We start from the raw sequence: 57,671 nt of genomic DNA, 5'->3' as shown, positions 1-57,671 counted from the left end.
ATTCAACGAGCTCGGCGATTCTCGAACGCATTGCCGACGGGCGCTTCGTGCTCGGCTACAACATCGTCGGCTCCTATGCCGCCGACTGGGCCTCGCGCAATCCGGATGTCGGCATCCTGCTGCCGAAGGACTACACCGTCGTCATGTCGCGCATCGGCCTTGTGCCGCAGGCCGCCGCCTCGCCGGATCTCGGCCGCGCCTATCTCGAATTCTTCATGTCGCGCGAAGGCCAGACCATCATGGCCAAGCAGCTGCAGATCGCCGCCGTCAGCCCCGACGTCGCCGGCGACAATACGGCGAACACGATGCAGGAACTGCTCGGCAAGCAGCTGCGCCCCGTTCCCGTCAGCCCGGGCCTGATGGTCTATCTCGACCAGGTGAAGCGCGCCAGGCTGATCAGCCGCTGGAACGAAGTGTTGCGGCTGCAGTAGTTCGGCGTATGCTTTTCTCCCCGGCCTCGAGCCCCGGAAACCCGCCGCTCGATGTCAGGCAAATGTCAGCTTGCTATGTTCTTATCGGATTGCGGTCACGCGTGGAGGCGTTTGACCGGCATGGTCGGGAGGAGACCACCAAGGATCCGGCATCAGTCCGTCAGGACATGACCTGACATCTGCCGGCATGCTCGCTCCCGTCCGCTCAACAAGAAATGCGCTGCCTAAGAGCGGCGCCTGACGGAGGAGTTCATCTTGAAACAGTTCATCCTGGCAACCATCATGGCCGGCGCAATCGCGCTGCCGTCCTTTGCCGCCGACTACACCATCATGGCTCCCGCCAATCCTGGCGGCGGCTGGGACCAGACGGCCCGTTCGATGCAGACCGTCCTGCAGCAGGAAGGCATTTCGCCGGCCGCACAGGTCCAGAACGTACCCGGCGCCGGCGGCACCATCGGCCTTGCCCAGTTCGCCAACCAGGCCAAGGGCAACCCCAACGCCCTGATCGTCGGCGGCTACGTCATGGTCGGCGCGATCCTCACCAACAAGTCGCCGGTTTCGCTGAAGGACGTCACCCCGATCGCTCGGCTCACCGGCGAAAACGAGGCGATCGTCGTTCCGGCCGCGTCGCCGATCCAGTCGATGGCCGACCTCGTCGCGGCGCTCAAGAAGGATCCAGGCTCGGTCTCCTGGGCCGGCGGCTCGGCCGGCGGCACCGACCACATCGCCGTAGGCCTGATCGCCAAGGCTGCCGGTGTCGACCCGACAAAAATCAACTACATCGCGTTCTCCGGCGGCGGTGAAGCGCTTGCCGCCATCCTCGGCAGCCAGGTGACCGCCGGCATCTCCGGCATCGGTGAATTCGAGGCCCAGGTGAAGTCCGGCACGCTGCGCCTGCTCGCCGTTTCGAGCGCCGAGCGCCTGCCGAACGTCGATGCACCGACGCTCAAGGAAAGCGGCCTCGACGTGGTCGTCGAGAACTGGCGCATGGTTGCAGCCGCTCCGGGCCTGACCGCCGAACAGACCGCCGCCGTCTCGGCCGACGTCGAGAAGATGGTCAAGTCCGCCGGCTGGCAGGAAGTCCTCAAGACCAAGGGCTGGCAGGACACCTATCTCGCCGGTGACGCCTTCAAGGCCCAGCTCGACAAGGATGTCGCCGCCACCGAAGCCGTCCTCAAGGACATCGGACTGGTGAAATGAGCGAGACAGGACGCTCCTCGACCGAGACACGCCGCCCCGACGGGGCGGCGCTTGTCATCGCCCTGGTCCTTGCCGGATTGGCAGCGCTGATCTTCTGGGACGTCGCCCGCCTCAGCGAGGTCGTCGGCTATTCGCCGGTCGGTCCGGCGACGGTTCCGAAGTGGATCGCCTTCGGCTTGATCGGCCTCTCGATCTGGACAGCCGTCGCCGCCTTCCGACGTGACTTCCCCGAGCGCGAACATCAGGAAGTCGCTCCGGTACTCTGGGTCATCGGCGGACTTGCCGGTCAGATGCTGTTTCTGAAGACCCTCGGCTTTTCGATCGCCACCGGCGTGCTCTTCGCCGCGACCGCCTATGCCTTCGGCAAACGCCAGCTGTGGATCACGCTGCCCGTAGGCATCGTGCTCAGCCTGTTCGTCTGGCTGGTCTTTGCGCTCCTGCTGCAGCTGTCGCTTCCGGCCGGCCCGCTCGAGCATCTGTTTCTCTGAGGAGTAGCCTTGCATGGATACCTTTGACTTTCTGCTGCAGGGCATCCTTGTCGCAGCCCAGCCGGCGAACCTGCTATACGCCCTGATCGGGGTCACACTCGGCACCGCCGTCGGCGTCCTGCCGGGCATCGGCCCGGCGCTGACGGTCGCCCTGCTCCTGCCCGTCACCTTCAAGCTCGATCCCGCCGGTTCGCTCATCATGTTCGCCGGCATCTACTATGGCGGCATGTATGGCGGCTCGACCACATCGATCCTGCTCAACACGCCGGGCGAAAGCTCGTCGATCGTCACCGCCCTCGAGGGCAACAAGATGGCCCGCGCCGGACGCGGCGGCCCGGCCCTTGCCACGGCTGCCATCGGCTCTTTCGTCGCCGGCCTGATCGCCACCATTGCGCTCGCCTTCATCGCGCCGTTCATCGTCAAGCTCGCCCTCGTCTTCGGACCGCGCGAATACTTCGCCCTGATGGTGCTCGCCTTCGTCACAGTGTCCTCGGCCTTCGGCGACAGCACCCTGCGCGGGCTCACCTCGCTCTTCATCGGACTGACGCTCGCAACCGTCGGCATCGACCAGCTGACCGGCCAGAACCGCATGAGCTTCGGCGTGCCCGATCTGCTGGACGGCATCGAGGTCACGACGCTCGCCGTCGCCATGTTCGCGATCGGCGAAACCCTCTTCCTCGCGGCACAGGGCGATCGCGGTCCGGACAAGGTCGAAGCCGTACGCGGTTCGATTTGGATGACGGCCGCCGACTGGGCCCGCTCGTGGAAACCCTGGCTGCGCGGCACCGCGATCGGCTTTCCGATCGGCGCCATGCCGGCCGGCGGCGCGGAAATCGGCACCTTCCTGTCCTATGCGACCGAAAAGCGGCTGACCAACCATCCGGAAGAGTTCGGCAACGGCGCCATCGAAGGGGTCGCTGGCCCGGAAGCGGCCAACAACGCATCCGCGGCCGGAACGCTGGTGCCGCTGCTGACGCTCGGCCTGCCAACGACCGCGACCGCGGCCATCATGCTCGCAGGCTTCCAGCAATACGGCCTGCAGCCCGGTCCGCTGCTGTTCGCCACCAATCCCCAACTCGTCTGGGGCCTGATCGCCAGCCTGCTGATCGCCAACTTCATGCTGCTCGTGCTGAACCTGCCGCTGATCGGTCTTTGGGTCCGCCTGCTGACCATCCCGAAACCCTGGCTTTATGCCGGCATTCTGCTGTTCGCGACGCTCGGCACCATCGGCGCCAACCCCTCGGTCTACGAACTCGGCATGCTGCTCGCCTTTGGCGTGATGGGCTACATCATGCGCGTCTTCGGCTATCCGATCGCCCCGGTGGTCGTCGGCCTGATCCTCGGGCCCCTCGCCGAGCAGCAGCTGCGACGTGCGCTTGCCATCAGCCAGGGCGACGCGACCGTGCTGGTCACGTCCCCGATTGCCGCCGGCCTGCTGCTCCTCGCAGCCGTCGCGCTGATCCTCCCGCTGGTGCTTCGCGCCCGCGGCAAGGGCGAGATGCTTTCGCATCTGGCAGCCAGCGAGGACTGAAAACAATCAGGACATGACGGAAGTCAATGGCGGGTCGGATCGAAGAGATCCGGCCCGCTTTTCTTGCATGGCTGAGATGAAGGAAACGCCATTGTAGAATTCGTGCCGGAGGACCATCTTTGTTCTGTCAACAAGAGAGAAGAAGGCAAAGAAGATGTCTGTCCTTACAGGTTCCATCAGCAATGGTTTCCTCGGCAGGGCTTTCGCCGTCATCAGCGCGGCAGGGGCCGCTGCTGCCGCAGTCGAAGCACACCGTGCTCCGCGTGACCGTGACCTGCGCACCTTGGGCATTGATCCCCAGGGCTTCCGCCAGGTCCGCCGCTGAACGTAGCCGAAATAAACCCGCATAAAGAAACAAAGGCCGACGTCATCGCCGGCCTTTTGCTTTTCTAGGTCGCAGTTTCCGCCGCATGGCGCCGTCGCGCGGCAACCGGCGTGATGGCAAACTCCTTGCGGAACTTGCGGATGAAATGGGAGACGTTCTCGAAGCCCGTTTCCAGGGCGATGTCGATCAGAGGCTTGTCGGTGAAGACCACCAGCCGGCGCGCATGCTCCAGCCGGAGCCGGATATACATGGCGACCGGGGTCGCCCCGAATTCGGTACGGAACAGCCGCTCGAGCTGGCGGCGCGACAGGCCGACCGCATCGGCGACGTCATCGATGCTGACCACATCCTCGATATGCTGCTCCATCATGATCAGCGCCATGTTGGTGCGCTTGTCGCGCACCGGCGTCGAGCCGAGCGGATTGCGGGTCTGCATCTCGCTGGCGTCGCGCCGGCGGGTGATCTGCATGATCTCCAGGGCATTGCGTTCCGCCGCCTCGCCGACATGGCGGCGGATGAGATAGGTCGCAAGGTCAGCGACGCTCGATCCCCCTGCGCAGGTGATGCGGCCATGATCCTCGACAAAAAGACGCTTCGACGTCGCATCGATCGACGGAAAGCGCGAGCGGAAGTCGACATAGTGCAGCCAGCTCACACAGGCCGTGCGGCCGTCGAGCAGGCCGGTTTCGGCGAGAATGAAGCTGCCGGTGCAAACCCCGATGATCGGCACGCCGGCCGCCGCCGCCTCGTTCAGGAAGGCGATCGCCTCCCGGTCGATCGGCTCCGCCACGTTGAGCCGTCCGCCGACCACGGCGATATAGCTGAACTGCTTCGGATTTCCGAGCGGCGCCGTCGGCGCCACCTGGATGCCGCAGCTCGATGTGATGAAATTTCGCGTGCTGCCGAGCACCGCCCAGTCGCAGTTGACGCGGCCGGACCGGTCCTCAAAGTCGCTGCCGAGACGCAGGGCGTCGGCAAACAGGGAGAAGGCGCTGAGCGTGAAGCTGCGCGCCAGAATGAAGCCGATGCGCAGCACCGGCTGGTTCTTCTGGTCTTTCGCTCTGCTGGCAAGTGCCTGCGTCATGGACTTCTTCGCGACCCGGTTGCTGTCTCAAGCCCCGCCAATAGCAAAGGCGGGCAGGAATATCCACTGCCCGCCTCAAAGCGTCCGGTGAGCAAGCCTTCGGTGAAGACCTCAGCTTGCCCTTGCGACGGGACGAACCCGCTTGGCCATACGCGCGCGGATCGATTCCACGTCTGCCCGGGGCGTCGCGGCAAACAGCGTCTTGGTATAGTCGTGCTGCGGATCGGTGAACACCGCCTCGCGACTGCCGTATTCCACGGCCTCGCCATAATACATCACCATCACCTCGTCGGCGATATAGCGTACCACCGAAAGGTCGTGGCTGATGAAGACGTAAGTGAGCCCGAATTCCTCCTGCAGGTCGGCGAGCAGGTTGAGTACCTGGGCCTGGACCGAAAGGTCGAGCGCCGACACCGGCTCGTCGAGGACCAGCAGTTTCGGTTTCAGCATCAACGCGCGGGCGATCGCGATACGCTGGCGCTGACCGCCCGAGAACATGTGCGGGTAGCGATTGTAGTGCTCCGGACCGAGACCCACCTTCACCAGCATCTCGGTGGCAAGCTCACGCCGCTCGACTGCCGACAGCGAGGTGTTGATCGCCAGCGGTTCGCCGAGAACGTCGCCGATCTTCTGACGCGGGTTCAGCGAACCATAGGGGTTCTGGAAGACGATCTGCACCTTCTGGCGCATCTCGGCCGTGAGATGCCCCGGGCGCGTATCGACGGGCTTGCCCTCGATCAGCAGCTCGCCGGAGGTCGGCTCGTCGATGAAGGTCAGGATGCGGGCGAGCGTCGACTTGCCGCAACCGCTTTCGCCGACGATGGCGAGCGTCTTGCCGGCATCGAGCTTGAAGGAAACGCCCTTCACCGCATGCACGACCTTTTCCGGCTTCAGAAAGCCCGTCGGCACATGATAGTCGCGCTTGATGTTGCGGATCTCGAGCATCGGCGTGGTGTTCGCAGAACTGGTCTCGGTCATGCGTTTTCTCCTGCGGCCGCGCCCGCCATGAAGTCGGAAACGGTGGTGAGGCGGTCTCCGGTGGCATTCTCCGGAAGAGCCGACAGCAGCGCCCGCGTATAGGCGCTCTTCGGCGCCTCGAAGAGCGACAGCACGTCGGCCTCCTCCATCTTGCGGCCCTTGTACTGGACGACGACGCGATCGGCCGTCTCGGCAACCACGCCCATGTCGTGGGTGATCATGATGAGACCCATGCCGGTATCGGCCTGCAGCTTCATCAGCAGGTCGAGGATCTGCTTCTGGATCGTCACGTCGAGCGCGGTGGTCGGCTCGTCGGCGATGAGGAGCTTCGGATTGCAGGCGATCGCCATGGCGATCATCACGCGCTGGCACTGGCCACCCGACATCTGGTGCGGGAAATGTCCGAGCCGCTCGGCCGGATCGGGAAGACCGACCAGCTTGAACAGCTCGATGGCGCGCGCGCGGCGTGCCGCCTTGCCGAGTCCCATGTGGATGCGCAGCACTTCCTCGATCTGGAAGCCGACGGTGAAGCACGGATTGAGGCTCGCCACCGGCTCCTGGAAGATCATCGCGATGTCCTTGCCGATCAGCTTGCGCCGTTCGGCGGGCGAGATCGCGTGAATGTCGCGGCCCTCGAACAGCATTTTGTCGGCGGTGATCTTCGCCGTCCAGGGCAGAAGCCCCATGACGGCGAGCATGGCGACAGACTTGCCCGAGCCGGATTCGCCGACGATCGCCAGCACTTCGCCGCCCTCGACCGAGAGCGAGACACCATCGACGGCCTTGAACCAGCCGGTGGCCGTCTCGAATTCGACGGTCAGGTTTTCGATTTCGAGAAGCGCCATGTCAGGACCTCTTCAGCTTGGGATCGAGGGCGTCGCGCAGGCCGTCGCCCATCAGGTTGATGGCAAGAACGGTGATCAGGATCGCAAGCCCCGGGAAGGTGACGACCCACCATGCGCGCAGGATGAATTCGCGCGCCTCGGCGAGCATTGTGCCCCATTCGGGCGCCGGCGGCTGCGCGCCCATGCCGAGGAAGCCGAGCGCTGCCGCATCCAGGATCGCGTTGGAGAAGGAGAGCGTCGCCTGGACGATCAGCGGCGCCATGCAGTTCGGCAGGATGGTGCGGAACATCAGGCGCAGCGGGCCGGCGCCGGCAAGGCGGGCGGCCGTGACGTAGTCCCGGGTCTTCTCCGCCATCACGGCAGCACGCGTCAGGCGCACAAAATGCGGCTGGAGCGTGAGTGCGATGGCGATCATGCCGTTGGTCAGGCTCGGTCCGAGGATGGCGACGAGAACAAGGGCGAGAAGCAGAGACGGAAACGCCAGGATGATGTCCATCAGGCGCATGATGACCGTGTCGACCCAGCCGCGGTAATAGCCGGCGATGAGACCGACCAGGATGCCACCAGTCAGCGACAGCGTCGTCACGAAGACGCCGATGAACAGCGAATACTGCGCACCGTAGATCAGGCGAGAAAGGATGTCGCGTCCGACCGGGTCGGTGCCGAGCGGATAGCTCCAGGTGCCGCCTTCCAGCCAGGCCGGCGGCAGCAGGACGACATCGCGATACTGCTCGAACGGCGAGTGGGGCGCGAAGAACGGGGCGAAGACCGCAACGATGACGAGCGCGATGAAGACGAACAGCCCGATCACCGCACCACGGTTTTCGGAGAAGTAGAACCAGAATTCGGCCAGCATCTGGCGGCGCAGCGCCGCGGTGGAAACGGTTTGGTTGGCGGTATCGGCCATGGGATTTGCTCCTTCTAGTGGCGGATGCGCGGGTTGATCAGGCCGTAAAGCAGATCAACGACGAGATTGACGACCATGATGATGCCGGCGATCAGCAGAAGACCGCCCTGGATTACCGGATAGTCGCGCCGGAAGACGGAATCGACCATCCACTTGCCGATGCCCGGCCAGGAGAAGATGGTCTCGGTGAGGATCGCGCCTGCGAGCATGACGCCGATCTGCAGACCGATCGTGGTGATGACCGGGATCAGCGCATTGCGCAGGGCGTGCAGGCCGACGACGCGCAGCGGCGACAGGCCCTTGGCCCGGGCGGTGCGGATATAGTCCTCGGAGAGCACCTCCAGCATGGCCGAGCGCGTCTGGCGCGCGATGACGGCGAGCGGGATCGTGGCGAGCACGATCGACGGCAGGGCCAGATGGCTGAGCGCCGACATGAAGGCGCCCTTCTGGCCGGACAGCAGCGAGTCGATCAGCATGAAGCCCGTGACCGGCGGGAAGAAGAACATCAGCGAGATGCGCCCCGACACCGGCGTCCACTGCAGGATGCCCGAAAACAGGATGATCAGCAGCAGGCCCCACCAGAAGATCGGCATCGAATAGCCGACCAGCGCGATACCCATCATCGACTGGTCGAAGACGGAACCACGCTTGATGGCGGCAATCACGCCGGCCGGAATGCCGAGAACGATGGCGATGATGATGGCGCAGAGCGACAGTTCGACCGTCGCCGGGAAAAGCGCCAGGAACTGGTCGAGGATCGGCGACTTGGACACGATCGAGGTTCCGAAATCTCCGGTCAGCACGCCGCCGAGATAGTCGAAATACTGCACGACCAGCGGCCGGTCGAGGCCGAGATGCGCGCTGATCTGGGCGTGACGTTCAGGCGACATGACGCGCTCGCCGGACAGGAGCGCGACGGGATCGCCGGGAAGAAGCCGGATGAAGGCGAAGGCTATGATCGAAACCCCGACAAAGGTCGGGATCAGCACGGCAAGCCGCCGCAAGAGAAAGCCAAACATGATGGACCTGCTGTTGTTCTTCTTGGAGGTCTTGAGTCGCGCGCCAGGCGGCGAACTCCTGTTCCCCGGCGGTCATACGTCCAGGCCGGGTATGAGCGGACCAGCCGTCATATCGGCCGTTCCTAATGCAATTGCCGCGGGACAGGCAAGCTGTCCCGCGGCAAAATCCTGAAAATCGGCCGTTACTCGGCGATATCCACGTTCTCGAAGGTGAAGTCGCCGAGCGGGCTCTGGACGAAGCCGGAGACTTCCTTGCGCATCGGAACGACCGACAGCGAGTGGTCGAGCGTTGCCCAAGGCGCTTCGCGCTTGAAGACGACCTGTGCTTCTTCATAGAGCTTGGTGCGCTCGGCCTGGTCGGAGGTGACCTTGGCCTTCTTCACCAGCGCGTTGAACTCTTCATTGCACCACTGAGCGCGGTTGTTACCGCCCACGGCTTCGCAGCCGAGCAGGGTGTCGAGGAAGTTGTCCGGGTCGCCGTTGTCGCCGGTCCAGCCGAGCATGACGGCACCGTCACGATCCTTGGCCTTCGAACGGTCGAGGTACTCGGCCCATTCGTAGGAAACGATCTCGACCTTGACGCCGATCTTGGAGAAGTCGTCCTGGATGATTTCAGCGGCGCGACGTGCGTTCAGCATGTACGGACGCGAAACGGGCATCGCCCAGACCTTCATCGACAGATCCTTGACGCCAGCTGCCTCGAGTTCCTTCTTGGCGGCATCGAGATCGTAAGCGTCGTCCTCGACCTTGTCGTTGTAGGACCACATCGTCGGCGGGATCGGGTTCTTGGCAGGCGTTGCCATGCCCTGGAACACGGCGTCGACGATGGCCTTCTTGTTGATGGCCTTGTTGAGTGCCTTGCGGACTTCGACCTTGTCGAACGGAGCCTGGGTCGTGTTGTAGGCGAGGTAGGCGACGTTGAGGCCTTCCTGTTCCATCACGGTGAGCGCCGGGTCCGTCTTCATGGCAGCAACGTCAGCTGCGTTCGGGAACGGCATCAGGTGGCATTCGCCGGCCTTCAGCTTCTGGTAGCGAACGGCGGCGTCCGTGGTGATCGCGAAGACGAGGTCGTCGATCTTCGGTGCGCCACCCCAGTAGTCGGCGTTCTTCTTGTAACGGATGACGGCGTCCTGCTGGTAGCCGACGAAGATGAACGGACCGGTGCCGACCGGCATCTGGTTCAGCTGTTCCTTCTTGCCTTCGGCTTCGAGCTTGTCGGCATATTCCTTCGAAACGATCGAGGCGAAGGGCATGGCGAGGTTGGCGATGAACGGTGCTTCCGGACGGTTCAGCACGAACTTGACGGTCAGATCATCGACCTTCTCGATCGACTTGATCAGTTCCGGGAAGCCCATGCCGGCGGCGTATTCCCAGGAGGTGCCGGCCACATACTGAGCCCACGGATGATCGGCCTTGATCTGGCGTTCAATCGAGAAAATGACGTCGTCGGCGTTCAGGTCGCGGCTCGGCGTGAAGAATTCAGTCGTGTGGAACTTGACGCCTGCACGCAGCTTGAACGTGTATTCGGTGCCGTCGGCGTTAACCTGGTAGCTTTCTGCGAGACCGGCTTCCGCTTCGGTCGTACCCGGCTTGAACTCCATCAGTCGGCTGTAAACCGGGTGCGCCGATGCGTCGAAGGTCGTGCCGGCGGTGTACATGCCCGGGTCGAAACCTTCCGGCGAACCTTCCGAGCAGTAGACGAAGGTCTTTGCGCTTGCGGCGGTGGAAAGGAAAGTGGCTGCCAGCAGTGCTGCGGCAAAACCGAACTTGATCTTCATGACAATCTCCCAATTGCGTGTCACCGGCCTGGCCGGGCACGTTGGTTTATCAGTTGCACGGCGCGCCCCATATCGCGCCATGGTTCTACGCTCGTGGATTGGACCCACGAAAAAAGGAGCCGTCGGAACGCCGGCCGGAGAGCAGGAAAAAGCCCCGAAAAAGACCCTTGCCTGCTGGCCGTGGCCATCGGCACACTTCTTTCGTCTTATCCGTTGTTACACGCTTGTAAAGAGACATTCTGCCGCAATTTCGCTGCATCTGGGGCAACTTTTTGTTATTTCGCGGTTTCTTTAAACGTTTCGCATCGCCGGAACGGCATGAAATCGTGCTGAGCAACCCAAAAAATCGCATTTCAGCGATTCTAAATATGTATTCAACCAGCGCCGTTTACGGTCCCGTTTGCGAACAGAACGCGTACCGAATGTGGCAAAGTCGACTACGTCAATCTGTGCCTTTGCGCCAGTGGCGGGAAATCGGCCACCGGGCGGCTTCCAAAATGTGGATTATCGACCGGCCGGCGCCCCTTCGCCGGCCGCGTTCTGCTTGGCCCGGATCTCCCGCCACACGGTGAAGACCCCGGCGACCACCACGACGAGCGACCCGAACCAGATGTTCCAGGGCAGGGTCTCCCCGAACAGCAGCACCCCGATGACGCAGGCGAAGACGAGATGCAGGTAGCTGAACGGCTGGACCAGCACTGCGTCCAGATGATCGAGCGCCTTGATCAGGCAGTAGTGGCTGATCATGCCCGTGCAGCAGAGCAAGGCCATCCAGCCCCAGTCCTTCTGCGCCAGCGGCTCCCAGGTGAACGGGCCGACAAAAGTGATCGCGACGGCGCCGACCACGCCGATATAGAGGAAACTGGTCATCGGCGGATCGCTGCGTCCCGCGAGCCGTGTCGCAAGCGCATAGGCCGCCAGCATGAAGGCATTGAGCACCGCAATCATGAGGACGGGATCGAAGATGCCGGCATCCGGCTTCAAGATGATGAGAACCCCGACAAAGCCCACTGCGATTGCGAGCCAGCGGCGCCAGCCGACATGTTCGCCGAGCACGGGCACGGAAAGGGCTGCGACCAGCAGCGGGGTCGCGGAAAAGATAGCCTGGGAATGGGCAAGGCCGACCAGCCAGAAACAGAAGATGGCCGTGACGATCTGGGTGGCCAGCAGGACCCCGCGAAAGATCTGCAGGCCGGGCCTGGCACTCTTCAGGGTCTGCCTGAGGCCGCCGGGTGCGCGCATCGCCAGCACGATGGCAAAGGCACCGAAGGCCCAGTAACGGATCATGGTGATCATGATCGGCGAATAGATCTCGCCAAGATGCTTCGAAATGGCATCCTGGGTGGCGAAGATCACATAGGTGGCAAGGGCGAAGAGGTATCCGCTTCTGTCCGATTTGATAGGCACGCGCGCACGATTCCCGGTTCTCCCTCCCGCCCGATCAGTAGCGGGGGATTGCGCCGAGACGCAATCCCCCAATGACCGTATCTCGAAAGGCCCGCAGGCCGTATGGCGGCTGATACTCAGCCGTGATCCGGATTTTCAATGATCAGCGCGATGCCCTGACCGCCGCCAATGCACATCGTGGCAAGGCCATAGCGTCCGCCGATGCGCCGGAGTTCATGGATCGCCTTGATGAGGATGATCGTGCCAGAGGCCCCGACAGGGTGGCCGAGCGCGATCGCCCCGCCATTCGGATTGGTCTTTTCGTCCGGGAAGCCGAGATCACGTGCGACGGCGCAGGCCTGGACGGCGAAGGCCTCGTTGGATTCGATCACGTCCAGGTCGGCGACGGCGAGACCGGCACGCGACAGCGCCTGCTTGACGGCCGGCACCGGCCCCAGCCCCATCACCTCGGGTGCGACCCCGCCCAGACCATAGGCGACGATGCGGGCGAGAACCTGCGTTCCCTTTTGCGCGGCAACGCCTTCCTCCATCAGGACGACCGCAGCGGCCGCATCGTTGAGGCCGCTGGCATTGCCGGCCGTCACGGTCCCATCCTTGCGGAAGGCAGCGCGCAGCTTGCCGAGATCCTCGGCGGTGACATCGGCGCGGACATGCTCGTCGGTGTCGAAGACCACCTCCTTGCGCCCCTGTTTGACGGTGAGCGGCAGGATTTGCTCGGCAAACCGACCCTCGGCGATCGCCCGGGCGGCGCGCTTGTGGGATTCGAGCGCGAAGGCATCCTGTGCGGCCCGGTCGATCCCGGCCCGCTCGGCGATGTTTTCCGCGGTGATCCCCATATGCCCGTTGCCGAAGGGATCGGTCAGAGCGCCGATCATCATGTCGACGGCCAACGTGTCGCCCATCTTCTGGCCGTGGCGGGCCTGGGTCAGCAGGTGACCAGCCCGGCTCATGCTTTCGGCACCGCCGGCAAGGGCGATGTCGGCATTGCCGAGCATGATCTGTTCCGCCGCCGTGACCACGGCCTGGAGGCCGGAACCGCAAAGGCGGTTGAGGGTCAGTGCGGGCGAGGTTTCCGGCACACCGGCGCGAATTGCCGCGACGCGCGAGATATACATGTCCTCGGGCGCCGTGTGGATGACATTGCCGAACACCGTCTGGCCGATCTCGGCGGCCGAGATTCCGGCCCGCGCGATGGCTTCGCGGGCAACCGTCGCCGCGAGTTCGCAGGGCGCGATCGCCGACAGCGACCCGCCGAAATCCCCGATCGCCGTTCTGACGCCGGATGCTATGACAACTTTTCTGCTCATGGACTGTTCCTCTCCCTTCCCCGCCGGCCGAAGGATACGTTCCCCCTGGCGCCGGACACCTATGCGAAAATCTCGATCTCCGGCCTATCGCGCTGCCGCAACCCCGACAAGCCCCGAAAGATGATAGGAGATCGCCAAGGGATGACGCGCGGGCATCGGCGGCGCCCCGGGCAAGCCTCCGGTTCTTATGGCGGATTTGACAGTCGTCCGGAAAATTGGCAGCACTGACAGGAAAGGACGGGTGGACTCTTCATGGCGAAACGAGGCGAAGCGCAAACGCGGCTGGACGATGCGGCACGGGCCGGCTGGCTCTACTACGTCGCCGGCCGGACGCAGGACGAGATTGCCGTCGCCATGGGCATCTCGCGCCAGAGCGCCCAGCGCCTCGTATCGCTGGCTGTTGCCGAAAAGCTCGTCAAGGTGCGGCTCGATCATCCAATCGCCGCCTGCCTCGAGCTTGCCGAGGCGGTCAAGGAGAAGTACGGCCTGAAGCAGGTCGACATTGTTCCGAGCGATCCGGGATCGGACTCTGCAACCGTCGGCGTCGCCGAGGCAGGGGCCGCTGAACTGGAGCGCTGGCTCAAGCAGCCCGATCCGCTGGTCATCGCCATGGGCACCGGTCGTACCCTGCGCGCCATGGTCGATCAGCTGTCGCCGATGGAATGTCCGCAACACAAGATCGTGTCGCTCACCGGCAATATCAGCCCCGACGGCTCGGCCGCCTACTTCAACGTTATCTTCTCGATGGCCGATGCGGTCAAGGCACCGCATTTCCCGATGCCCCTGCCCGTCATCGTCTCGTCCCGAGACGAACGCGACCTCCTGCACCGCCAGCCGCTGGTCGCCCCGACGATCGAACTCGGCCGGCGCTCCGACGTCACCTTCGTCGGCATCGGCGAGATGGGAGCGAAGGCACCGCTCCTGCTTGACGGCTTCCTGCGCCAGGAAGAAATGGACGATCTCATGGCCGCGGGCGCGGCCGGCGAGATCTGCGGCTGGGTTTTTGGTGCCGATGGCAAGCTGCTCGACCATCCGGTCAACGAGCGTGTGGCAAGTATCGCCATCCCTTCCCGCGACGCCTCCGTCGTCATCGGCCTCGCCCGCGGCCGCCGCAAGCTCGACGCCATCAGGGCCGCGGTCACCGGCGGCTACATCAATGGTCTCATCACCGATGAGGATGCGGCGCGGCACCTCCTCAGGCGCTGACCCGGCTCCGCAGCCCTAAATTTTTCTTCGCTAAAACAAGGAAGTGGCATGCGCCTTCGGCGCCGCAGCATGGATTCTGCATTGACATTTTTTCGCCTCGAAGTGAGTAATTGCCCATGAGCAAAGCAAATGCTCAATTTTTCTTCTGGGAGGAAGATATGAACCTCAAGACATTGCTGCTGGGCGCTTGCTCGGCCCTCGCACTCGCCGGCATGGCTTCGGCCGAAACCCTCACGATCGCGACCGTCAACAACGGCGACATGATCCGGATGCAGAAGCTGACGGACGACTTCAAGGCGAAGAATCCCGGCATCGATCTCGAGTGGGTGACGCTCGAAGAGAACGTCCTGCGCCAGAAGGTGACGACCGACATCGCCACCAAGGGCGGCCAGTTCGACATCCTGACCATCGGCACCTATGAAGTTCCGATCTGGGCCAAGCAGGGCTGGCTTCTGCCGCTCGACAACCTCGGCGCCGACTACGACGTCGACGACCTGCTGCCCGCCATCCGTTCCGGCCTGACGGCCGACGGCAAGCTCTATGCAGCGCCGTTCTACGGCGAGAGCTCGATGGTCATGTACCGCAAGGACCTGATGGAGAAGGCCGGGCTCACCATGCCCGACGCGCCGACCTGGGACTTCATCGCGGATGCAGCCCGCAAGATGACCGACAAGGCCAATGAAGTGTACGGCATCTGCCTGCGCGGCAAGGCCGGCTGGGGCGAGAACATGGCCTTCCTGACGGCCACGTCGAACTCCTTTGGCGCCCGCTGGTTCGACGAGAACTGGAAGCCACAGTTCGACCAGCCGGAGTGGAAGAAGACGCTCGACTTCTACGTCAGCCTGATGAACGAAGCCGGCCCTCCCGGCGCCTCCTCGAACGGCTTCAACGAAAACCTGGCACTCTTCCAGACCGGCAAGTGCGGCATGTGGATCGACGCGACCGTCGCCGCTTCGTTCGTGACGAACCCGAAGGACTCCACGGTCGCCGACAAGGTCGGTTTCGCGCTGGCTCCGGACAACGGCCTCGGCAAGCGCGGCAACTGGCTTTGGGCCTGGAATCTGGCGATCCCCGCCGGCACCCAGAAGGCTGAAGCTGCCGAAAAGTTCGTATCCTGGGCAACCAGCAAGGACTATCTGAAGCTTGTTGCCGAGAAGGAAGGCTGGGCCAACGTTCCTCCGGGCACCCGCACTTCGCTCTACGAAAACCCGGAATACCAGAAGGCAGCCCCCTTCGCGAAGATGACGCTCGACAGCATCAACGCAGCCGACCCGAAGGCCCCGACCGTCAAGCCCGTACCCTATGTCGGCGTGCAGTTCGTGGCGATCCCGGAATTCCAGGGTCTCGGCACCGCGGTCGGCCAGCAGTTCTCCGCAGCGCTCGCAGGTCAGGTCACCGTCGACCAGGCACTCACCAGCGCCCAGCAGCTGACCGAGCGCGAAATGACCAAGGCCGGCTACATCAAGTAAGCTCTCCCGAGCCAATGGATGGAGGGGCTCGACCCTCCATCCCCACTGAAGCGGGGGAGGACGACATGGCGACATGTCCTCCGAACCCGCTTCATTCTTTTTCTCACCATGGCGGCTGCCCGAGTGGCACCGCATGGCAAGGGCCGCGCTCCGCCCCCGCGCGATCGCGGCCCATCAATTCTCCAACCTGACACGTTCGAGAGAGGCGCGAAACCATGGCGACCACGCACACCCATTCCTCGGCGCGCCTCATGATGGCGCCCTCCGTTCTGCTCCTGCTGGCATGGATGATCATTCCGCTCTCGATGACCATCTACTTCTCGTTCCTGCGCTACAACCTGCTGATGCCGGGAATGGAAGAATTCGCCGGAGTGATGAACTACACCTTCTTCCTCAGCGACCCCGCCTTCTTCGCAGCCCTCACCAACACCCTGCTGCTCGTCGGCGGCGTGCTGCTGATCACGGTGGTCGGCGGCATCGCCTTCGCGCTCCTGCTCGACCAGCCAATGTTCGGCCAGGGGATCGTGCGCATCCTGGTGATCGCCCCCTTCTTCATCATGCCGACGGTTTCGGCGCTGGTGTGGAAGAACATGCTGATGAACCCGGTCAACGGGCTTTTCGCCTGGATCGCCAAGCTTTTCGGCCTGCAGCCGATCGACTGGCTGGCCAACTACCCGCTGCTGTCGATCATCCTGATCGTCGCCTGGCAGTGGCTGCCCTTCGCGACCCTGATCCTGCTCACCGCGTTGCAGTCGCTCGACGAGGAGCAGAAGGAAGCCGCCGAGATGGACGGCGCCGGCGCGATCTCGAAGCTGCTCTACATCATCCTGCCACACATGGCCCGTGCCATCACGGTGGTCATCCTGATCGAGACGATCTTCCTCTTGTCGGTCTTCGCCGAAATCCTGGTCACCACCAATGGCGGCCCCGGCTACCAGAGCACCAACATCACCTATCTCGTCTACGCCCAGGCCCTGCTGCAATTCGACATTGGCGGCGCGTCCGCCGGCGGCATCGTCGCCGTCGTGCTCGCCAACATCGTCGCCTTCTTCCTCATCCGCCTGATCGGCAAGAACCTGGAGAGCTGACCATGGCCCGCAGAGTCACAACCCAGCGCAAACTCGTCATGACGGCCATCGCCTGGACGCTCGGGATCCTGATCTTCTTCCCGATCCTCTGGACGTTCCTGACGAGCTTCAAGACCGAGGCGGAGGCGATCGCCTCCCCGCCCTCCTTCCTGTTCTTCGAATGGACGACGGAGAACTACGCGGAAGTCGAAAGCCGTTCGGACTATTTCAGCCACTTCATGAACTCGGTGGTGATCTCGTTCGGATCGACCCTGCTCGGCCTCATCATCGCAATTCCGGCCGCCTGGGCCATGGCGTTCTCGCCGACCAAGCGCACCAAGGACGTCCTGATGTGGATGCTCTCCACCAAGATGATGCCGCCGGTCGGCGCCCTGATCCCGATCTACCTGGTGTTTCGCGATTTCGGGCTGCTCGATACGCGATTTGGACTGGTCGTGGTCCTCACCCTCATCAACCTGCCTATCATCGTCTGGATGCTCTACACCTACTTCAAGGAGATTCCCGGCGAGATCCTCGAGGCGGCCCGCATGGACGGCGCCTCGCTGATGAAGGAGATCGTCTACGTCCTGACGCCGATGGCCGTGCCCGGCATTGCCTCGACGCTTCTCCTCAACGTCATCCTGTCGTGGAACGAAGCCTTCTGGACCCTCAACCTCACGGCCTCCAAGGCGGCTCCGCTGACCGCCTTCATCGCTTCCTACTCCAGTCCGGAAGGGCTCTTTTACGCCAAGCTCTCGGCCGCCTCGACCATGGCGATCGCACCGATCGTGATCCTCGGCTGGTTCAGCCAGAAACAACTCGTCCGCGGCCTGACCTTCGGCGCTGTCAAATAAGGAATAACAAGATGGGTAGCATCACTCTTCAGAATGTATCCAAGTCCTTTGGCGAGGCAGCAGTCATCCCGTCGATCGACCTTCAGATCAACGATGGCGAATTCGCCGTCTTCGTCGGCCCGTCCGGCTGCGGCAAGTCCACCCTGCTGCGCCTGATTGCCGGCCTCGAGGACGTCTCCGGCGGCCGCATCCTGATCGACGGCGTCGATGCAACCGCCAAGCCCCCGTCGCAGCGCGGTCTTGCCATGGTCTTCCAGTCCTATGCGCTCTACCCGCATATGAGTGTACGCTCGAACATCGGCTTCCCGCTCAAGATGGCGGGTGTGGACAAGGCCGAAATCGACCGCAAGGTGAGCGATGCGGCGCGTATCCTCAACCTCACCGACTATCTCGAACGCAAGCCGCGCCAGCTTTCGGGCGGCCAGCGCCAGCGCGTCGCCATCGGCCGCGCCATCGTGCGCTCGCCGGAATGCTTCCTGTTCGACGAACCGCTGTCGAACCTCGATGCGGCGCTGCGCGTCAACATGCGGCTGGAGATCTCGCAGCTTCACCAGCAACTCGGCGCCACCTCGATCTACGTCACGCATGACCAGGTCGAGGCCATGACCATGGCCGACAAGATCGTCGTGCTGAACAAGGGGCGCATCGAGCAGGTCGGCTCGCCCCTCGAGCTCTACCACAAGCCCGCCAACATCTTCGTCGCCGGTTTCATCGGTTCGCCGAAGATGAACCTGATCTCCGGCGCGACGGCGGCCCCCCACAACGCCCACACCATCGGCATCCGCCCCGAGCATGTGCGGCTGTCGACGGATGCCGGCACGTGGAAAGGCACGGTCGCCGTCGCCGAACACCTTGGCTCGGATACTTTCCTCCACGTCGACGTCGAAGGCATCGGCCACGTGACCGCCCGTGCCGGCGGCGAGTTCCCGGTCCGCCACGGCGACACCGTCTTCATCACGCCGGATGCCGACCGCATCCACCGCTTCAATGACAAGGGGCTGGCGATATGAGCGGCAGGCTGGAAGGCAAGTCGGCGCTGATCACCGGCTCGGCACGCGGCATCGGCCGCGCCTTTGCCGAGGCCTATGCCCGCGAAGGCGCGACAGTGGCCATCGCCGACATCAATTTCGAACGAGCGAGCAAGACGGCGGCGGAGATCGGCGCAAAGGCCTATCCCGTGCGTCTCGACGTGACCGACCAGACCTCGATCGACGCGGCGATCCGGACGGCCGAGGAGAAGACCGGCGGGATCGACATCCTGATCAACAATGCCGCGCTCTTCGACCTCGCCCCTATCGTCGAGATCACGCGCGAAAGCTACGACAGGCTCTTCTCGATCAATGTCGCGGGCTCTCTCTTCATGCTGCAGGCGGCGGCAAGATCGATGATCGCCCGGGGCAAGGGCGGCAAGATCATCAACATGGCGAGCCAAGCCGGACGCCGCGGCGAGGCACTGGTCGCGGTCTACTGCGCGACGAAGGCGGCGATCATCTCGCTGACCCAGTCGGCCGGCCTCGATCTCATCAAGCATCGCATCAACGTCAACGCCATCGCCCCCGGCGTCGTCGACGGAGAGCATTGGGACGGTGTCGATGCGCTCTTCGCCAAACATGAAAATCGCAAGCCGGGCGAGAAGAAGAAGATCGTCGGAGAAGCCGTACCATTCGGCCGAATGGGACGGGCCGAGGACCTGACCGGCATGGCCATCTTCCTCGCCAGCCCGGAGGCCGACTACATCGTCGCCCAAACCTACAATGTCGATGGCGGCAACTGGATGAGCTGACCGCTCATCCCTGCCCCCGCCCTGCGTCTCGTTTTCGAGGACTAATGAAATGACCTGCAAGCTCTCGTTGGCAAACCTTGCCGAAATCGCCAGGACCGCAGCCGTCCCGGCCTATCGCCGCGACCAGCTGAAGGCCGGCATCCTGCATTTCGGCGTCGGCAACTTCCATCGCGCCCACCAGGCGATCTACCTCCACGAACTCTTCAACCAGGGCAAGGATCTCGACTGGGCGATCCTCGGCGCCGGCGTCATGCCGGGCGACCGGCTGATGAAGGAGAAGCTCGAGGCCCAGGACTGCCTGACAACCGTGGTCGAGCAGGACAACAACCGCAGCGCCGCGACCGTGACCGCGCCGATGACAGGGATTCTCGCCGCGCCCGACTTCGACGCCATCATAGCCGCCCTGGCGGACCCGGCGATCCGTATCGTTTCGATGACGATCACCGAGGGCGGCTATTTCATCGACCCGGCGACCGGCAAGTTCGACCCCACCCATCCGGCCATGGTCGCCGACGCCCGTGACCCGGCACATCCGAAAAGCGTGTTCGGCCTCATCATCGCAGGCCTCAGGACCCGTCGTGCAGCCGAGATCCCACCTTTCACGGTCATGTGCTGCGACAATATCCCCGGCAATGGCGAAGTGACCGAGGCGACGGTGACAGGGCTCGCCAAGCTTTCCGATCCCGACTTCGCCCACTGGATTCACGAGAATGTCGCCTTCCCGAACGCGATGGTCGACCGCATCACCCCGGCGACCGGCGAACGCGAAATTGGAATCGCCCGCGACACCTACGGCATCGAGGATTCCTGGCCGGTCTTTTGCGAAGAGTTCAAGCAATGGGTGCTGGAGGACAAGTTCCCGCTCGGCCGCCCGGCACTCGAGGATGTCGGTGTGACCTTCGTCCCGGACGTGGCTCCCTATGAGCTAATGAAACTGCGCATCCTGAACGGCGGCCACGCGGCAATCGCCTATCCGGCGGCGCTGATGGACATCCACTTCGTCCACGAGGCCATGGAGAACCCGCTGATCCGCGCCTTCCTCGCCAAGCTGACATACGAGGAGATCATCCCCGTCGTTCCGCCCGTGCCGAACACCAGCCTGGAGGACTATGCGCGACTGATCGAAAGCCGCTTCTCCAATCCGAAGATCGGCGACACAATTCCGCGTCTGGCCCAGGACGGCTCCAACCGCCAGCCGAAATTCATCCTGCCGTCGACGGCCGATCGCCTCGCCAAGGGCCTCGACGTCACCGGCCTTGCGCTCGTTTCGGCACTCTGGTGCCGCTATTTCGAAGGCACGTCGGACAGCGGCAAGACGATCGTCTTCAACGACGCCAGTGCCGAGCGCCTGCAGAAGGCCGCCCTGGCCTCGCGCACGGATCCGACCGCCTTCCTCGCCCTCGGCGACATCTTCGGCGCGACCGGATCGGATCCCCGCTTCGTCTCCCGCTTCACGAAAGCCCTCGAAAGCCTGCGCAGCAACGGCACCGCCGCGACGCTGCAGCGCTATCTCGACGGCAAACTCGCCGACTGAGTGCCGATGGCGCCCGCGGCCACACGGCTGGTGATCTTCGACTGTGACGGGGTACTCGTCGACAGCGAGCCGATCGCGCTTGGCGTGCTCGCCGAATTCCTTGGTGCAGCCGGCGTCGAGATCGATGCGGCCGGCGTCGCCCAGCGCTTTCTCGGGCGAAGCCTCGCCTCCGTGCGCGAACAGGTTCGCGACGAATTCGATCTGGAGATCGACGAGGCCTTCGTCAGCCGGATGCGGGATGTGCTCTACGCCCGATTCCGCAGCGACCTTCGGGCGATCGCGGGCATTCCCGACCTTCTCGCCGGCTTCGAAGCGGCCGGAATCGCCTGGTGCGTCGCATCGTCGAGCCAGAAGGAACGCGTCGAACTCTGCCTGCGTGCAACCGATCTGCTCGACCGTTTCGCGCCGCATATCTTCAGCGCCACCATGGTCTCGCGAGGCAAACCCGCACCGGATCTCTTCCTCCATGCGGCGCGCACGATGGGATATCCTTCGGAGGAATGCCTGGTGATCGAGGACAGCCCAGCCGGCATCGAGGCCGCGCGCGCGGCCGGCATGCGGGTCATCGCCTTTACCGGAGGATCCCATACCGGCTTTGCGGAATATCGCGCCGCTCTGGACCAACTCGCCCCCGACGCACGGTTTGACGCGATGGCGGATTTGCTCCAATTTGTCGTCCCTGTGAGGAGACCGAAAGACAATCCTGATGCATGACTACCTCGTTGCGGTGGACGTCGGTACCGGCAGTGCGCGGGCGGGCCTGTTCGATCTCAAAGGCGCCCAGTTGGCGCGTCACGTGACCCCCATCTCCCTGCATCAACCGCAGGAGCGGTATTTCGAACAGGACAGCGAGGAAATCTGGGCAGCCGTCTGCCGTTCAGTGCGTGCCGTCGTCACGGCGGCCGGGCTCTCGCCCTCTGACGTTGGCGCCCTCGGCTTCGACGCAACCTGTTCGCTGGTGGTGCGCGACCGTGCCGGCAACCCGCTGACGGTATCCTCGACCGGGCGCCAGAACCTCGACACCATCCTCTGGATGGATCACCGTGCCGTTGACCAGGCCGAGTTCTGCAGCGCGACCGGCGATCCGCTGCTCGATCGCTATGGAGGGCGCCTTTCCGCCGAGATGCAGGTGCCGAAGCTTCTGTGGCTGAAGGAAAACCTCCCGGACACCTGGGCGAAAGCCGGCGCGATCTACGATCTCTGCGACTATCTCACCTGGCGCGCCACCGGTTCCAACACACGCTCGCATTCTCCGCTGGTTTCGAAATGGGGATACGGTCCGACCGCGCGCGGCGAAAGGCCCGACGCCTTCTATGATCGCGTCGGCCTCGACGATCTTGCCGACCGCGCCCGCCTTCCGGAAACGACGCTTCCGCCCGACCGACCCGTGTCCCGCCTCTCGCAGGACGCAGCCTCCGCGCTCGGCCTGACGACGGATTGCCTTGTCGCACCCGGGCTCATCGACGCCTATGCCGGAACCATCGCGCTGTTCGGCGCCTCCGTCGAGCTTGGCGATCACGGGCCGGCGGCCCATGCCGCGCTCATTGCCGGGACATCGAGCTGCGTCGTCCAGTTGACGGAAGAACCCGTCCAGGGATCAGGATGCTGGGGCGCCTTTCGCGACGTCGCCGTCCCGGGTCTCTGGCTGACGGAAGCCGGACAATCCGCCTCCGGCGCCCTGCTCGACCATATGCTTCGTATCCATCCGGCGGGAGGAGAGCCCGGCCAGGCCCGACACACCGAAATCCTCGACCACATCCGGAAAAACATCGGCGAACACGGCCTGGGCTACGGCCTGCCGATCCAAGTCCTGCCGGATTTTCACGGCACCCGCTCGCCAACCACCGATCCCGACCTGACCGGCGGGATCGTCGGGCTTACCCTCGACCGCAGCTTCGAAGGTCTTTGCCGTCTCTACTGGCGCACCTGCGTGGCGCTCGCCTGCAGCATCCGCCACATCATCGGCCACATGCCGACCGGGGCGGACAGCATCCGCGTGCTGTCGCTCGCCGGTGGTTTTTCCCATCATCCGCTGATCCCGCAGCTTTATGCCGACGTCACCGGATGCAGCATCCGCACGCCGACCAACCAGGACCCGGTGCTCTTCGGCACGGCGCTGCACGCCGCCGTCGCAGCCGGGTTCTTCGACGACATGGCCTCGGCCTACAGGGCGATGCCCATCGGCCTTGGCGTGACCCACCCCGACCCGGCATCGGTCAGGCACTACGCCCGCGACTACGAAGCCCTGAAGGCAATGATGCGCCACCGCGCCGAGCTCGCCGCGATCGTCGGCGCGCCACTCTAGACCAGCTCGACCGCGATCGCAGTCGCCTCGCCGCCGCCGATGCAGAGGCTCGCCACCCCGCGTTTCAGGCCGCGCGCTTCGAGCGCCGCAAGCAGGGTCACGACGATCCGCGCACCGCTCGCCCCGATCGGGTGCCCGAGCGCGCAGGCGCCGCCGTTGACGTTGAGCTTTTCGTGCGGGATGCCGAGGTCGCGCATGGCGATCATCGCAACCATGGCAAAGGCCTCGTTGACCTCGAAGAGATCGACATCGCCGACCGACCAGCCAAGGCGGTCGAGCAGGTTGTGGATGGCGGGAACCGGCGCTTTGGGAAAATCGGAAGGCTTGCCCGCATGGCAGGACACCCCGGCGATCCGCGCGATCGGCTTAAGTCCGTGGCGTTCCGCATGGGCAAGATCTGCCAGCACCAGCGCCGCCGCGCCGTCTGAGATCGAGCTGGCATTTGCGGCCGTCACCGTGCCATTCGGCGAAAATGCGGGACGAAGCGTCGGTATCTTCTCGGCGCTCGAGCGGGCCGGCTGTTCGTCGTGTTCGACGACGGTCGGCGACCGGCCTTCAACGGTGACGCGCGTAATCTCGCGCTCGAAACGACCTTCCGCCTGCGCCTCCTTGGCCCGCCTCAGGCTCTCGACGGCAAAGGCGTCCTGTTCTTGCCGGGAAAACCCGTATTCGGCGGCAATCTCGTCGCCGAAGCTGCCCATCAGGCGTCCGACGTCATAGGCGTCTTCCAGACCGTCATGGAACATGGAGTCGACGACCGACTTGTGGCCGAGCCTCGCCCCCGCCCGCTGTTCAGGCAGCAGATAGGGCGCCCGGCTCATGCTCTCCATCCCGCCGGCCACGACAACACCGGCCAGACCGGAGCGGATTGCCGAGTGACCGAGGATCATCGCCTCCATGCCCGAGCCACAGACCTTGCCGATGGTGGTGGCAGGAACGGTATCCGGCAGTCCGGCCGCGAGCGCCGCCTGCCGTGCCGGTGCCTGGCCGAGGCCGGCGGTCAGGACGCATCCCATCAGCACACGATCGACATGCTCGCCGGAGACACCGGCGCGGGCAAGGGCCGCCGTGATCGCGACGGCGCCGAGCTGCGGCGCGGCGACGTCCTTCAACGCGCCGAGCATCGCGCCCATCGGTGTCCGCGCATATCCCAGAATGACGGTTTGAGCCCTCGGATCCTCCAATGCCACCGCAATCTCCTCCCTGCAGATGTCCGGATGGGGACAGACGTTGCAGATCTGCGCGCGCACGTCACCCCCCGAAATTGATCGGGGTCCATGCGAATACAGATCAGGTGGGAGTGAGCACCCGGGGATACCCCCGGGCCTACTGTGAAGAGCCGCTGAAGCTAGAGCGAGAAGTCGATGCAGACGCGTCCGGCGACCTTGCCGGCTTGCAACTGGTCGAGAGCCTCGTTGACACCGGCAAGCGCGACCGTCTCGATGTCGATATCGAGCTTCGTCCTCGCCGCAAAAGCAAGGAAATCGCGCAGGTCCTGCCGCGAACCGACCGACGAACCAAAGACGCGGTGACCGCCGTCGATCAGCCACATCATCGAAAGCGGCACGGGATCATGGACGAGCGCGATGGCGATGATGTCGCTCATCGGGTTGACCGCCTGTTCGATCGTCTTCCAGACTGCCGGTGTCGGCGCGAAATTGACCGCGATGTCGGCGCCGCCGAGCTCCTTCACCTTCAACCCTGCCTCGGGTCCGGCCTCGACCAGATGATCGGCGCCGCGAGCCCGCGCTTCGTCGAGCTTGGCCGGATCGCGGTCGACGGCGACCACCGTTGCACCATGGGCCTTGGCGATCATGATCGCATATTGCCCGAGCCCGCCGCAGCCGATGACCATCACGGTCTTTCCCGGCCGAAGCTGCGTCTTGCGCAACGCGCTCCATGCGGTCAGGCCAGCACAGAGAAGCGGCGCCCCCAGCACGGGATCGATCGCGTCGGGAATGGTGCAGGCGAAACGCGATTCGAGGATCGCATATTCGGCAAAGGCACCATGATAGTGGATGCCGCGGGCATGCTGGTGGGTGCAGAAGGTCTCCGCCCCGGTCAGGCACGGGCTGCAATCGAGGCAGGTGTCATAGAGCCAGGGCAGACCGACGCGGTCGCCGAGCGAAAGCGTCGTCTCCGTCCCCTCGCCCACCGCCACGATCCGGCCGATGCCTTCGTGGCCGAAGACGAGCGGATACATCTCGTCCGGCAGTCCCTCGTCGCCGTTGCGCAGGTGCAGGTCGGAATGGCAGACACCACAGCTTTCGAGCTTCACCAGGAACTGGCCGCGTCGGGGTTCGGGCACGGGCAGATCACGGATGACGAGCGGAGCGCCGGGGGCTTCGGCCACCGCGGCTTTCATGGTCTTTGGGATCATCTCACATCACTCTCAATCTGCACGCGGCCGATGGACCGTCTTGACTTCGAGAAAGTCCTCGAGCCCGAAAATTCCGCCCTCACGGCCAATGCCGGACTGCTTGTAGCCGCCGAAGGGGCTGCCGTAGCGGTGCGGCGCGCCGTTGATGTGCACCATTCCGGCGCGCAGGCGGCCGGCGACACGCTCGGCCCGATCGAGGTCGCCGCTCTGGATGTAGGCGGCGAGGCCGTAATTCGTGTCGTTGGCGATCTCGATCGCATCCTCTTCCGCGTCGAAGGGGATGATGACGAGCACCGGACCAAAAACCTCTTCGCGCGCGATCCGCATCTGGTTGTTGACGCCGGCAAAGATCGTCGGCTTGACGTAGTACCCGGTCTCGAAGCCTTCCGGCTTGCCGGGGCCGCCGACGATAAGCTCGGCGCCTTCCGCGACCCCGGCCTCGATCAGGGCCTGAACGCGGCCATACTGGATGTCGCTGACCAGCGGTCCGATGTGTTCGCCGGCCTCCTCCGGATTGCCGACACGGGCCTCTTCGCCGACACGTTTCGCAATTTCGACCGCCTGCTCGTACACTGAACGCTGCACCAGAAGCCGCGTCGGCGCATCGCAGGACTGGCCGGAATTGTTGAAGCATTCAAGCACGCTGCCGGTGACGCGTTCCTCGAGATCGGCATCCTCGAACACGATGTTCGGCGACTTTCCACCGAGTTCGAGCGTGACGCGCTTCACCGTGTCGGCGGCATCCTTGCTGACGGCGGTTCCGGCCCGGGTCGAGCCGGTGAACGACATCATGTCGACGTCCTTGTGCTTCGAAAGCGCTGCCCCGACGTTCGGACCGTCACCGTTGACCAGGTTGAAGGTACCGGCGGGAAAGCCGGCCTCATGCACCATCTCGGCATATAGAAGGGCGTTGAGCGGAGTGAACTCCGACGGCTTGAGCACGCAGGTCGAGCCCGTCGCGAGTGCCGGAATAGCCTTGAGGGCGATCTGGTTGATCGGCCAGTTCCAAGGAGTGATGAGGCCGCAGACGCCGATCGGCTCCCGCAGCACGATGTCGCCGTTCGGCAGTTCTTCGCGCATTTTGATGCGCTTTAGGGCATCGATGAAGCCCTTCAGATGGCCTACGCCGACATGCGCCTGCTGCTCGGTGCTCATGGTGATCGGCGCACCGAGTTCGAGCGTGATGGTGCGCGCCATCTCGTCGTAGCGGCGCTTGTAGATGGCGAGCAGCTTTTCGAGCAGCGCGATGCGCTCGTCGAGACTGGTCCGGCTGTAGGTCCTGAACGCGTTCTTGGCGGCAACGACGGCGCGGTCGATATCGGCGGCGGCCCCCATCGAGATGACGGCGATCGCCTGTTCGGTCGCCGGGTTGATGACTTCAAGGTCGTTGGGTGCGATCGGATCGACCCATTCGCCGTTGATGTAGAACTTGCGCTTGTCGAGCATGCTTCACTCCCGTCAGATCGTCTTGTGTTTGGCGTCGAGCCAGCCGGTGATCAGATCCCGGTAGCGCTCGCCGCTGAAGCTTGGAAAATGGCCGCCATGAACCAGCCGAACAGGGAGCGTAAGAAGACGCTCCATCGAGGCGAGGTAGTCGGCGGCGTTGGAATGGTAGGTGTCCTCGATCAGGGGACCGTCATAGAGGATGTCACCGGAAAACAGGATTTCCGTCGCTCTTTCATAGAGCGCGATGCCGCCCGGAGAATGTCCCGGCGTGTGGATCACCTCAAAGTGCCGATCGCCGAGATCGATGACGTCGCCGTCTTCGAGAATGCGGGTCGCCGGCGCCCGCTTCACCGCATAACACTTCGAACAATAGGGCTCGGGCGGCAGCGCGTCGAAGATCTCGTCGGTCACGTAAGGATCGGCCAGCGTATTCTCGCGGGTCGGGTTGGCGAGAAGGTCGGCCTCGGCCGAATGCACCGCGCGGCACTCAAATTCGTGATGGCAGCCGATATGGTCGAAATGGGTGTGGCTCGCCACCGCGATCAATTCGCGCTCGGTGACGAGCGGCACCCATTCGCGAAGCGACACCACGCCCATGCCGCTATCGACCAGCATGTCGCGGTCGCGGCCGCGCACATGCCAGATGTTGCAGCGATAGAATTCCTGGATATGCGGTTCGCAGATATAGGTCACGTCGTCGTCGAGACGGCGAACGCTGTACCAGTCTTCGGGGCGCATGCGCGGCTTCATGATCTTGTCTCCTGGCCTTCGACCAGGGCTACGATGGTATCCGCCTTGACCGCAAGTTCCAGTTCGTCGCCCGGCTGCGGATGGGCGGTCTGCGGCAGATGCGCGGTGACGACCACGTCGGCGCCCCCCTCGGGCTGAAGGTGGCATCGGTGGTGCGCGCCGAAGAAGGCGCTGTCGGTGATCCGCGCGCGGCCGAGCGCGACCGTCGCCCCGTCCTCCCCCGCGGACCGGAAATGCTCAGGACGGATGCACAGCGTCACCTTGTTGTCCGCCGAGGGCATGCCGCCGGTAAAGGCTGAGACGGGAATGACAGCGCGGCCGAGCGCCGTCTCAATCCGCGCCTCGCCGGCGGTAATGCCGGTCACCCGACCGGGCAGGAAATTCGCCTCACCCATAAAGCCCGCGGCAAACAGCGAGCGCGGCCGCATATAGATGTCGGACGGCGCACCGACATCCTCGATGCGCCCGTGATTCATCACCACGATCCGGTCGGCAATCGCCATCGCCTCTTCCTGATCGTGGGTGACGTGGATGAAGGTGGTGCCGACGCGCTTCTGGATCGCCTTCAGCTCGTCCTGCATCTGCCGGCGGAGCTTGAGGTCCAGCGCGCCGAGCGGTTCATCGAGCAGCAGCACATCGGGATCGACGGCGAGCGCACGCGCCAGCGCGACGCGCTGACGCTGGCCGCCGGAAAGCTCATGCGGCTTCTTCGCGGCGGATGCCTTGAGCCCCACCAGGTCGAGCATGGCGAGCGCCTTCTCGTCACGCTCGGCCTTTGCCATGCCCCGCATGCGCAGGCCGAAACCGACATTGTCAGAGAGCTTCATGTGCGGGAAGAGCGCATAGTCCTGGAACATGGTGGTGGTCGGACGTTTCGCCGGCGCGACATGCGTCATGTCCTTGCCGCCGATCGCGATCGTTCCCGAGGTCGGCTCAAGAAAGCCGCCCAGAATGGAGAGCAGGGTCGTCTTCCCGCAGCCGGACGGACCGAGCAGCACGATGAATTCGCCGGCGGCGATATCGAGCGAGACATCGTTCAGCGCGCGGAAGGCACCGAAGACTTTCGTGGCGTTTCTGATCGAGACGTCGGCGGTCATTTGGAATTCCCGGATTTTCTGAAGACGGCGAGTTCCATGACGATGAGGAACGCGACCGAGATGAGGAAAACGACGCTGCCGATTGCATTGGTCTTCGGATCGAGGCCGGAGCGCAGCATGCTCCAGATCTCGACCGGCAGCGTCACGTCGAAGCGCGACAGGAGGAAGGCGACGATGAACTCGTCCCAGCTGAAGGTCACCGACAGGAAGAAGGCCGCGAGGATCGACGGCATCAGCATCGGCGCCGTGACGAGCAGCATGACCTGCCAGTCCTTCGCACCGAGGTCGCGCGCCGCCCGCTCGATATTCACCTGATGCCCGCCCATGGAGGCATAAATGATGGCAAAGCAGAGCGGAAGATTGATGACGACATGGCCGATCCCCACCGTCCACAGCGACAGCGTGATGTTGAGGCGGCTGAACACGGACAGCAGGCCAAGCCCGATGATCAGGGTGCTGACCGTCATCGGCGCGACGATCAGCGCGCGCTGCAGGCCGGAACCCGGAAGCGTATAGCGGGCAAACGCATAGGCCGCGAGGAAGCCGATGACGCAGGCAACCGCCGACGAGACAATGGCGACGATCAGCGAATTTCCGAGCGCCGACATCAGCTTGGCGTCGGCGAAGATCTCGCCATACCAGCGCAGCGTCAGGCCATGCAGCGGCGGCACCGGCAGTGTGCCGTCCTGGAAGGAAAAGAGCACGAGGACCGCGACCGGCAGGAAGATGAAAAGGTAGAGCGCGCTCGCATAAAGGGCGGAAAGCGCCGTGTTGATATGGCGCATGGTCAGGTCCTCTCCATCTTCAGCCAGCGGGCTGAGGCCAGATAGGCGATCGTCACCACCACCATCAGCACCAGCGACAGCGCCGCGGCCATCGGGAAATCGGCGCGGCGGCCAAGCTGCAGCATAATGACCTGCGGCAGGACCAGCTCGTTGTTGCCGCCAAGGATCTGCGGCGTGATGTAGTCGCCGATGCACAGGACGAAGGTCAGGAAGGCGCCGACCATGATGCCGGGCAGCGTCAGCGGCAGGATCACATGCCAGAAGGTCTGGAAGCCGTTCGCCCCGAGATCGGCGGCCGCGCGGCGGTAGTTGGGCGAGAGCTGCACCAGATTGGCATAGATCGTCAGCGTCAGCAGCATGACGAAGAAATGCACGAAACCGATCACCGTGCCCACGCGGTTTGCCGAAAGCTCGAGCGGTTCGGCAATGAGACCGGTCCACATCAGCGCCTGGTTGACCACGCCGCCGCCGGAAAGAACGAGCAGCCAGGAGTAGGAACGCACCACATAGGAGGTCCAGAACGGCAGGATCGCCATGATCAGTGCGAAACGCTGCCAGCGCCGCGGCACGCGCTCAGCAATGATCCAGGCCAGCGGATAGGCGAGCAGGATCGAGATGACGGTGACGATGGCCGTCACCTCCAGCGAGTTGAACAAGGCTTTCAGGAGATGCGGCTTGCCGAAGAATGCGGCGTAGTTGTCGAGCGTCCAGCTCGCCACGATCTCGCGCCCCTCGCGCTTCCAGAAGCTGATCGCGGCCATGTAGAGAAAGGGAACGAGGAAGAAGGCGACGGTAAAGAACAGCGCCGGCAGCGCAAATCCCCAGGCCTTGCGGCGTTCCGCCCGTTCAAGCGGGGTGGTCGTCATGGGCATGACACTCCGTTTGCGCTGAAAGCTGGTGTTTCAAGACAACGGCCGCCGAAAGGGTGGCCGGGTTACGGCAGATGATCGCATAGGCTGGTCGGCCCCTCCCCCGGCCTCTCAGGCCGGGACCATGGATCCTCGGGTCGAGCCCGAGGATGACGGAGTGTCGAGGGAAGGCCGCGACAGAACGCCTTGGCAGAACGCGCCGACAGAAGGGGGCCTGGCGGACCGAGACACCTGTACAGGCGCGTCATCCTCGGGCTTGCCCCGAGGATCACGCCCAAGGCAGCTTACTGTTGCAGCATTTCCGTCCAGACATCCTGCATGGCGGCATCGAGATCCGCATCGACGACCGGATAGAGCTGGGTGTTCTTCAGGTATTCCGGCTGCTTGTCCCAGCGAAGAGCCGTCTTCTGCTGGTCGGTCAGCTTCTCGCCCGCCTTGGAATTGGCTGGCATACCCCAGTAGCAGGACGAGGTCGCGAGCTTGGACTGGCCTTCGGGGCTGAGGATATACTGGACGAACTTGACCGCCAGGTCCTGCTTGGTCGAGTCCTTGAAGACGCCGATCGACTGTGCCCAGCGGAGCGCACCCTGCTTCGGCACGGTCCAGTCGAGGTTCGGCTTTTCCGTGGTGAGGCCGGCGGTCACCCATTCGCCGCCGCCGAGAATGATGTCGACTTCGCCGCTGACCAGCGCGGTCTGCGAGGCGACGACGTCGCTCACCTGACGGGCGACCTTCTTCATCTCGAACAGCTTTTCCTTGATCGCCGGCAGGTCGTCGGCGGTAAGGTCGGCGGTTTTCTTGCCGATGCCGAGGCCCGTGAGGCCGATCATCGGCAGGTAATAATCGTAAAGCGCGATGCGGCCCTTGTACTTGTCGGACCAGAAGATCGACAGGTCTTCCATGTCCTTCGGATCGACCTTGGTCTTGTCGTAGGAAATCGTGTTGTAGCCGAACTTCTCGGTAACGGCGTAGATCTTGCCGTCCTTGGTGTTGTTCGCTTCCATGCGGACTTCGGGGAAGATGTCGGCGGTGGGCAGCTTGTCGGCCGGGATCTCGGCAAGTAGGTCCATCTCGACCGCGCGCGGCACGTCGACACCGTCGATCACGAAGACGTCCCAGTCGCCGGGACGCGACTGCTCGACGATCGAGAGGCCGGCGCCGGTGCCCTCATATTCCTTGAGGTTGACCTTGACGTTGTTGGCCTTCTCGAAGGGTTCGATCAGCGCCGGGTCGGTGTGGTCGCACCAGACGAGTGCATTGAGTTCTTCCTGCGCGGAAGCGCTGGCGGAGAAGGCGCAAACGGCAACGGTTGCGAGAAGCATGCGGCGGCCGTATCCGCCCAGAACGGTCTTTTCCATATTTGTTTCCCTCTTGTCGAAGACCCCCGTCGAGTCCTCGCGTTGATCAAAATGGCACTCGTATCGGCGCCTTGAGAAAAAGATTGAATGAATTCATTTTTTAAGTCAATCTCAATTTTGAGGAGATTCAACGGAGCTTGCCATGACCGGATTGCGCGCCCGACAGAAGGCCGACAGGAACCGCCGGATCCTGGAAGCCGCGACCACCCTGTTCCGCGAACAGGGCTATGACGCCGCCCGCATCGAGGACATCGCCGAGATGGCGGAAGTCTCGGTCGGGACGCTGTACAACTATTATCAGAACAAGGGCGACGTGCTCGTCGCCACCGTCTCCATGGAAGTGACCGAAGTACTGGAAGCGGGCGAGAGCATCGTCGCCAATCCGCCGCTTAACGTCGAGGAAGCACTACGCGCACTGATCGAACAGTACTATGATCACTCGCTGGTCTATCTCAGCAAGGAGATGTGGCGTACCGCGATGGCGTCATCGATCCAGCAGCCGGAAACGCCACTGTCGAAGCGTTATACGGAACTCGACCAGCGCCTGTGCGCCCAGGTCGTGCAGCTTGTCATGACCTTGCAGCGCCGCGGCGTGGTGATCGCCGGCGTCGATGCACGCGCCATCGGCGAAGTTTTCTTCAACAACCTCAACATGATGTTCATCGAGTTCTGCAAGGTCGACGCCATGCCGCTCGAGGAGCTGAAGGCCCGCGTAGCAGAGCAGCATCGCCCCCTGGCGGCGCTGATCAGCAGCGTGAAGGCCGTCTGAACACACCCGGAAACGAGACAGAAATGACCGACACCAGAACCGCCGTCCTCGCGGCCGCCGACGCCCTCGTCGCCGCCTTCGGACGCCACGACACCAAAGCCTATTTCGACGCCTTCTCGCCGGAAGCGACCTTCATCTTCTACAACCTCGACCGTACCCTCGCGAGCCGGGCCGAATACGAGGCGGAATGGGCACTCTGGGAAACGCGTGACGGCTTTGCAGTCCGCGCCTGCCGCTCGACCGGCCGCAACGTCCAGATCGTCGGCGATGTCGCGATCTTCACCCATGCGGTCGAAACCGATCTGTCGATTGGCGGCGAGGCAATGACCAACCGCGAGCGCGAGACAATCGTCTTCGCCCGCCAGGCCGACGATCGCTGGCTCGCCGTGCACGAGCATCTTTCCGCCGCAGCCTGAGCCTCGCGACGGGACATGACGTGCTTTCAATCCGGCTCAAAAAGCCTTGGCGGCATCCGCCAGCGGATTAAGCTTGCCATTGCCGATGCTGTAGGGCGTCAGCTTGCGTTCGACATTGCCTGTCGGGGCCAGCCGGAAGAGGCCCGTCACGCCGGTAAACCCGGCCTTCCGGGTCAGGAGTTCCGGCGTGAGCCCCGTCGCACCCTTGCTGCGCACGATGCCGGCCGCCAGCGCGACGATGTCGTAGCCATAGGCGGCGGAAAGCGACAGCGGGCGGCCGAAGCGGCGATTGTAGCGCTCCGCGATCAGCGCACGGTTCTCCCGATCGACTGAAACGATCAGAACGCCGGCGGCAGCCGGGCTCGTATAGGTCGCCTCGGGCCAGCCGCTCGCACCGACGAAGGCCATCGGCCTGCCTCCGGCGGACGCCTTGATGGCGGACAGCAGCGGAAGGACCGCAACCGTGTTGCCGAGGATCAGCGATGTGTCGGAGGATTGCACCAGCCCTTGCGCCTTGGCGACGGTGTCGCTGACACCGCTGCCGGAGCCGTTGTAGCGCACCACACCCGTCACCGTTCCACCGACGCTACGCACGGCGGACGACACCGCCGTGTCGAAGCTGGTCGGATAGTCCTGCTGGACGAACACCGCAAACTTCTTCTGACCGCTGACGGCGGCGATCTTGATACCCTCGACGACACTGTCGAGTTCCTCGGTGACGAAGTTGTAGGCCTTGCCACCGGATACCGGCGCCTTGCGGCCCACGTTGACAAGCATCGGACGCTGATCCGCCGGGATGGCGGCCATCGCGGTCGTCACATCCTGCGGCGCATAACTGACCAGCAGGATCGAGCCTCGGGCCTTGGCCGCCTGGATCTCCTTCGTCGCGGCCGCGGATCCACCGGAAATGTCCGAAACTTTCACCCGAACCAGATCGCCGCCGAGCTCCGCTACGCCGAGGGCAGCACCGTCGCGCACGTCGCGCGCCTCGCCCTCGTAGTAACCTTGTCCGCCCTTCGGCAGCAGCAGGGTGATTTCGGCGCCCTTTTCGCCAAAGCTTTCCTCGATGGCGGTCGACGGCGGCGCCTTCACGTCATTCTTGCTGACGCCTTCGCTAAGCCCATCGACACCCGACTGGCATGCAGCGAGCAGCACGGCGATGCCCGCCAGAGAAAGACCACGGGTGACCCGCGCGGCGGCATTGTCCGCCCGCTTCGAAATTGCGTTTATCAACTGCATGCGATCGCCCCCAATTCTCTGCAACGCATTGGCAATGGCAAAGCCACGCCTCCCTCCGCAAGTAGCCCGACCCACCGCCGACCACCTGCACAATTCCTTCCGCACGGCGCCGCGACCAAACAGGAAGACCGTCGCCCGAGCGTAATGTGACCGCCACGCGCCACGGCATCCTCGATTGTTAGAGGATTAAAAATTTCTTTCAACACCTTTTCCAAATTTAAGAATTACATTTATTCATGATTATCTACGTATAAATACGCTATATTTATGGCATTCGCGTACCGTTCCTCCAATCAATGGAGAACGTGAGCGCCATGAGAAAAACAATAAAAAAGGCAGTTCTTGGTTTAGCCTCGGCAACAGCGGTATTTTTCGGAACAACCGCTGCAAATGCATCAGGTTTTGAAAATTACATTGGATTTGAACTAAATAATACTAATAACGCACCCTACATCATCCTGTCCAATATCGTGACACCGTCGTTCCGCTCGGTAGCCGCTGTACTCGCCGCACTGTTGCCGGCGGGGCCGGTTCCTGTGGTGACGGGGCCCGATGCCAGCATCCAGACCGGCTCGATCTCGGACCGCCCGATCGCAGCCATTCCCGCGACGCGGCCCGTCGAGACCGCGGCCATCGCGCCGGCAGGGAAGCCTTCGATCACTGCATCCAGACCCTCCGGCGCCGTCTTCGACACGGTTGCCTTCCCGATGAAGCGCCTTGGCGCCCTCAAGAAGTTCGCCCCCTCGCTCGACGAGATGGCCGGCGGCGGAGCCTTCGATTGCAAGGGCAGCGCCTGCAATGCCGCCGCGAATGCGATCAAGGCCTCCTTCTCCCGAACCGCCCAGTCGTCCATCCGTGATCGGCTGAACGCCATCAACGCCACCGTCAACCGGTCGATCCAGTACCGCCGCGACAAGGATCTCTACAGGACCGCCGATCGCTGGGCCAAGCCGAGCGAGACGATCGCCCGTCAGGCTGGCGACTGCGAAGACTTCGCCATCCTGAAGATGGCGGCACTTCACGCCGCCGGCACCAGCCTGGACGATATGGCACTCGTCATCCTCTACGACCAGCGCCGCGAGTTCTACCACGCAGTCCTCTCGGTCTCCGTCGGCGACACCTACTACATCCTCGACAACATGCGGGACGACGTCCTGGCCGACGCCAAGCTTCCCGACTATCTGCCCCTCTACTCGATCGTCGAGGGCCGCGGCTTCTTCCACGGCCAGCGCGTCGCAAGCCGCAAGCTGGTTGCAGGCGCAGCCACACCGATCGACAAGATCGCGCCGGGCGAAGGTCCCCTTCTCTGAGGCATGCGTGAACTGGCCGGAATTGTCCCTCCGGCCAGGCACCACAGTGTCCGAGCGGATAGCGGTTCGCATGTCATGCGGGCCGTTTTTCGTTATCTGAGGCATTCACGTGAGCTGATTGCAGCGCGGATCAGAAGCCTGAGACGTAGCCGATCAGCATCGACTTCTCATGGCTCGGCGCCGGTGCGATGTTGATCTTGCCGCGCATGGACTGCAGGTTCAGGCTGACCGTGAAGCTCGTCTTGATGATGGTGCCCTGGTTTCGCTCGAACGTGTCCAGCGCCTCGTCGACATGGGTATCGATCAGGAATTTCAGGCCGCGCGCCAGCTGCTGCACTTCACCGAGCGAGAAGCGGTTGCGCAGCATCGACAGGAACGGTTCATTGAACAGCAGGATCTTGCGCTCGCGCGTCATCACGATGGTTGGAGCCGGCGATGCCTGGACGATCGCATTGAGGTTGTTGAGCGAGGTCTTCTCCTCGAGCTGCGTCAGCCGGCGCAGCGCCCACTTGAAGCTGATGACGCGCAGAAGTGAGGCAAGGTTCGCCGATTCCGGAACCTGAGTGGCGGCGCGCTGCACGATGTCGGCGGTCGTCATCCCGGACTCGGTCGAGATGCGGCGAAGCCCTTCCCAATAAATGCGCTCGAGGCGGATGCCACGCCGTTCCCCCGCCCGCGCGGCGACAGCACGAAAATGCGGTTCGATGTCAGACGCATCGATCGTCGGCAGACGATCATTGAGCTCGATGGCCTGCGAGGCCGGCGGCATCTCGAGTGTCGGAACAGCTTCGTCCGTGGCCATCTCAGCGCTCCGTCAGCGCTTCGGCGCGCGCCCTGTTGATCGGCTTGAGAAGATAGCTGAGGATGGTCTTGCGACCCGTCATGATCTCGACGGAGGCGACCATGCCGGGCATGATCGGATAGGACTTGCCGTTGCGCACCAGGTCGGAACGGTCGGTCTTCACCTGGACGAGATAGTAGGTCTCGCCCTTTTCCTTCTCGACCAGACTGTCGGCAGAAATATTGGCGACCTCCCCCTCGAGGCCACCGAAGATCGAGAAGTCATAGGCCGTGACCTTGACCACCGCCTTCTGGCCACGCCGGACGAAAGCAACGTCGCGCGGCGAGATCCGGGCCTCGATGAGCAGCGTATCCGCCGTCGGAACGACGCCGGCAATCACGCTGCCCGGATCGACGTAGGCACCGATGGTGTTGATGTCGAGCGTGTTGACGATGCCGTCGACGGGCGAGCGGATGTCGGTGCGCTTGACCCGGTCGGTCGCGCCGCGGATGGTCTCCTCGACGACCGAAAGCTCGGCGAGCGTCTGTGCCTTTTCGGCAAGCGCCTGCTGCTGGAGTTCGATCGAAGCGTCCTTGGTCAAAAGCTTCGCCTCTTCGACGGCGGCCTTGAGCCGTTCGACGCTCTCCTCATAGACCTTCAACTGGCCCTGCTGGTCGGCGAGCTCGCGCTGGATGCTGAGCAGTTCGGTTTCGGCGACGAGCTTCTTCTTGGCCAGCGGCTCCACGAGGTCGCGCTGCCTTTCGGCGCCTGCAATGTTTTCCTGGAGACGGGCAATATTGGCATGCGCCTCACTGAGCTCGTTGAGCTTCTGCTTGGTGCGCTCCTCCAGCACGCTGCTCTTCGTGTAATAGCTCGCCCGGTTGGCATCCAGCAGCTTCTGTTCGTTGTCGCAGACGGCCTTTGCAACAGAAAGGACATCGGCCGGACAGACGAAAGGCGACGTGTAATCGCCGGCCTCTTCCAGAGTGAGCCGCGCCACCTTGGCGCCGAGGGCCCGCGCCTTCGCGACCGACTCGCCCAGCGTCGATTCCGTGGTGATGTTCTGCAGCTGTACCAGCAGCTGCCCCTTGTGAACCACCTGCCCCAGGCTGACGGCTATGTCTTGAACGATACCCGCTTCCGAAGTCTGGACGATCTGCGTCTTGGAGACGGGGATGACCTTGCCTTCGCCGCGCGCAATCTCATCAATCTCGGCGATTGCCGCCCAGAGGATGAAACAGAAGATGCAGGCTGCGGAAAGCCCGAGGATCGCCCGCGCGAAAATCGGCGGATGGTCGATGTTGGGGGGGGCGACGAAGGCGCTCATGCCGGCTCCGTCTTTGCACGCTGCATGGCCTCGATCACCGCCTTCTTGGGCCCATCGGCAACAATGCGACCCTTGTCGATCACGATCAGGCGGTCGACGAGTTCGAGCATACTGTGACGATGGGTGGCGATCAGCAGGGTGGTCTCGGGACCGAACGCATTGTTGAGCCGATTGATCAGATGGCGCTCGCTGGCCATGTCCATGGCGCCGGAGGGTTCGTCGAGGAATACGATTTTCGGACGGACGAGCAGTAGGCGGGCGATCGTGAGTGCCTGCTTCTGTCCGTTGGACAGGTTGCTGCCGCGTTCACCGACCGGCATGTCGAAACCACGCGGATGGTTTGCGACGAAGAGATCGACGCCCGTCATCTTGGCAACTTCAAGCAACTCGTCGTCGGTCGCGTCGGCCCGCCCGATCAGAAGGTTCTCCTTGACCGTGCCCGAGAACAGTTCGGATGACTGTCCGGCGATCGCCACCGCCGCCCGGACTTCCGCCATGTGGTACTGCCGGATATCGACGCCATCGATCAGAACGCGACCGGAGGTCGGGAGGTAGAGCCCGTCCAGCAACCGGCCGATCGTGGTCTTGCCCGAGCCGATACGGCCGATGATGCCGATCTTCTCGCCCGGTTTCACCGAAAAGGACAAACCGTTGATAACCGGGAAATCGGAGCCCGGATACTGGAAGCTGACATTCTCGAAGCTGAAGGCGCCGGTATGGATCTGGCGATTGACGAAACCGGCCGTCGAGGGCCGGTCGTCCGGTTGCTCCATGATCTTGTCGAGGATGCGCAGCGACATGGTCGCCTGGCGGAAGCGGGCAAGCGTCATCGCGACCTGGCCGAGAGGGGCACCGGCCCGGCCGGACAGCATGACAGCCGCGATGATCGCACCCATGGCGATATTGCCGGCAGCAAATTCGTAGGCACCGGCCACCACGATCAGCGTTCCCGCCGCCTGCTGGATGAAGGTCGTCCAGTTTACCGCGTTCGACGAGATGTGCTTGATGTGCTCGCTGGTGCGGCTCGAATTCTTGGTCAGCTCCTGCCAGCGGCGCAGCATGCCGGCTTCCGCGCCGAGGCTCTTCACCGTCTCGATGGTGGAGATCGTCTCGACCAGCAGCGATTGGCGCCGCGAAGCCTCGTTCGCCGCCGTCGCCATGCTCTTGCCGATCTGTGCTTGGGCGATGAGGCCGACACAGACTGTCAGGATGAAGGACACTGCCGGAATGACCACCAGCCAGCCGGCGATCAGATAGATGACGAACAGGAAGACGAACACGAAAGCGCTGTCGATCGCCACGCCGATGGTGTTCGAGGTGAAGAACTCGCGGACGAACTCGTATTGGGTGATGCGGTTCGCGTACTCGCCGGTCGACATCGGCCGGGAGGCGAGCGTGGAGTTCAGGACCTTGTCAAAGATCAGCTGCGACAGGCGCAGGTCCGCCTTGCGACCGGCATAGTCGATCAGCGTCGCGCGCGCCGTCTTGAGCAGAAAGTCGAAGGTGTAGGCAAGCAGCACGCCGAACGCCAAGACCCAGAGCGTCGGGATGGCCTTGTTCGGCAGCACCCGGTCATAGACGTTCATGGTGAAAAGCGGTGTCGCCAGCGCAATCACGTTGATGAACAGCGCCGCCACGATGACCCGCACATAGGTCCGCCAATAGGGAACGAGCGTCGTCGCCAGCCAGTGCCGCTTCTCGATCTCTACGGCTGTTCCGACGAGTGCCTCTTCCGAGGCATTCATGTAGAACATCGAAAAGCTGAAGGCCGCTTTCGGCTGAAGCCGCGCGAATTGCTCCGGGGTGAGCCGGATCGGCGCCCCGTCCTTCGCTACGACGTCGAGAAGAGAGGTGCCGTTCTCATCGCGCTCAAGGACCGCAAGGATCCGCCCCTCCGGAAACACCACGATCGCAGGACATTCGAAATTGCCAGTCCGGCAATCGCGCTCGGAAATCTTCTGCGTCTGCAGACCAATGCGTTCAGCCAGTCGCTCGACGTCGTCGACATCAAGCGACTCGGTCACCTCATCGGGCAAGCCCGAGAAGAGCACAGTGTCCGAGGTCGGTCGGCCATAGTACGCCGCTACTGATTTGAAGGCAGCCTTGAAGCTCCGCAGCGGTATCGCGGCAGGGCTTTCCGAAACTATGTCCAACATCGCTATGCGACCGGTAGGTTACTGAGACCTGATTGGCGCAAGAAGATCGAACGGAACGCCGGCACTCTGGCGGGAATCGACCTCGACATACTTCGGCTGTGCCGCAGTCGCCGGGACGGAGAATTCCTGCCTTGCGTAACCTTCACCCTGTTCGATCGGCTTCAGGTTCATCGTCTTCACGAGATTGCCGGAAGCGGCCAGGATTTTGTATTCGGCAAAGAGCGCCGCAAAGCGGGCGGTCTGGGCCAGAACGCTGGTATTGAAGCGCGTGTTCTGCGCGTCGAGAACATCGAGAAGCGACCGTTGACCAACCTTGAACTGCTCGCGATAGGACGAAACGAGCTGGGCGTTGGTCGACGACTGCTGGCCGAGCGTGCCGGCGAGTTCCGAACGGTTCTTGCGTTCGTTCCAGGCCGAGCGCACAGCCTCTTCGACTTCGCGATGGGTCTGGGCAAGGTTGTAGCGCTGCTCGCTCGCACGGCGGATCTGTTCCTGCTCCCGGGCAGTGTCGATGCCGCCGCGGAAGAGGTTCCAGCGAGCGACCACACGAGCCTGAACGTCGTTGGTGTTGCCGTAGTCACCGTTGATGTCGTTGCCGGTCGAGGCGCTGACCTCGAAGTTCACCTTCGGCAGATAGTTCGCGCGGGAACCCTTGACGTCGGCATCAGCCGCATCGATGTCGGCATTGGCGGAGAAGATGCGCGGGCTGTTCTTGGCGGCGATGACGATCGCATCGTCCAGCGTGCGCGGCAACGCCTTGGCAACCGAGCCCGGAACCTGCGGATTGGCGATCGGCTCGCCGACCACGGCGAGATAGCGGATCTTGGTCTGCTCCAACTCCTGGTTCGCTTCGACCAGACGCGCCTTCGCAGCTTCCAGACGTTCGCGGCCCTGCAGGCTGTCCGCGTCGGTCAGGGCACCGCCCTTGATGCCTTCGTTGATGTCGGACAGCATCTGCTGGTGGAAATTGCGGTTCTGCGCGGCAGCCGCGACGATCTCCGTCTGCAGGATGTACTCGAGATAGCTCTGCACCACTTCGAGGGCGAGCGATTCCGAACGCTCTACGACACGGAACGAAGCACCGTCGACGCGCGATGCCTGCTTTTCCACTTCGGAGCGGCGCGCCCCACCATCGAACAGCGTCTGCGTGATCGTCAGGCTGACGTCGGACGGCTTCAGATCGTCGTGATCGGAGGTCAGTCCGCCCGAGGAGGGACTGGCAAGCCTCCGGCGGCCGACGCCGGCCTCGAGATCGACAGACGGGAGATAGAGACCGCGCGCCTGGCGCAGCTCGAACTCGACCGCCTCGCGATTTTTCGCGGCCTGAAGAATTTGCGGATTGGTCTTCAGCGTCTTGTCGATCGCCTGCTTGAGCGTCGTGGCGCTGGAGTAATTTCCACCCAACAAGCTCAGGGCGACGGCTGCAGACAATGCAACGTATACTCGGCTCTTCTTGTTCACCAGATTATCCCCATTTTTCCAGCACGCAGCACGAGCATAGAATTATTTCGGCCAGTCGCTAAATTCGCAAAAGCTCAACCGAAAGCTTCACACCCCTGTGCGCCTTCGCCAAGCTCCACTTTCGATCTAAGGACCCACCCCAATTGCTTATGCAACACGACCAGATTAAGCCGTTATCATTTCATTAAGCAAGCAGGATGTCCTTGTCCAGTTCTTTGTCCCCCGTTTGAAGGCCAATTCCTGAACAAGGTTAAATTCCAGAGTGGTTATAGATCAGCACCCGGAATAATCATTCGACCATTTTTGGGTCCGTACAACTTTGACCAGTCCAATTTTCGGGGAGTTGTATTCGAGTGACACTCACCCGGTCTTGGCCGGGAAAGGCGAAGCCATGACCGACAACCACAAGCTGAAAAGCATTGATGCACAGTCCGTAGCGGCGACCTGGCGCCCGTCTGCCCTCCCGCCGCGAGCACGATCCCAACCATCTGTTTCCAAACGAAAGACCCGGCGACATGGTCGCCGGGCCTTTGTGCTTTCAGTCCGGTGAAACCGAGATCACTCAGGACGTGTGCGTGACGTTCGTCTGGTGGTGCTCGTCGTCGAACAGCACCTTGACCACCGAGGTGTAGTTCTGGAGGACCGCGACGTCGTGCCATTCGTTATTGGCACCGACGCTGACCACGGTGTCGGAACCGACGACGGTCGTCTTGACGGCTGCCAGCGCATCCGCCTCGCTCGCCTGCTCGCCCAGCAGGCTGTCGAGCAGCGAGGTGATGTCGAGCGTATCGCCCTCGTCAGCGCTGTAGTCCGTGATCACGTCGGCAACCGCGATGCCGTGGAGGGCATCGGTGTCGAGCACGAAGGTGTCGGCCCCTGCCCCGCCGGTCATGATCGTCTGACCGAGCGCACTGGCGAGGATGTCGTCGCCGTCGGTGCCGATCAGCGTGGTGACATCGGTCGCACCGTCGTTCGAGATCGTGTCGAAACCGACCTCGACATAGGTGCCGGTCGTGCCGTCCTCGAAGGTGAAGGTGCCTTCGGAGAACACGGTCTGGCCGTCCTCGCTGCCGCCGACGGTGGTCGCGCCGAGCGAGATGCTCGAAACGCCGTGGTCGGTGAGGCTCGACAGCTCGCCGGCATCGCTGATGCCGTCATTGTCGCTGTCGATCCAGATCGACAGGCTCGAGAAGGCCGTATCATCCGCATCGATCTTGCCGTCGCCATTGCTGTCGAGCGTGGCCAGAGCCGCAATCCCGCTTGCATGGCTTCCGCCGTTGAAGCTCGGCGTGAAGATCTCCGAACCGTTGTCGATCACGCCGTCGCCATCCACGTCATAGGCGAGGATGCCATCGTCGCTGGTCCAGGCGATCTGATCCTTGTCCCCGTCGGCGTCGATGTCGAAGGCGACACCGTTGTCGACCGACGAGAAGGTGAAGCCGTTCTGGTCGAGGTCGAGGACAATCGGGTCGGTGGCGCTGTTGTAGGCGCGGAAATCCGCCGCGGTCAACGCAGCAACCTGCGCAGCAGTTAGTCCATTCAAGGTCGCAACAAGCGAGCGGCTACCAAGCCCACCACTGTTCCAGTTCGTATCGAACCACACCTGAGCGGCACCGGCCGTGCTGTTGTAGACGACCACATACGAACTCTGCGCATTGTTCGTCGCGGCAAGAATCTGCGCCTCATTTTGAGCAGAAGTTATGACGATCACACGATTGTCATAGCTTGAGCTAATCGCTGCAATAGTGCTCGCGGTATTGAAGTCGCTAGCCGCGAGCCCCGCTCCTGCAGCTGTACCATTCGTGTTAGCGAACGCCACTGCCCCAGATCCGTTGCCGTCCAGGAAGGCGATCTTGTCCTGACCTGCGACGAAATTGTTGACGACATCGCTGCCAGTGTTCGTCGCGAAACGAAGCTGATCCGCATCAGCATTGCTGACGGAAAGGTGGATGATATCATTCCCGGCACCGCCATTAATGATATCGTTGCCGGCACCACCAGTGATCGTGTCGACACCAGACGACCCAATGATTTTAAACCCTTCGGCCTGGTTCGACATATTGAGGATCCCTGCGCTGGTCAGGTTGACCTGTTCGACATAAACGATCTGACCGTCGCTTGTGCTGGTGAAGTCAGAGCTGACTCTCAACGTGTCGGTGCCGCTGCCGCCATCCATCACGATAGCGTTCGCATTGGCGTAGAGAGTGTCGTTGCCGCCGTTGCCATACAACTGGTCCAGCCCACCGTTGCCGTTCAGAGACTCCGCGGAATTGCTTCCGATCAGAATTTCGTCGGCCGAGGTACCGGTGAGCGACAGGGTATTTTGGTACTGCACGGTAACCGTTGCGCTATCGGGGGCGGAGCCGTCCGTCACGGTGTAGCTGAAACTCCCTCCATTATAGGTGGTATAGAAACCGTAGTAGGTGTCGGAGAACGTGGTCGAGGATCCCGAATGCAACGCGATATCTGACCCGGATGCCGTGACACTGGTGATCGCCAAGGAATCGCCGTCGGCATCGCCGTCGTTCGCGAGAAGAGCGGCATCGCTGACCGAGAAGTACGTGGTGTTGGTGATGATTTTGTCATTCGCCGCCTCTGGTGCCGCATTGTTCGCGATCACCGCCGCAGTCGCCGCGCTGGTCACGCTTTCATTGAAGCTCTGGCCGTCGGCATAGGTCGCCTGGACCGACATGACATGACCGGCATCCCCTGCACCAAGCGTATAGGTGGTACCTGTCGCGCCGGTATCCACGCCGTCACGCAACCAATGGTAAACGACGTTGGTCTTTGCACCGTCAGGATCTGCACCGAGCGTCACCTGGAGGATATCTCCAACCTTCGGAGCCGTCGCCGTCTGCGTGATGTCAGCAACCGTGATCGGGGCCGCACCGTCGTTGACGGGGCTGACGACAACATTGACCGTTGCGGTCGCCGGAGCCGAGCCATCCTCGTTGCCGTCTTCCAGGCTGACGCCGAACGAACCGGAGTTCGTTTCGGAGCCATTGTGCTGGAAGCTCACGAGACCAGACTGAAGCTGGGCACCCGTGAAGCTCGTCGCGGCAACGCCGTTGACCAGGACCGTGCCGTTGACCTGGGCGGAAACCGTGAAGGTTACGCCTGCTGCGACGTCGTCGACGTCGGTGAAGCCGAGGTCCGTTGACGTAACGATGACCATTGAGCCTTCATTGACGGCAAGACCCAGATCACCGGTGATCACCGGCGCGTCGTTGACCGCAGCGACCGGGATCGAAATGGGGTAGGTGATCGTCTCGAAATCGCCGTTCGACGTTTCGGTCGCGGTGGCCGTGACTGTCAGGTTGATCATGCCGCTCATGTTGAGCGGCGGCGTGATGGTGAGAGAGCCGCGGTTCCAGCCATTGAGATCGATGCTGGTCGAGCCCGCTGTTGCGGTGAAGCTATTCGTTCCATCCGAAACCACGGCGCCGACCGGGATACCGGAGAGCGACACGGCCAGTGTCTCGGATCCGTCATGGTCATCAAGCACGGGCGACACTGAAAAGAAGATTGGCATATCTTCCTTGCCGTCAAGGGAGAGGCCGTAGCCCATTCCGGGAACATCGGCCACCGCGGTCACGGTGACCGGCAGGCTGACTACCGTGGTCGCGGTATCGCCACCGACACCTTCGGTCGACGTTGCCGTAACCGTCAGCGCGAAATCGACGTCAGAGTTCAACGGCGGGGTGATCTTGAGCGTGGCCAGATCCCAGCCCGCCAGACTGACGCTCGATCCACCGAACCACCCAGTGAAGCTATGACCGTTGCCGTCCGTCAGCTTCGCCCCGACCGGAATGTCGGAGATCGTATAGCTCAGCGTTTCGGAACCGTCGGTGTCCGTGAGCGCACCGGCGAGCTGCAGGCTGATGGCCGTGTCTTCGTCGCCGCTTGCCGGCGTGACCGTCAGCGCCGGCGCATCCGCGACCCCGTGAACCGTGACATTGAGGGAGAGATCCCCCGAAATGCTGTCACCATTCGCCGTTTCCGTTGCGGTTCCTGTGACCCGAAGGGCGAAATCGGCGTCGGAGTTTACCGGCGGCGTGATTGCCAGAGCGGACAGCGTCCAACCGGCGATATTGACACTGGTATTGCCTGCCGTTGCGGTGAAGCTGTTGGTGCCGTCGGAAAGCACGGCCCCGACAGGAATGTCGGAAATCGTGAACGTCAGGGTTTCGGAACCATCGGTGTCATAGAGGTTGCCCCAGATATGCAGCGCGATCGACGTGTCCTCGTCGCCGTTCATGTGCTGGACCCCGAACGAGAACCCGTCCACGACCGGCGTTATGGAGATCGAGGCCGTGGCCGGCGTTGCGTCTTCCGCGCCGCCGTTGTCCACCGCAGCATACTGGAAGGAAGCGTCGCCGCTGTAGTTCTGTGTCGGGCGGAAGTAGACGGTCGATGCGTTGATCACCTGCCCGAGAGTGATCGGGATGGTCCGAGCCTGATCGGCATAAAGGATGCCGTTCACCGGAAGGGTCTTGATCACGTAACCGGCGACGGTTCCGTCGATGTCGGCGCCCGAAAGCGTGACGGCGATGGTGCTGTCTTCTTCGCCCGAACCCGTGGCCGGGTTGGTTGTCGGTTCATCGTTGACCGGCGTGACCGGGAACGAGACGGAACCGACATCGGTTTTGAAGTCGTTCGTGCCGTTGGTCTGGCCGTTGTCCTGAACCGTGTAGTTGAACGAGGCCGTGCCGGAGAAGTTCGCAGCCGGAGTGAACAGGATGTTCGTGCCGCTGATCACGGCGGTGCCGCCAACCACGTCGGAGATCGCCGTGATCGTCAGCGACTGCGTCGTTTCATTGTATGCACCCTTGCCGTCGCCGTTGAGCAGCGAGGCAAAGCTGATCGTCCGCACGCCGCTGTCCTCGGCAACCGGCGACAGGACGTCGTCGACAGCCGTCGGAGCGTCGTTCACCGGCGTGACGGTGATCGTCGCGGTCGCCGGCGTCGTATCGGCGAGGTTGCCGTCATCCTTCGCTGCATAGGTGAACGAGACGGTACCGTTGTAGTCCGCGCTCGGCTTGAAGTAGACGGTTCCGGAGACGGTTGCGTTCTGGGCAATCGCCTGGGTTCCGGCAGCATCGCTGTAGAGGATACCGTTCGACGGCAGGGTCTTAACCACGAAGCCGGTGACGGTGCCGTCGATGTCGCTGCCGCTCAACGGGACACTGATCAGCGAGTCTTCGGCGCCCGAAGCCGTTACGGCGTTCGTCGTCGGCGCATCGTTCACCGGCGTGACGTTGATCGTGATCGTCGAGGTGTCGGTGAGCGCACCGCCGGTGCCGTCGTTGCCACCGTCGTTGAACACGACGGTCGCAGTACGGGCAGCGTTGGTCGGGTTGTCCGAAGTGGAATTGAAGGCGATGGCTTCGAGCAGGGTCTCGACACGTGAAGACGTTGCGTTGCCATTCAGGCTGACAGTGATAGTGCCACTTCCATTGCCGGAAATCTGGCCGATCGTCGTCCAGGCCCAGCTCTGGGGACCAGTCTTGATCTGCACATTGTTGCCGTCCAGACGGATCCCGCTGTCGGTCACCAATACCAGGCTGTCGCCCGAGACTGCCGTTGAGCCGAGCGAGACGCTGACGCTGCCGCCGGAGAAGTCGCTCGGGTTGTCCGCATCGGTAACGCCAGCATTGCTCATCAGCTTGACCGCCGATGCCTGTTGCTCGGTGTAGGAAACCGACGCAGATACGGGCGTCAGAACCGGCGCTTCGTTGACGTTGTTGACCGTGACCTCGATGGTCTGGATATCCTCGCCGCCCTTGCCATCACTGACCTTGACGTCGATCACATAGATGTTGTTGCCGTTTGAACCGCCGATATCCGACGGGTTTTCGTAGTCAGGCGCGGCCTTGAAGGTCAGCGCGCCGGTCACCGGATCGATGTTGAACTTGTTGAAGTCCGTTCCACCGGTATTGACGATCGAATAGGTGAGCGCCCCGCCATCGACGTCCGTGGCCGACACGCTGCCGACCGCGGTCGTGTTCTCGTTGACCGAGAACGAGCGATAGTCGCTGCCGGCGAAGACCGGCGCATCGTTGACCGGAATGACATTGACGGTGATCGTCGAGGTATCACTGAGCGCACCGCCGCTGCCGTCATTGCCACCGTCGTTGAACACGACGGTCGCGGTGCGGGTGGCAGCAGTCGGATCTTCCGAGGTCGACTTGAAGGCCACGGCCTCGAGCAGGGTCTCGACGCGCGCCGCCGTAGCATTGGCGTTGAACGTGACGACGAGTGCGCTGGTGCCGAAAGCACCGCTCGTCACCTGGCCGATCGTGGTCCAGCCGAAGCCGTTCCAGACCTGGACATTGCTACCGGAGACCTGGACGCCGAGAGCATCGAGAACCAGCTGGTCACCGGCAACTGCCGTTGCGCCGAGCGAGATGCTGACGCTGCCGCCGACGAAGTCGGTCGGATTATCCGGATCGGTGATCGTAACGTTCGAGAACAACCGGGCTTCGTTGCCGTTTTCGGTGAAGGTGACCGAACGGGTATCCGGGCTCAGGGACGGGGCATCGTTGACCGCCGACACGGTGATGTTGACCGTATCCACGTCGGTCTTGACGCCGCCGAGGCCGGTATTGCCGTTGTCGCTCGTCGTGATCTTGAGCTGGTCCGCGCCGTTAAAGTTGGCAAGGCCCTGGTACTTGAGACCGTTGATGGCCGCATTGATGGCGGCAACCGTGCCGGTCACCGTGATCGTGTCGGTACCGTTGCCCGAAACCGTGAGACCGGCCGCTGTGACAAGGTTGAGCTTGCCGTGATCGACTTCCAGCGTGACGGTGAGGTTGCCGCCATTGGCGTCGACGTCACCGACGGTGAGGCCGTTGAGGGTCAGGATCTGATCCTCGGCAACCGTCTGGGCGGTCGGAACCGTGTTGACCGGAGCATCGTTGACCGCGTCGATCGCGATCTGCAGGCTGGATGCGGCCGTATCGCCGTCGCCGTCCACCAGAGTGTAGGCGAAGTTCTCGGTCGTGTTGGTCGTCACGTCGGCCGGGGCAGCATAAGTCCAGGCCCCGGTTGCGAAGTTGAAGGTCAGGTGTCCACCAAGCGTCGTCACGAGATCGAGTGCTGCTCCGACGAGCGTGCCCGTCGCGGCGCCCGACTTGGTGATGGTGGCCGCACCATCCCAGGCATAGGTCACGCCGTCGACGGTGATCGAGGCGATATGGCCGCCATCGGCACCGAAGCCGTCGTTGCTCAGCACATTGCCGCTGGCGCTGGTCGCCGCCGGCGGGGTCGCGGCCGTTGCGAGAAGCGCGGCATTGTTGCCGGTGGTGATGACGATCGGATCGCCGGTCTGGTGGGCGACGTCCTTCAGATCGTTGTCGTTGACGGCAACATCCGTGCCCACGCCGACGGCATAGGACTTGATGTGGTTGGCATCAAGGAAGTTCTCCCATGCCTGACGCTCGGCGGTGGTCAGATCATCGCTGTCGCTGACATCGCCGTCCGAGAAGAAGTATACGGAGGTGGTGCCGGCCGGCGGCGGATTGGAAGCTGCCTGGATGGCCCCAATCGGGTTGCCGTATTCCGTGCCGCCGTTCGGGCCGGGGAAGGAACCGCCGTTGATGAAGTCCAGCGCCTGCTGCTTGGTCATCCAGACCGACGTGTTGGCATTGTCGGCAAAGGTGACGATCAGAACCTGAGCTGCGTCCGAGGCATTGATCAGGTTGATCGCAGCCTGTTTCGCCACAGCGAGGCGCGAGGCGTTGCCAGGGGCGCTGCCGTTGGCATCGTCACCCATGCTGCCCGACACGTCGAAGGCAAAAATCAGATTGTTAGAAACGGTCGGCGAGGCCTCCGTCACCTTCGCGGTTTCCGCACGTGCAACCGGCGTGTCGTCGTCCATGTTGACGGTCAGCGTGCCGGTGGCGACGTCGTTGTCGCCGTCCGTGACGCGGTACTGGAACGAAACCTCGAGGTTGTCTTCCGTACCGGAGGTGTTGTGCTTCACCGCAGCAAGCTGGGTGAGCTCGTATGCGCCCGTGGCAGTGTCGGTGATTACCGCCTTGAAGACGGCGACATAGCTTCCGCCCTGCAACTGGGTGATGGTCATCGTCTTGCCGTCGGCGGAAAGGTCGAACCAGAAGCCGGACGGCAGGCTGAGGCCGTTCGGAGCCCAGAAAACCGAGGCTGTGCCGTCGGCACCGCCGCTGTGCGACAGCGTGCCGGAGAGCACGGCGGATTCAACGTCGTCGCCGGTACCGCCTGCGATGCCGTTCAGCAGCGCATCATCATCGAGCTGGATGACCGGATTGGCGCCGACAGTCGGGGTGTCGTCATCGACATTGATGCTCAGCGTTCCCGTGGCGACGTCGTTGTCGCCGTCCTTGACGAGGTAAGAAACGGTGAACTGGACATTGTCCTCGGTGCCGGGGATCGTGCCCTGCGGATGGTCGATCGGAGCGACCTGGGAAACGGAATACGCACCGGTTGCCGTGTTCGTGATCGTCACGGTGACGACCGGGACATAGCTGCCGCCCTGGAGCTGGGTGATAGTCATGACCTTGCCGTCAGCCGATACCGAGTACCAGAAGCCGCTGGGCAGCGTCAGACCGTTGGAAGCCCACAACACGGACGAAGTGCCGTCGGCGCCGCCGTTGTGCGCCAAAGTGCCGGTAAGTGCCGCGCCGTCGATGTCATCGCCGTTACCGCCGGCATTACCGCCGAAACGAACGTCCTCGTCCAGTTGAACAAGCGTGTTGGCGCTGACGCTCGGACCGTCGTCTTCGAAGATGACCTTGTCGCCGATCGAGACCGACTTTTCGACGACGTCGCCGTCGTAGTCTGTCGCTGTGAAGACGGCCGAGATCTTGTTGGCGAGGTTGATCGCCTCGTCGGTGGAGCCGGTGTTACCCTGCTTCAGCGACAGATACTGCGCGATGCTGACCTGGCCATTCGGCTCGATTGCGATCGCGAAGGCGGCTACGCCGCTCGGAATGCGACCGACGACGATGCCGTTTTCGAGGGTGAGCGTGATCGCCTGACCATCGGTGGTGAACAGGCCGGAAGCGGCGTTGTCGATCCGCAGCGCCAGGCTCGTCGTGACGCTGTCGTCCGTTCCGCCGCTCAGGGTGGTGTCGACGACGTCGCGCGTTGCATAGACCGGACCGCTAAGGTCGGTGTCCGTACCCTTGGAAGAAACGGCCGTGAACAGGTTGGCCACGGCCGGAGCCGTCGTGTCATTGTTCTGGATGCCGGCCGTCTCGTCGATCGTGACGCTGCCGACGGCGCTGATGGTGGTGACCGGCATGTCGTCGCGGATGGTGACGGTGAACTTGCCGGCAAGGTTGACCGTGTCGCCGTCGCCGTCGGTGGCGTTGATGACAGAGCCGAAGTCGATGCCAGCAATCGAGCCGGTTGCTGTCTTCAGCGCGGTGTTTTCACCGTTGCCCGAGACGTGATCGACCTGATCGTACTGACGGAATGTGTACTCGCCGGTCTGCGGGTTGAGCGTGAGCGACATTACCGGCCGGTAGCCCGTGCCGGGAAGGTCGACATAGCCGAGGATCGCGCCGTTGACGATTTCGAAGACCACTGCGCCGCCCTGAGACGTCAGGCCGAGACCGTTGAGAACCGTCGTCGTATTGGCCGCGAAGGAGAAACCGCCGCCGCTTGCCGCGCCGTCGGCACCGAAGGCCACGACGGAAGCGATCGATCCGCTGACTGTCGCGGCCAGACCTTCGCCGACGAACGAATGCTGGGAAAGCGAGCCGTCGGCGCTGCCATCGCTCGGCGAGTTGCCCACAGAGAGCGTGTTCAGGATGTCGTCCTCGTCGGACGTTATGGAAACGGTGGTGCCGGTGAAGCGCGGACCGTCATCCTCGAAGACCACGCGGTCACCGATCGAAACGGACTTCACGACGGTATCGCCGTCGTAGTCGGTCGAGGTCAGAACCGCCGAGATCTTGCCCGAAAGGTCGATGCCTTCGTCGTTGGAAGCGGTGTCGCCATGCTTCAGCGACAGGTACTGCGCGACGCTGACCTGGCCGTTCGGCTCGATCGTCACGGCAAATGCCGCGACGCCGCTCGGAATGCGACCAACCACGATACCATTTTCAAGCGACAGGGTGATCGGCTGGCCATCCGTCGTGAAGAGGCCGGAAGCGGCATTGTCGATGCGCAGCGTCAGGCTGGTCGTGACGTTGTCGTCCGCGCCGCCGTTGACGGTGGTATCGATGACGTCGTCGCTCGCATAGATCGGACCCTGCAGATCGCCATCCGACCCCTTGTTCGAAACGTTGTTGAACAGCCGACGAACATCGTTGTCGGTGGTATCGTCGTTCTGACGCTGGATCGTTTCGTCGATCGTGACAGTATGGTCGAGGGTGATCGAGGTCTCCGGCATGTCGTCACGAATGGTGACCGTAAGCTTGCCGGCGAGGTTGAGAACGTCGCCGTCGCCGTCGGTGGCGTCGATGACTGCACCGAAATCGATACCCGCGATGGAACCAGAACCGCTCTTGAGCGCCGTGTTCTCGCCGTTGCCGGCGACATGGTCGAGCTGGTCATACTGATTGAAAGTGAATTCGCCGGTCTCGGGGTTCAGCGTCAGGGACAGCACGGTACGGTCGAGCACCGGCTGGTATCCGCCAAAAGCGTTGTTCACATAGCCGACGATCGCATCGCCTACGATTGTGAAAACGATTGCGCCACCCTTCGAGGTCAGGTTCAGGGCGTTGAGCGTCGCGACCGCGTTGGCCGTGAAGGAGAAACCGCCACCGGCCGCCTGATCGTCAGAGCCGAACGAGACGGTCGAGGCTACCGAGCCGGAAACCGTTGCCGCGCCATACCAGGTTGTCAGAGAACCGTCGGCAATGCCGTCATTGGGATGATTGCCCGAAGAAAGCAGAGTATTGATGTCATCTTCGTCAACCGTGACGGAAACGGCTTCGCCCGGGGCCGGGATATCGTCGACGACGTCGACAACGAAGCTTCCGGTCGCGGTGTCGCCATCACTGTCGGTCGCCGTGTAGTTCAACGTCAGCGACAGCGTGTTCTCGCCGCTGCCCGCGGCATGATCCAGCGGCTGCACCAGCGTGAAGGAATAAGAACCGCGATTGCTGGCATCGGAGAGCGTGGCGTAGAAGACAACGTTGGCGGAGCCCTCGCCGGTCGCGACGGTCGGAGCCGTGCCGCCGACATAGCCAACCAGCGTGCCGTCTTCCAGGATGGTGGTGTGGACTGCGCGGCCGAGCGAGCTCAGCGCATCGTCAGCAGCACCTGCAACGGTAACCGTCGCATTGGTGAAGGCGACCGAACGATCGCCGAGGCCGCCAGATCCGTTGTTGGCATCATCCGCGCCCCAGCGGATCGCAAGGCTGCCCGTGGCGACCGCGGACAGTTCATCGGCTGCCTCGTCATTGCCGCCATTGACGGCTTCGTCTTCAACAGTACCGCGCGTGCTTTCACCGACATACGGGCTGTCGTCATCAATGCCGACGCTGAAGGACGAGGTGAAGCTGTCACCGTCGCTGTCGGTCGCCGTGTAGCTGAACGGCAGGATGACGTTGTTCTCGCCACCGCCGACCGGATGGTCGATCACGTCGTTGAGATCGAAGCGGAACGAACCGCTGTCCTGGTCAGAAAGCGATACGGTGAACACCACGCGCTCACCAGCAGTCGCGGTGATAGCAGCTCCGTTTTCCGAAAGGCTATAGGTGATCGCGTCACCCTGCGACGTCAGGCCAAGAGCCACGAGCGAAGCGACAGCGGTCGCGCCGAACGTGACCGAACGGTCACCGTCGCCGACCGAGATGCCACCGTCGACGACGGTGTTCGAGTCATCGGAACCCCAGGAAATCCCGAGACGACCGTAGACGGTCGTGGCATCGCCATCCGTGTCGAGGCTGCCGTCAGTTACCGTGCTGTCGTCGCCGACACCTTCATTGCCATTTCCGGTAGCGAGGTCGCCACCTACGGCAGACAGATCGCTTTCGTCGACGATCGCATTGACCAACGGGCCGGCCGTGGCACTGTTGATCTGCAGGCTCCAGTTGAAGAGAGTTCCGATGTCGCCGCCTGCATCATCGTTGATGTGCAGAGTCCAAGTTCCCGACATGTCCTTGCCGTCCAGGAGCGAAAGCTGGTCGACATCGGGGCGCCAGGTTCCGGTGAACGGCGCAGAAGCCGAACCGAAGGACTGCGCCGCCTCATCATCGAACGTGATGACGCCATTCGGATCTGCGGAGCCGCCGGCGTTCGCGACCAGGCGAATCGTGGTCCCGTCCGGAGCGACCAGATAGATCTCAAGATCGCTCATGTAGGTGTGGGTCAGATTGATCGACACGTTGATGTCGGCAATCGTGCCCCCGGTGGGAACCTCGATGCTGGACTCGATCGAACCTGCGGTATCAACAGCCGGGATACGAAGATTGACAGCCCCCGATGAATAGGTTCCGCTGAAGTTGTAGAGAGCCACCTCGCCTTCGACCGGCACATCGTCGTTCACGTTGATGCTGAAGCTCGAAGAACCAGAATCTCCGTCGGAGTCGGTTGCCGTGAACTTGAATTCAAGGGCAAGGTCGTCCTCAGACGAGGCATCCGGATGATCGAGATTGCCAGCGAGCTCGAACTCATAGGAGCCATTGCCGGTGTCGGAAAGGGTTACCTTGAAAATCCAGCCTTCAGCCGGCGAATCCGCCAGAGCGCGCAAGGCCCCGCCGTCGAATTCACCATCACCACCATCCGAAGGAATCTTGATCTCGCCGTCCTTGTAGGCATAGAGCGTGGTGCCGTCGTCCGACAGAACGTAAGTCAGCCCGACACCGTCGGAGGTCAGGCCCTGCGCTTCGAGTTGTGCAACCGTGTCGGCAGTGAAGACGACGCTGCGGTCATTGGCAACATCGGTCTGGCCACCGTTCACGACGGCGTTACCGTTGTCCGCACCCCAGTCGATGTTGAGGCTACCACCGGTCGTCGTTCCGCTCTTCGGCTCGTCGGCAACGAGAAGCGCGACCTCGGAGCCTCCTTCGCCGTCGCCCTCGCCTTCGCCGCCGGTGACCAAGCCAAGATAGTCCTCGTCGACGGCACCGGTTTCAGCCTCGCCGAAGACGGGCGCATCATCGCCGATGTCGACGAAGGCGTCGCCGATGGCGGTGTCGCCGTCGTTGTCGGTGACGGTAAAGGTGAAGTGCAGGCGCAGCAGGTCTTCGACGCCGGTTTCGCCAAGATCGGGATGATCAAGCGAAGCGGACTGGACGAAGGTGAAGGCACCCGTGACGACGTCGTTGACGGTCAGGGTGAAGACGACGACCTCGCCGGCCATGCCGGTCAGGGTCAGGCCGTCGGCAGAAGCCGTCACGACGACCGGAACACCGCCATGCGTGAGCGAAGTCAGCGCGCCCGCGCCAGTGGCTTCGTCGCGGTTCAGCGTTTCGACATAGGCGATCGAGGTGATGACGCCATCGTCATTGCCGCCGTCGAAGCCGAACACGCCGTTGACGGTCTGGTTTTCGAAGTCGCCTTCGAAGCTCGCGTCTTCCGCAAGCAGGATCTCGGTCACACCGTTGATTACCGGCGTGTCATCGAAAGATTCTTCGATGTTCGAGGTCGCGCCAAATTCGAGTTCGGTATTGCCGAGCAGCGAGGCGAGCGGGCCGGGACCGAGGTCCGGGGCAGGGAGACCGTCATCGAATTCGGCGCCCGAGCTGCCGGGACCGGCGCCTGCGACCGAGTAGCTGCCGTCGGGGCCGGCCGCGACGTCGATACCGTCCTGTTCCAGGACAGCCAGGACCACCTGCTGGGGAACTTCGACGTCGTCGATCAGGAAGGTCGGGATGCGCAGGGCACCATTGACGATCGTGATTTCGGTACCGTCGGCCTGGACGAGGATCAGGTTGTTGCCGTCAACGCGGATTTCGTCGACCGACACATTCGCCGGCAGATGCGCGACGTTGTTCTGGTCCGGCACAACTTCCTTCGGAAGTTCGGCCACCGGAGCGTTCTCGGCGGGGAGCCGGTCGGACTTCGGCGGAGCGGCTTCGTTGGTCGCCTGGGCAACTTCGACACCGGCCACGGCCTGATCGCGTGCTTGACTTTCGTCCTGAATCTCCGGGCTCACGTCAAGCAGTGCATTTTCCGCATCGACCGAAGAAACGTTCAAATCATCAATAGACATATCGGCTCACCTTTTCACAGGAACATGGCCGAACTCAAATACCGGCGCCGGAGTGAATGCAACACTTCCTTAACCAACAGGCATATCGGGTTATGCCTACACCCAGAAAAGGCTAAAACGGGGTTAATTTCGGGCCGGTATTGTCGAAACAACGCATACTTAGCGACCCCAAGCATCGCGAGGTGACGCGAGAACAATACTGTCGGCAACTGTGATCAAGGGAGGCAGGGCGATCACAAGTGGCCCCCTCACCAGAAGGAACGGTGACAATTCTCCCGTTCCCTGCGATATCGGGCAGCGCAACGGGAGCGAGACGAATGACCAAACGAATGCTGTCGATCGGTGAATGCATGGTGGAACTCATGCAGGCCGAAGGCGACCTCCTGCGCAAGGGCTTCGCCGGAGACACGTTCAACACGGCCTATTACGCGCGCCTCTTCCTGCCCGCCGACTGGTCTGTCGACTATCTGACCGCCGTCGGCACCGACAAGATCTCGGACGAGATGCTCCGCTTTATGGAAGGCACCGGCGTCGGCACGGGCTCGATCCGCCGGATCGAAGGACGTTCGCCCGGCCTCTACATGATCCATCTCGACAACGGCGAGCGCAGCTTCTCCTACTGGCGCTCGGCCTCGGCCGCCAAGGCGCTCGCCGACGACGCCGATCACCTGCGCAAAACCCTTGGCCAATCGGACGTCATCGCCTTTTCCGGCATCACCCTCGCGATCCTCGCCGAGGACGCGGTGGAAAGGCTCCTCGGCGAACTGCACAGGGCAAGGAAGGACGGCAAGCTGATCGTCTTCGACCCCAACATCCGCCCGCGCCTCTGGTCGGACAGGGAACGAATGCTGCGGACGATCACCGCGGGCGGGAAAGCAGCAAGCCTCGTCATGCCGAGCTTCGATGACGAGGCGACGCATTTCGGCGATGCGGATGCTGCTGCCACGATCGCCCGCTACCAGAAGGCCGGCGCAGACGGCGTGATCGTCAAGGACGGAGAGCATGGCATCACGATCGGCCTGACAGGCGAACAACCACTGTTCGTCGCCGCCGCCAAGGTTGACAGGATCGTCGATACGACGAGTGCCGGCGACAGCTTCAACGGCTCCTTCCTCGCCCGCTATGTCCAGGACCGCGATGCGCGGGCCGCCGCAGAATTCGCCGCACGTGTCGCAGCAGCGGTCATCGGCCACCACGGCGCACTCGTTGCAAAAGACAAGCTCAGCATCGCCTGACCCCAGTCGACTAGAGCCTCGTTCTCGGGCCGGAGAAGACCCGAGACGCTTTCCGTGAAGACCGTACCGAAAATCCGCGGGGAGAGGTTGCGCTTGCAATCAATCGGCGTCAGATTGACCGAACTTCAAAAGAAGTCTGACAACATGACAACGCAGGAGGAACCTTCCGTCATGCCGTCTTTGCAAAACAAACGTGTCGTGGTGACGGCCGCGGGCCAGGGGATTGGCCGCGCGAGCGCGCTTGCCTTTGCGGCGGCCGGTGCGCGGGTGCTGGCAACCGACATCAACGAGGCGGCGCTCGGAGAGCTTGCGGGACAAGGCGGTGGCTCGATCGAGACCGCGCGGCTCGACGTGCTGGACGAGGCGATGGTCAAGGACGTGATCGGACGCTTCGGCGATGTCGACGTGCTGTTCAACTGCGCCGGCGTCGTGCATGGCGGCACAGTCCTGGACATGGCCGACAAGGACCTCGACTTCGCCTTCGACCTCAATGTCCGTGCCATGATCCGCACCATCCGCGCCGTGCTGCCCGGAATGATCGCCCGCGGCGACGGCTCGATCATCAACATGGCCTCGGTCGCCTCCTCGGTGAAGGGGGTGCCAAACCGCTGCGCCTATACCGTCA

Annotated in this window: 41 protein-coding genes (1 of these 41 running past the window's edge); 19 read left to right on the top strand and 22 right to left on the bottom strand. The window is 63.0% G+C overall.

Features of this window, described 5'->3' with window-relative positions; all coding sequences use genetic code 11:
* From HHL25_RS20035 to HHL25_RS20015, 5 genes are all read left to right on the top strand, one after another.
* Positions 1–431, top strand: partial view of an ABC transporter substrate-binding protein gene (locus HHL25_RS20035; RefSeq protein WP_169594981.1) — the final stretch only. The gene continues 637 nt to the left of window position 1, outside the view; only the last 431 of its 1,068 coding nucleotides appear in the window; its start codon lies off the left edge, out of view; its stop codon occupies positions 429–431.
* Between the two features lie 255 nt (positions 432–686).
* The gene (locus HHL25_RS20030) at positions 687–1,631 is read left to right on the top strand and encodes a Bug family tripartite tricarboxylate transporter substrate binding protein (protein ID WP_169594979.1); all 945 of its coding nucleotides are present in this window, start codon (positions 687–689) and stop codon (positions 1,629–1,631) included.
* On the top strand, positions 1,628–2,119 hold the full coding sequence (locus HHL25_RS20025; protein ID WP_169594976.1) for a tripartite tricarboxylate transporter TctB family protein: 492 nt from the start codon (positions 1,628–1,630) through the stop codon (positions 2,117–2,119). Before HHL25_RS20030 ends, HHL25_RS20025 begins: the two co-directional genes overlap by 4 nt.
* A gap of 13 nt (positions 2,120–2,132) precedes the next feature.
* The gene (locus HHL25_RS20020; protein ID WP_169594974.1) at positions 2,133–3,650 is read left to right on the top strand and encodes a tripartite tricarboxylate transporter permease; all 1,518 of its coding nucleotides are present in this window, start codon (positions 2,133–2,135) and stop codon (positions 3,648–3,650) included.
* A gap of 154 nt (positions 3,651–3,804) precedes the next feature.
* Entirely contained in the window at positions 3,805–3,975 is a 171-nt protein-coding gene (locus HHL25_RS20015; protein WP_169594971.1) for a hypothetical protein, read from the top strand.
* Positions 3,976–4,039: 64 nt separating this feature from the next.
* Here HHL25_RS20015 and HHL25_RS20010 read toward each other — a convergent pair whose 3' ends face one another.
* The 8 genes from HHL25_RS20010 to bktB all read right to left on the bottom strand — a co-directional run bounded on the left by HHL25_RS20010 (position 4,040) and on the right by bktB (position 13,300).
* On the bottom strand, positions 4,040–5,059 hold the full coding sequence (locus HHL25_RS20010; protein ID WP_169594968.1) for a GlxA family transcriptional regulator: 1,020 nt from the start codon (positions 5,057–5,059) through the stop codon (positions 4,040–4,042).
* A gap of 111 nt (positions 5,060–5,170) precedes the next feature.
* A complete protein-coding gene (locus tag HHL25_RS20005) occupies positions 5,171–6,037 on the bottom strand; it encodes a dipeptide ABC transporter ATP-binding protein (protein WP_169594967.1) in 867 nt (288 codons plus the stop codon).
* Complete coding sequence (locus HHL25_RS20000) at positions 6,034–6,882, bottom strand: ABC transporter ATP-binding protein (RefSeq protein WP_169594965.1); 849 nt, start codon at positions 6,880–6,882, stop codon at positions 6,034–6,036. Before HHL25_RS20000 ends, HHL25_RS20005 begins: the two co-directional genes overlap by 4 nt.
* Before the next feature lies 1 nt (position 6,883).
* Entirely contained in the window at positions 6,884–7,789 is a 906-nt protein-coding gene (locus tag HHL25_RS19995; RefSeq protein WP_169594963.1) for an ABC transporter permease subunit, read from the bottom strand.
* A 14-nt stretch (positions 7,790–7,803) separates the two neighbouring features.
* Entirely contained in the window at positions 7,804–8,808 is a 1,005-nt protein-coding gene (locus HHL25_RS19990) for an ABC transporter permease subunit (RefSeq protein WP_169594961.1), read from the bottom strand.
* Between the two features lie 182 nt (positions 8,809–8,990).
* Positions 8,991–10,586 (bottom strand): ABC transporter substrate-binding protein, encoded by a 1,596-nt coding sequence (locus HHL25_RS19985; RefSeq protein ID WP_169594959.1) that lies wholly within the window; start codon positions 10,584–10,586, stop codon positions 8,991–8,993.
* Positions 10,587–11,090: 504 nt separating this feature from the next.
* Positions 11,091–11,993, bottom strand: a complete 903-nt coding sequence (locus HHL25_RS19980; RefSeq protein ID WP_315853103.1) for a DMT family transporter — start codon at positions 11,991–11,993, stop codon at positions 11,091–11,093.
* 116 nt (positions 11,994–12,109) lie between these two features.
* Positions 12,110–13,300, bottom strand: a complete 1,191-nt coding sequence (gene bktB / locus HHL25_RS19975) for a beta-ketothiolase BktB (protein WP_169594957.1) — start codon at positions 13,298–13,300, stop codon at positions 12,110–12,112.
* A gap of 252 nt (positions 13,301–13,552) precedes the next feature.
* Between bktB and HHL25_RS19970 the strand changes: the two genes are divergently transcribed.
* The 9 genes from HHL25_RS19970 to HHL25_RS19930 all read left to right on the top strand — a co-directional run bounded on the left by HHL25_RS19970 (position 13,553) and on the right by HHL25_RS19930 (position 23,518).
* A complete protein-coding gene (locus tag HHL25_RS19970; RefSeq protein WP_169594955.1) occupies positions 13,553–14,506 on the top strand; it encodes a sugar-binding transcriptional regulator in 954 nt (317 codons plus the stop codon).
* Between the two features lie 158 nt (positions 14,507–14,664).
* A complete protein-coding gene (locus HHL25_RS19965) occupies positions 14,665–15,975 on the top strand; it encodes an ABC transporter substrate-binding protein (RefSeq protein WP_169594953.1) in 1,311 nt (436 codons plus the stop codon).
* Between the two features lie 215 nt (positions 15,976–16,190).
* The gene (locus HHL25_RS19960; RefSeq protein WP_169594951.1) at positions 16,191–17,063 is read left to right on the top strand and encodes a carbohydrate ABC transporter permease; all 873 of its coding nucleotides are present in this window, start codon (positions 16,191–16,193) and stop codon (positions 17,061–17,063) included.
* Between the two features lie 2 nt (positions 17,064–17,065).
* Positions 17,066–17,896, top strand: a complete 831-nt coding sequence (locus tag HHL25_RS19955) for a carbohydrate ABC transporter permease (protein WP_169594948.1) — start codon at positions 17,066–17,068, stop codon at positions 17,894–17,896.
* Positions 17,897–17,907: 11 nt separating this feature from the next.
* The gene (locus HHL25_RS19950) at positions 17,908–18,906 is read left to right on the top strand and encodes an ABC transporter ATP-binding protein (protein ID WP_169594946.1); all 999 of its coding nucleotides are present in this window, start codon (positions 17,908–17,910) and stop codon (positions 18,904–18,906) included.
* On the top strand, positions 18,903–19,679 hold the full coding sequence (locus tag HHL25_RS19945; RefSeq protein ID WP_169594945.1) for an L-iditol 2-dehydrogenase: 777 nt from the start codon (positions 18,903–18,905) through the stop codon (positions 19,677–19,679). The genes HHL25_RS19950 and HHL25_RS19945 overlap by 4 nt, the downstream gene beginning before the upstream one ends.
* A 49-nt stretch (positions 19,680–19,728) precedes the next feature.
* Positions 19,729–21,213, top strand: coding sequence for a mannitol dehydrogenase family protein (locus tag HHL25_RS19940; RefSeq protein WP_169594943.1), 1,485 nt, complete (start codon positions 19,729–19,731; stop codon positions 21,211–21,213).
* A gap of 6 nt (positions 21,214–21,219) precedes the next feature.
* The gene (locus tag HHL25_RS19935) at positions 21,220–21,927 is read left to right on the top strand and encodes an HAD family hydrolase (RefSeq protein ID WP_169594941.1); all 708 of its coding nucleotides are present in this window, start codon (positions 21,220–21,222) and stop codon (positions 21,925–21,927) included.
* On the top strand, positions 21,920–23,518 hold the full coding sequence (locus HHL25_RS19930) for an FGGY-family carbohydrate kinase (RefSeq protein ID WP_169594939.1): 1,599 nt from the start codon (positions 21,920–21,922) through the stop codon (positions 23,516–23,518). Before HHL25_RS19935 ends, HHL25_RS19930 begins: the two co-directional genes overlap by 8 nt.
* Here HHL25_RS19930 and HHL25_RS19925 read toward each other — a convergent pair.
* The 8 genes from HHL25_RS19925 to HHL25_RS19890 form a co-directional block, all read right to left on the bottom strand.
* Positions 23,515–24,708, bottom strand: coding sequence for a thiolase family protein (locus tag HHL25_RS19925; RefSeq protein ID WP_315853102.1), 1,194 nt, complete (start codon positions 24,706–24,708; stop codon positions 23,515–23,517). The two genes, HHL25_RS19930 and HHL25_RS19925, sit on opposite strands and share 4 nt — an antisense overlap.
* A 158-nt stretch (positions 24,709–24,866) precedes the next feature.
* Positions 24,867–25,898: an alcohol dehydrogenase catalytic domain-containing protein gene (locus HHL25_RS19920; protein WP_169594937.1), complete on the bottom strand. Its 1,032-nt coding sequence runs from the start codon at positions 25,896–25,898 to the stop codon at positions 24,867–24,869.
* 12 nt (positions 25,899–25,910) lie between these two features.
* Positions 25,911–27,344 carry an aldehyde dehydrogenase family protein gene (locus HHL25_RS19915; protein WP_169594935.1) on the bottom strand — a complete coding sequence of 478 codons (1,434 nt, stop codon included), beginning with the start codon at positions 27,342–27,344 and terminating at the stop codon, positions 25,911–25,913.
* 12 nt (positions 27,345–27,356) lie between these two features.
* Entirely contained in the window at positions 27,357–28,094 is a 738-nt protein-coding gene (locus HHL25_RS19910; protein WP_169594933.1) for an MBL fold metallo-hydrolase, read from the bottom strand.
* Positions 28,091–29,191 carry an ABC transporter ATP-binding protein gene (locus tag HHL25_RS23790; RefSeq protein ID WP_169594931.1) on the bottom strand — a complete coding sequence of 367 codons (1,101 nt, stop codon included), beginning with the start codon at positions 29,189–29,191 and terminating at the stop codon, positions 28,091–28,093. Before HHL25_RS23790 ends, HHL25_RS19910 begins: the two co-directional genes overlap by 4 nt.
* On the bottom strand, positions 29,188–29,976 hold the full coding sequence (locus HHL25_RS19900) for an ABC transporter permease (RefSeq protein WP_169594929.1): 789 nt from the start codon (positions 29,974–29,976) through the stop codon (positions 29,188–29,190). The genes HHL25_RS23790 and HHL25_RS19900 overlap by 4 nt, the downstream gene beginning before the upstream one ends.
* 2 nt (positions 29,977–29,978) lie before the next feature.
* Positions 29,979–30,842, bottom strand: a complete 864-nt coding sequence (locus tag HHL25_RS19895) for an ABC transporter permease (protein ID WP_169594927.1) — start codon at positions 30,840–30,842, stop codon at positions 29,979–29,981.
* A gap of 287 nt (positions 30,843–31,129) precedes the next feature.
* The gene (locus tag HHL25_RS19890) at positions 31,130–32,203 is read right to left on the bottom strand and encodes an ABC transporter substrate-binding protein (RefSeq protein ID WP_169594924.1); all 1,074 of its coding nucleotides are present in this window, start codon (positions 32,201–32,203) and stop codon (positions 31,130–31,132) included.
* A gap of 142 nt (positions 32,204–32,345) precedes the next feature.
* Here HHL25_RS19890 and HHL25_RS19885 point away from each other — a divergent pair, with 142 nt between their 5' ends.
* Complete coding sequence (locus tag HHL25_RS19885) at positions 32,346–32,972, top strand: TetR/AcrR family transcriptional regulator (RefSeq protein WP_169594922.1); 627 nt, start codon at positions 32,346–32,348, stop codon at positions 32,970–32,972.
* A 23-nt stretch (positions 32,973–32,995) separates the two neighbouring features.
* Positions 32,996–33,388 (top strand): nuclear transport factor 2 family protein, encoded by a 393-nt coding sequence (locus HHL25_RS19880; RefSeq protein WP_169594920.1) that lies wholly within the window; start codon positions 32,996–32,998, stop codon positions 33,386–33,388.
* Between the two features lie 36 nt (positions 33,389–33,424).
* Here the strand turns inward: HHL25_RS19880 and HHL25_RS19875 are convergent, their stop codons facing one another.
* The gene (locus HHL25_RS19875; protein WP_169594918.1) at positions 33,425–34,627 is read right to left on the bottom strand and encodes an ABC transporter substrate-binding protein; all 1,203 of its coding nucleotides are present in this window, start codon (positions 34,625–34,627) and stop codon (positions 33,425–33,427) included.
* 470 nt (positions 34,628–35,097) lie between these two features.
* Here HHL25_RS19875 and HHL25_RS19870 point away from each other — a divergent pair, with 470 nt between their 5' ends.
* Positions 35,098–35,937 carry a transglutaminase-like cysteine peptidase gene (locus HHL25_RS19870; protein ID WP_315853101.1) on the top strand — a complete coding sequence of 280 codons (840 nt, stop codon included), beginning with the start codon at positions 35,098–35,100 and terminating at the stop codon, positions 35,935–35,937.
* A gap of 130 nt (positions 35,938–36,067) precedes the next feature.
* Here the strand turns inward: HHL25_RS19870 and HHL25_RS19865 are convergent, their stop codons facing one another.
* The 5 genes from HHL25_RS19865 to HHL25_RS19845 all read right to left on the bottom strand — a co-directional run bounded on the left by HHL25_RS19865 (position 36,068) and on the right by HHL25_RS19845 (position 55,811).
* A complete protein-coding gene (locus tag HHL25_RS19865; protein ID WP_246701913.1) occupies positions 36,068–36,739 on the bottom strand; it encodes a ribbon-helix-helix domain-containing protein in 672 nt (223 codons plus the stop codon).
* Position 36,740: 1 nt separating this feature from the next.
* Complete coding sequence (locus HHL25_RS19860) at positions 36,741–38,045, bottom strand: HlyD family type I secretion periplasmic adaptor subunit (RefSeq protein WP_169594914.1); 1,305 nt, start codon at positions 38,043–38,045, stop codon at positions 36,741–36,743.
* Positions 38,042–40,201 (bottom strand): type I secretion system permease/ATPase, encoded by a 2,160-nt coding sequence (locus HHL25_RS19855; RefSeq protein ID WP_169594912.1) that lies wholly within the window; start codon positions 40,199–40,201, stop codon positions 38,042–38,044. The genes HHL25_RS19860 and HHL25_RS19855 overlap by 4 nt, the downstream gene beginning before the upstream one ends.
* 18 nt (positions 40,202–40,219) lie before the next feature.
* Positions 40,220–41,662 (bottom strand): TolC family outer membrane protein, encoded by a 1,443-nt coding sequence (locus HHL25_RS19850; protein WP_169594910.1) that lies wholly within the window; start codon positions 41,660–41,662, stop codon positions 40,220–40,222.
* 562 nt (positions 41,663–42,224) lie between these two features.
* A complete protein-coding gene (locus tag HHL25_RS19845; protein ID WP_169594908.1) occupies positions 42,225–55,811 on the bottom strand; it encodes a T1SS-143 repeat domain-containing protein in 13,587 nt (4,528 codons plus the stop codon).
* A gap of 317 nt (positions 55,812–56,128) precedes the next feature.
* Here HHL25_RS19845 and HHL25_RS19840 point away from each other — a divergent pair, with 317 nt between their 5' ends.
* Positions 56,129–57,046: a sugar kinase gene (locus tag HHL25_RS19840; protein ID WP_169594906.1), complete on the top strand. Its 918-nt coding sequence runs from the start codon at positions 56,129–56,131 to the stop codon at positions 57,044–57,046.
* A gap of 171 nt (positions 57,047–57,217) precedes the next feature.
* On the top strand, positions 57,218–57,671 hold a 454-nt coding region (locus HHL25_RS19835), incomplete at its 3' end, for an SDR family NAD(P)-dependent oxidoreductase (RefSeq protein ID WP_169594904.1).

Source organism: Rhizobium terricola, from assembly GCF_012927355.1.
GTDB lineage: Bacteria > Pseudomonadota > Alphaproteobacteria > Rhizobiales > Rhizobiaceae > Allorhizobium > Allorhizobium terricola.
The sequence above is the reverse complement of the archived record's forward strand: the minus strand, read 5'-3'. Positions and strand labels throughout refer to the sequence as shown.

Excerpts from the sequence above, each read along its gene's own strand:
- HHL25_RS20020 (WP_169594974.1), top strand. The coding sequence starts at position 2,133 with ATGGATACCTTTGACTTTCTGCTGCAGGGCATCCTTGTCGCAGCCCAG.
- HHL25_RS19890 (WP_169594924.1), bottom strand. The coding sequence starts at position 32,203 with ATGGAAAAGACCGTTCTGGGCGGATACGGCCGCCGCATGCTTCTCGCA.
- HHL25_RS19860 (WP_169594914.1), bottom strand. The coding sequence starts at position 38,045 with ATGAGCGCCTTCGTCGCCCCCCCCAACATCGACCATCCGCCGATTTTC.
- HHL25_RS19945 (WP_169594945.1), top strand. The coding sequence starts at position 18,903 with ATGAGCGGCAGGCTGGAAGGCAAGTCGGCGCTGATCACCGGCTCGGCA.
- HHL25_RS19935 (WP_169594941.1), top strand. The coding sequence starts at position 21,220 with ATGGCGCCCGCGGCCACACGGCTGGTGATCTTCGACTGTGACGGGGTA.
- HHL25_RS19955 (WP_169594948.1), top strand. The coding sequence starts at position 17,066 with ATGGCCCGCAGAGTCACAACCCAGCGCAAACTCGTCATGACGGCCATC.
- HHL25_RS23790 (WP_169594931.1), bottom strand. The coding sequence starts at position 29,191 with ATGACCGCCGACGTCTCGATCAGAAACGCCACGAAAGTCTTCGGTGCC.
- HHL25_RS19950 (WP_169594946.1), top strand. The coding sequence starts at position 17,908 with ATGGGTAGCATCACTCTTCAGAATGTATCCAAGTCCTTTGGCGAGGCA.
- HHL25_RS19970 (WP_169594955.1), top strand. The coding sequence starts at position 13,553 with ATGGCGAAACGAGGCGAAGCGCAAACGCGGCTGGACGATGCGGCACGG.
- HHL25_RS19855 (WP_169594912.1), bottom strand. The coding sequence starts at position 40,201 with ATGTTGGACATAGTTTCGGAAAGCCCTGCCGCGATACCGCTGCGGAGC.
- HHL25_RS19965 (WP_169594953.1), top strand. The coding sequence starts at position 14,665 with ATGAACCTCAAGACATTGCTGCTGGGCGCTTGCTCGGCCCTCGCACTC.
- HHL25_RS19990 (WP_169594961.1), bottom strand. The coding sequence starts at position 8,808 with ATGTTTGGCTTTCTCTTGCGGCGGCTTGCCGTGCTGATCCCGACCTTT.
- HHL25_RS20005 (WP_169594967.1), bottom strand. The coding sequence starts at position 6,037 with ATGACCGAGACCAGTTCTGCGAACACCACGCCGATGCTCGAGATCCGC.
- HHL25_RS19895 (WP_169594927.1), bottom strand. The coding sequence starts at position 30,842 with ATGACGACCACCCCGCTTGAACGGGCGGAACGCCGCAAGGCCTGGGGA.
- HHL25_RS19865 (WP_246701913.1), bottom strand. The coding sequence starts at position 36,739 with ATGGCCACGGACGAAGCTGTTCCGACACTCGAGATGCCGCCGGCCTCG.
- HHL25_RS19920 (WP_169594937.1), bottom strand. The coding sequence starts at position 25,898 with ATGATCCCAAAGACCATGAAAGCCGCGGTGGCCGAAGCCCCCGGCGCT.
- HHL25_RS19885 (WP_169594922.1), top strand. The coding sequence starts at position 32,346 with ATGACCGGATTGCGCGCCCGACAGAAGGCCGACAGGAACCGCCGGATC.
- HHL25_RS19875 (WP_169594918.1), bottom strand. The coding sequence starts at position 34,627 with ATGCAGTTGATAAACGCAATTTCGAAGCGGGCGGACAATGCCGCCGCG.
- HHL25_RS19930 (WP_169594939.1), top strand. The coding sequence starts at position 21,920 with ATGCATGACTACCTCGTTGCGGTGGACGTCGGTACCGGCAGTGCGCGG.
- HHL25_RS19840 (WP_169594906.1), top strand. The coding sequence starts at position 56,129 with ATGACCAAACGAATGCTGTCGATCGGTGAATGCATGGTGGAACTCATG.
- bktB (WP_169594957.1), bottom strand. The coding sequence starts at position 13,300 with ATGAGCAGAAAAGTTGTCATAGCATCCGGCGTCAGAACGGCGATCGGG.
- HHL25_RS19985 (WP_169594959.1), bottom strand. The coding sequence starts at position 10,586 with ATGAAGATCAAGTTCGGTTTTGCCGCAGCACTGCTGGCAGCCACTTTC.
- HHL25_RS20000 (WP_169594965.1), bottom strand. The coding sequence starts at position 6,882 with ATGGCGCTTCTCGAAATCGAAAACCTGACCGTCGAATTCGAGACGGCC.
- HHL25_RS20025 (WP_169594976.1), top strand. The coding sequence starts at position 1,628 with ATGAGCGAGACAGGACGCTCCTCGACCGAGACACGCCGCCCCGACGGG.
- HHL25_RS19940 (WP_169594943.1), top strand. The coding sequence starts at position 19,729 with ATGACCTGCAAGCTCTCGTTGGCAAACCTTGCCGAAATCGCCAGGACC.
- HHL25_RS19845 (WP_169594908.1), bottom strand. The coding sequence starts at position 55,811 with ATGTCTATTGATGATTTGAACGTTTCTTCGGTCGATGCGGAAAATGCA.
- HHL25_RS20015 (WP_169594971.1), top strand. The coding sequence starts at position 3,805 with ATGTCTGTCCTTACAGGTTCCATCAGCAATGGTTTCCTCGGCAGGGCT.
- HHL25_RS19995 (WP_169594963.1), bottom strand. The coding sequence starts at position 7,789 with ATGGCCGATACCGCCAACCAAACCGTTTCCACCGCGGCGCTGCGCCGC.
- HHL25_RS19900 (WP_169594929.1), bottom strand. The coding sequence starts at position 29,976 with ATGCGCCATATCAACACGGCGCTTTCCGCCCTTTATGCGAGCGCGCTC.
- HHL25_RS19960 (WP_169594951.1), top strand. The coding sequence starts at position 16,191 with ATGGCGACCACGCACACCCATTCCTCGGCGCGCCTCATGATGGCGCCC.
- HHL25_RS19910 (WP_169594933.1), bottom strand. The coding sequence starts at position 28,094 with ATGAAGCCGCGCATGCGCCCCGAAGACTGGTACAGCGTTCGCCGTCTC.
- HHL25_RS20010 (WP_169594968.1), bottom strand. The coding sequence starts at position 5,059 with ATGACGCAGGCACTTGCCAGCAGAGCGAAAGACCAGAAGAACCAGCCG.
- HHL25_RS19915 (WP_169594935.1), bottom strand. The coding sequence starts at position 27,344 with ATGCTCGACAAGCGCAAGTTCTACATCAACGGCGAATGGGTCGATCCG.
- HHL25_RS19880 (WP_169594920.1), top strand. The coding sequence starts at position 32,996 with ATGACCGACACCAGAACCGCCGTCCTCGCGGCCGCCGACGCCCTCGTC.